The 57,671-nt window shown below is 42.3% G+C and carries 47 protein-coding genes, 1 tRNA gene and 4 pseudogenes (1 of these 52 running past the window's edge); 29 read left to right on the top strand and 23 right to left on the bottom strand.

The features are described from left to right. A protein-coding gene (locus tag I8748_RS17030; protein WP_198125758.1) for an SRPBCC family protein crosses the window boundary here: on the top strand, positions 1-8 show its end. 550 nt of this gene lie to the left of the window's left edge; 8 of the gene's 558 nt are visible here — the last part of the coding sequence; the start codon falls outside the window, past its left edge; its stop codon occupies positions 6-8. Positions 9-13: 5 nt separating this feature from the next. Continuing rightward, positions 14-589, top strand: coding sequence for a DUF924 family protein (locus I8748_RS17025; protein WP_198125757.1), 576 nt, complete (start codon positions 14-16; stop codon positions 587-589). A gap of 141 nt (positions 590-730) precedes the next feature. On the opposite strand, the gene I8748_RS17020 is transcribed toward I8748_RS17025, so the two are convergent. After that, on the bottom strand, positions 731-1,303 hold the full coding sequence (locus I8748_RS17020; RefSeq protein ID WP_198125756.1) for a TetR/AcrR family transcriptional regulator: 573 nt from the start codon (positions 1,301-1,303) through the stop codon (positions 731-733). Positions 1,304-1,601: 298 nt separating this feature from the next. Between I8748_RS17020 and I8748_RS17015 the strand changes: the two genes are divergently transcribed. Together I8748_RS17015 and I8748_RS17010 are read left to right on the top strand one after the other, a co-directional pair. Further along, complete coding sequence (locus tag I8748_RS17015; protein WP_198125755.1) at positions 1,602-2,219, top strand: glutathione S-transferase family protein; 618 nt, start codon at positions 1,602-1,604, stop codon at positions 2,217-2,219. 9 nt (positions 2,220-2,228) lie between these two features. After that, positions 2,229-2,834: a pyridoxamine 5'-phosphate oxidase family protein gene (locus I8748_RS17010; RefSeq protein WP_198125754.1), complete on the top strand. Its 606-nt coding sequence runs from the start codon at positions 2,229-2,231 to the stop codon at positions 2,832-2,834. Between the two features lie 143 nt (positions 2,835-2,977). Here I8748_RS17010 and I8748_RS17005 read toward each other — a convergent pair. From I8748_RS17005 to I8748_RS16995, 3 genes are all read right to left on the bottom strand, one after another. Then, positions 2,978-3,049 (bottom strand) — tRNA-Gly (locus tag I8748_RS17005). Between the two features lie 118 nt (positions 3,050-3,167). Then, complete coding sequence (locus I8748_RS17000; protein WP_198125753.1) at positions 3,168-6,287, bottom strand: efflux RND transporter permease subunit; 3,120 nt, start codon at positions 6,285-6,287, stop codon at positions 3,168-3,170. Positions 6,288-6,369: 82 nt separating this feature from the next. Then, positions 6,370-7,887 carry an efflux RND transporter periplasmic adaptor subunit gene (locus tag I8748_RS16995; protein ID WP_198125752.1) on the bottom strand — a complete coding sequence of 506 codons (1,518 nt, stop codon included), beginning with the start codon at positions 7,885-7,887 and terminating at the stop codon, positions 6,370-6,372. A gap of 423 nt (positions 7,888-8,310) precedes the next feature. Between I8748_RS16995 and I8748_RS16990 the strand changes: the two genes are divergently transcribed. The 5 genes from I8748_RS16990 (at position 8,311) to I8748_RS16970 (ending at position 16,483) form a co-directional block, all read left to right on the top strand. Next, complete coding sequence (locus tag I8748_RS16990) at positions 8,311-9,186, top strand: Npun_R2479 family HD domain-containing metalloprotein (RefSeq protein WP_198125751.1); 876 nt, start codon at positions 8,311-8,313, stop codon at positions 9,184-9,186. A gap of 130 nt (positions 9,187-9,316) precedes the next feature. Next, complete coding sequence (locus I8748_RS16985) at positions 9,317-10,432, top strand: ABC transporter permease (RefSeq protein ID WP_198125750.1); 1,116 nt, start codon at positions 9,317-9,319, stop codon at positions 10,430-10,432. Between the two features lie 970 nt (positions 10,433-11,402). Beyond that, positions 11,403-13,898 carry a phosphoenolpyruvate synthase gene (ppsA, locus tag I8748_RS16980; RefSeq protein ID WP_198125749.1) on the top strand — a complete coding sequence of 832 codons (2,496 nt, stop codon included), beginning with the start codon at positions 11,403-11,405 and terminating at the stop codon, positions 13,896-13,898. A gap of 492 nt (positions 13,899-14,390) precedes the next feature. After that, on the top strand, positions 14,391-15,902 hold the full coding sequence (gene ilvA / locus I8748_RS16975) for a threonine ammonia-lyase, biosynthetic (RefSeq protein WP_198125748.1): 1,512 nt from the start codon (positions 14,391-14,393) through the stop codon (positions 15,900-15,902). A 17-nt stretch (positions 15,903-15,919) separates the two neighbouring features. Then, positions 15,920-16,483: an NADPH-dependent FMN reductase gene (locus tag I8748_RS16970; RefSeq protein ID WP_198125747.1), complete on the top strand. Its 564-nt coding sequence runs from the start codon at positions 15,920-15,922 to the stop codon at positions 16,481-16,483. A gap of 34 nt (positions 16,484-16,517) precedes the next feature. Here the strand turns inward: I8748_RS16970 and I8748_RS16965 are convergent, their stop codons facing one another. Further along, positions 16,518-17,069 (bottom strand): Uma2 family endonuclease, encoded by a 552-nt coding sequence (locus I8748_RS16965; RefSeq protein ID WP_198125746.1) that lies wholly within the window; start codon positions 17,067-17,069, stop codon positions 16,518-16,520. A gap of 235 nt (positions 17,070-17,304) precedes the next feature. After that, a complete protein-coding gene (locus tag I8748_RS16960) occupies positions 17,305-18,114 on the bottom strand; it encodes an HAD family hydrolase (RefSeq protein ID WP_198125745.1) in 810 nt (269 codons plus the stop codon). 281 nt (positions 18,115-18,395) lie between these two features. Between I8748_RS16960 and I8748_RS16955 the strand changes: the two genes are divergently transcribed. Beyond that, a complete protein-coding gene (locus tag I8748_RS16955) occupies positions 18,396-19,166 on the top strand; it encodes a hypothetical protein (RefSeq protein WP_404800324.1) in 771 nt (256 codons plus the stop codon). Between the two features lie 88 nt (positions 19,167-19,254). Here I8748_RS16955 and I8748_RS16950 read toward each other — a convergent pair whose 3' ends face one another. From I8748_RS16950 to I8748_RS16935, 4 genes are all read right to left on the bottom strand, one after another. Further along, positions 19,255-19,974, bottom strand: a complete 720-nt coding sequence (locus tag I8748_RS16950; RefSeq protein ID WP_198125773.1) for a DevA family ABC transporter ATP-binding protein — start codon at positions 19,972-19,974, stop codon at positions 19,255-19,257. A 442-nt stretch (positions 19,975-20,416) separates the two neighbouring features. Further along, a complete protein-coding gene (gene devC / locus I8748_RS16945; RefSeq protein WP_198125743.1) occupies positions 20,417-21,571 on the bottom strand; it encodes an ABC transporter permease DevC in 1,155 nt (384 codons plus the stop codon). Positions 21,572-21,844: 273 nt separating this feature from the next. Continuing rightward, positions 21,845-23,248 (bottom strand): HlyD family efflux transporter periplasmic adaptor subunit, encoded by a 1,404-nt coding sequence (locus tag I8748_RS16940; protein ID WP_198125742.1) that lies wholly within the window; start codon positions 23,246-23,248, stop codon positions 21,845-21,847. A gap of 1,210 nt (positions 23,249-24,458) precedes the next feature. After that, a complete protein-coding gene (locus I8748_RS16935; RefSeq protein ID WP_198125772.1) occupies positions 24,459-25,196 on the bottom strand; it encodes a phycocyanobilin:ferredoxin oxidoreductase in 738 nt (245 codons plus the stop codon). A 296-nt stretch (positions 25,197-25,492) separates the two neighbouring features. On the opposite strand from I8748_RS16935, the gene I8748_RS16930 reads away from it, so the two are divergent. Both I8748_RS16930 and I8748_RS16925 read left to right on the top strand, forming a co-directional pair. Beyond that, positions 25,493-25,750, top strand: coding sequence for a hypothetical protein (locus tag I8748_RS16930; protein ID WP_198125741.1), 258 nt, complete (start codon positions 25,493-25,495; stop codon positions 25,748-25,750). A gap of 191 nt (positions 25,751-25,941) precedes the next feature. Next, entirely contained in the window at positions 25,942-27,252 is a 1,311-nt protein-coding gene (locus tag I8748_RS16925) for a GTPase family protein (protein ID WP_198125740.1), read from the top strand. A gap of 270 nt (positions 27,253-27,522) precedes the next feature. Here I8748_RS16925 and I8748_RS16920 read toward each other — a convergent pair whose 3' ends face one another. Together I8748_RS16920 and I8748_RS16915 are read right to left on the bottom strand one after the other, a co-directional pair. After that, positions 27,523-28,755: a DUF4336 domain-containing protein gene (locus I8748_RS16920; protein ID WP_198125739.1), complete on the bottom strand. Its 1,233-nt coding sequence runs from the start codon at positions 28,753-28,755 to the stop codon at positions 27,523-27,525. A 169-nt stretch (positions 28,756-28,924) separates the two neighbouring features. Beyond that, a complete protein-coding gene (locus I8748_RS16915) occupies positions 28,925-29,863 on the bottom strand; it encodes a phosphoribulokinase (protein ID WP_198125738.1) in 939 nt (312 codons plus the stop codon). 485 nt (positions 29,864-30,348) lie between these two features. Between I8748_RS16915 and I8748_RS16910 the strand changes: the two genes are divergently transcribed. Then, the gene (locus I8748_RS16910) at positions 30,349-31,950 is read left to right on the top strand and encodes a peptide ligase PGM1-related protein (RefSeq protein ID WP_198125737.1); all 1,602 of its coding nucleotides are present in this window, start codon (positions 30,349-30,351) and stop codon (positions 31,948-31,950) included. Between the two features lie 251 nt (positions 31,951-32,201). On the opposite strand, the gene I8748_RS16905 is transcribed toward I8748_RS16910, so the two are convergent. Beyond that, complete coding sequence (locus tag I8748_RS16905; RefSeq protein WP_198125777.1) at positions 32,202-32,396, bottom strand: hypothetical protein; 195 nt, start codon at positions 32,394-32,396, stop codon at positions 32,202-32,204. Between the two features lie 126 nt (positions 32,397-32,522). Here I8748_RS16905 and I8748_RS16900 point away from each other — a divergent pair, with 126 nt between their 5' ends. The 5 genes from I8748_RS16900 (at position 32,523) to I8748_RS16880 (ending at position 38,078) form a co-directional block, all read left to right on the top strand. Further along, on the top strand, positions 32,523-32,900 hold the full coding sequence (locus I8748_RS16900) for a hypothetical protein (RefSeq protein WP_198125736.1): 378 nt from the start codon (positions 32,523-32,525) through the stop codon (positions 32,898-32,900). A gap of 205 nt (positions 32,901-33,105) precedes the next feature. Beyond that, positions 33,106-34,887, top strand: a complete 1,782-nt coding sequence (locus I8748_RS16895) for a serine/threonine protein kinase (protein WP_198125735.1) — start codon at positions 33,106-33,108, stop codon at positions 34,885-34,887. Positions 34,888-35,174: 287 nt separating this feature from the next. Continuing rightward, positions 35,175-35,738, top strand: a complete 564-nt coding sequence (locus I8748_RS16890) for a pentapeptide repeat-containing protein (protein WP_198125734.1) — start codon at positions 35,175-35,177, stop codon at positions 35,736-35,738. A 175-nt stretch (positions 35,739-35,913) separates the two neighbouring features. Beyond that, positions 35,914-37,095, top strand: coding sequence for a M20 family metallopeptidase (locus tag I8748_RS16885; RefSeq protein ID WP_198125733.1), 1,182 nt, complete (start codon positions 35,914-35,916; stop codon positions 37,093-37,095). A gap of 203 nt (positions 37,096-37,298) precedes the next feature. Further along, on the top strand, positions 37,299-38,078 hold the full coding sequence (locus I8748_RS16880; protein ID WP_198125732.1) for a hypothetical protein: 780 nt from the start codon (positions 37,299-37,301) through the stop codon (positions 38,076-38,078). 87 nt (positions 38,079-38,165) lie between these two features. On the opposite strand, the gene I8748_RS16875 is transcribed toward I8748_RS16880, so the two are convergent. Next, positions 38,166-38,363, bottom strand: coding sequence for a hypothetical protein (locus tag I8748_RS16875; RefSeq protein ID WP_198125731.1), 198 nt, complete (start codon positions 38,361-38,363; stop codon positions 38,166-38,168). Continuing rightward, on the bottom strand, positions 38,341-38,526 hold the full coding sequence (locus I8748_RS34620) for a hypothetical protein (RefSeq protein ID WP_214662608.1): 186 nt from the start codon (positions 38,524-38,526) through the stop codon (positions 38,341-38,343). Before I8748_RS34620 ends, I8748_RS16875 begins: the two co-directional genes overlap by 23 nt. A 769-nt stretch (positions 38,527-39,295) precedes the next feature. On the opposite strand from I8748_RS34620, the pseudogene I8748_RS16870 reads away from it, so the two are divergent. From I8748_RS16870 to crtE, 6 genes and pseudogenes are all read left to right on the top strand, one after another. Further along, positions 39,296-39,454, top strand: a pseudogene (locus tag I8748_RS16870) (IS4 family transposase); the annotation flags it as partial. Positions 39,455-39,616: 162 nt separating this feature from the next. Further along, positions 39,617-39,823 (top strand): annotated as a pseudogene (locus tag I8748_RS16865) (hypothetical protein); the annotation flags it as partial. Positions 39,824-40,358: 535 nt separating this feature from the next. Further along, positions 40,359-42,716: a family 2 encapsulin nanocompartment cargo protein terpene cyclase gene (locus I8748_RS16860; RefSeq protein ID WP_225896449.1), complete on the top strand. Its 2,358-nt coding sequence runs from the start codon at positions 40,359-40,361 to the stop codon at positions 42,714-42,716. Between the two features lie 69 nt (positions 42,717-42,785). Then, complete coding sequence (locus tag I8748_RS16855; RefSeq protein ID WP_198125730.1) at positions 42,786-44,195, top strand: family 2B encapsulin nanocompartment shell protein; 1,410 nt, start codon at positions 42,786-42,788, stop codon at positions 44,193-44,195. Between the two features lie 135 nt (positions 44,196-44,330). Beyond that, positions 44,331-45,737 (top strand): family 2B encapsulin nanocompartment shell protein, encoded by a 1,407-nt coding sequence (locus I8748_RS16850; RefSeq protein WP_198125729.1) that lies wholly within the window; start codon positions 44,331-44,333, stop codon positions 45,735-45,737. Positions 45,738-46,093: 356 nt separating this feature from the next. After that, on the top strand, positions 46,094-47,011 hold the full coding sequence (gene crtE, locus I8748_RS16845; protein WP_198125771.1) for a geranylgeranyl diphosphate synthase CrtE: 918 nt from the start codon (positions 46,094-46,096) through the stop codon (positions 47,009-47,011). A 14-nt stretch (positions 47,012-47,025) separates the two neighbouring features. Here the strand turns inward: crtE and I8748_RS16840 are convergent. Continuing rightward, positions 47,026-47,152, bottom strand: a pseudogene (locus I8748_RS16840) (transposase); the annotation flags it as partial. 808 nt (positions 47,153-47,960) lie between these two features. Between I8748_RS16840 and I8748_RS16835 the strand changes: the two are divergent. Then, complete coding sequence (locus I8748_RS16835; RefSeq protein ID WP_318781233.1) at positions 47,961-48,458, top strand: response regulator; 498 nt, start codon at positions 47,961-47,963, stop codon at positions 48,456-48,458. 396 nt (positions 48,459-48,854) lie between these two features. On the opposite strand, the gene I8748_RS16830 is transcribed toward I8748_RS16835, so the two are convergent. Next, positions 48,855-49,019 (bottom strand): hypothetical protein, encoded by a 165-nt coding sequence (locus tag I8748_RS16830; RefSeq protein WP_198125728.1) that lies wholly within the window; start codon positions 49,017-49,019, stop codon positions 48,855-48,857. A 706-nt stretch (positions 49,020-49,725) separates the two neighbouring features. On the opposite strand from I8748_RS16830, the gene I8748_RS16825 reads away from it, so the two are divergent. Beyond that, positions 49,726-49,980, top strand: a complete 255-nt coding sequence (locus I8748_RS16825; RefSeq protein WP_198125727.1) for a hypothetical protein — start codon at positions 49,726-49,728, stop codon at positions 49,978-49,980. Positions 49,981-50,066: 86 nt separating this feature from the next. Here the strand turns inward: I8748_RS16825 and I8748_RS16820 are convergent, their stop codons facing one another. The 5 genes and pseudogenes from I8748_RS16820 to I8748_RS16805 all read right to left on the bottom strand — a co-directional run bounded on the left by I8748_RS16820 (position 50,067) and on the right by I8748_RS16805 (position 55,260). After that, positions 50,067-50,525 (bottom strand): hypothetical protein, encoded by a 459-nt coding sequence (locus tag I8748_RS16820; protein ID WP_225896448.1) that lies wholly within the window; start codon positions 50,523-50,525, stop codon positions 50,067-50,069. A gap of 21 nt (positions 50,526-50,546) precedes the next feature. Further along, complete coding sequence (locus I8748_RS35140) at positions 50,547-50,708, bottom strand: hypothetical protein (protein WP_225896447.1); 162 nt, start codon at positions 50,706-50,708, stop codon at positions 50,547-50,549. Between the two features lie 147 nt (positions 50,709-50,855). Further along, on the bottom strand, positions 50,856-51,221 hold the full coding sequence (locus I8748_RS16815; RefSeq protein WP_198125726.1) for a hypothetical protein: 366 nt from the start codon (positions 51,219-51,221) through the stop codon (positions 50,856-50,858). 628 nt (positions 51,222-51,849) lie between these two features. Further along, positions 51,850-52,824 (bottom strand): annotated as a pseudogene (locus I8748_RS16810) (hypothetical protein); the annotation flags it as partial. Positions 52,825-53,577: 753 nt separating this feature from the next. Further along, the gene (locus I8748_RS16805; RefSeq protein ID WP_198125724.1) at positions 53,578-55,260 is read right to left on the bottom strand and encodes an alpha/beta hydrolase; all 1,683 of its coding nucleotides are present in this window, start codon (positions 55,258-55,260) and stop codon (positions 53,578-53,580) included. Positions 55,261-55,563: 303 nt separating this feature from the next. Between I8748_RS16805 and I8748_RS16800 the strand changes: the two genes are divergently transcribed. From I8748_RS16800 to I8748_RS35130, 3 genes are all read left to right on the top strand, one after another. Further along, positions 55,564-55,998, top strand: a complete 435-nt coding sequence (locus I8748_RS16800) for a hypothetical protein (protein ID WP_198125723.1) — start codon at positions 55,564-55,566, stop codon at positions 55,996-55,998. Positions 55,999-56,102: 104 nt separating this feature from the next. After that, positions 56,103-56,252: a hypothetical protein gene (locus tag I8748_RS35135; RefSeq protein ID WP_225896446.1), complete on the top strand. Its 150-nt coding sequence runs from the start codon at positions 56,103-56,105 to the stop codon at positions 56,250-56,252. A 135-nt stretch (positions 56,253-56,387) separates the two neighbouring features. Continuing rightward, on the top strand, positions 56,388-56,744 hold the full coding sequence (locus I8748_RS35130; RefSeq protein ID WP_225896445.1) for a hypothetical protein: 357 nt from the start codon (positions 56,388-56,390) through the stop codon (positions 56,742-56,744). Here I8748_RS35130 and I8748_RS16790 read toward each other — a convergent pair. After that, positions 56,654-57,671 (bottom strand): dihydroxy-acid dehydratase domain-containing protein (locus I8748_RS16790; protein WP_198125722.1); only part of this gene is annotated, 1,018 nt, incomplete at its 5' end. The genes I8748_RS35130 and I8748_RS16790 overlap by 91 nt on opposite strands.

The raw sequence follows: 57,671 nt of genomic DNA, 5'->3' as shown, positions 1-57,671 counted from the left end.
TTCAATAAAAACAATGACACAGGCACAAACTATTTTGGGATTTTGGTTTGGTCATCCTCAAGAAATAGATTATGGAAAACCAAAGCCTTACTGGTTTAAGAAAACACCAGAATTTGACGAGAAACTCCGAGATTTGTTTCTTGAAGATTACCAAAAAGCAGCAGCAGGATATCTAGACGACTGGATCGATTCACCTGAATCCTGTCTGGCCCTGATTCTGCTGCTAGATCAGTTTCCTAGAAATATGTTTCGTGGTACTCCCGATGCCTTTGCTACTGACTGGGAAGCGCTTTCAGCAGCCCAACACGCCGTAGCACAAAGCTATGACCACCAATTATTGCCTGTGCAACGCTGGTTTATCTACTTGCCCTTTGAACACAGTGAAAACCTAGATCATCAGCGTCAGTGTGTGAAACTATTTCAGCGACTCAGTGACGATCCTGATAGTGCTGGGGTAATTGACTATGCATTTAGTCACATGCAAATCATTGAGCGTTTTGGACGCTTTCCTCATCGCAACAGCATTTTAGGACGTGCTTCAACTCCAGAAGAAAAGGAGTTTTTGCAACAGCCTGGTTCAACGTTTTAGCATAAAACTGATTCAGCAGTAACAAGGTTAACGTAATCACTCCCTTCCCACTCTAGAAATTACCTACATTGAGAATTATTGCTTTGAGGGAGGGAGTGGTTTAACGTAAATGAATCATAAAAATCTGGCATTAAGAGGTTTTCAAGCCTGTTCCTGTTCCCTGCTATACTCAATCCGGCAAAGGTCTTCTGGTAATCGCTGAATTACCCTTTGAAAAACAGATGGATCATCTAACCCTTGAGATAGAATTAATGCCCCCTGAATCATAATCGCCGCATCTTCTCCCCGGTGGTGGGCAAGTTTTTGATTTATCCCCGCTTCGATTAAGACACCAGCGATCGCATCAATCCAGGTGTGTAAAACTGCTTTGACTTGATTATGAAACACATCACGCGCCGAACCAAGCAACAAAATAGCAAATAGACAAGGTTGCTGTCCTCCTTCATAGAGTTCATTGAGGCGATCGCACATACATTGCAACCTGGAGAGCGCATCCCCTTCACTGTGGAGTGTCGGCAAAATATTTTTGGCTAACCACTGTTCAATATAATCCAGCACCGTCTTCACCATCTCATCTTTACCACCAGGGAAATGATGGTAGAGGCTGGCTTTACCCAAGCCCGTTGCTTCAGAAATTTTGGATAAGGTAGCACCATCGTAGCCATATTGCCGAAACAGACGCAAAAGACATGGAATATAAGTTTCTTTAGGCATTTTTTGATTTTTAAAACTGACCTATTGACATTGTACCGTTCGTTCGGTAAAGTATTTCTATACCGAACGAACGGTACAAAGAATGGGGTTTAAGACCCCCACCAAATAGAAAATTTGGTGGCTACCGTTCAGAAGGGGATTCAGACCCCTCCTGAACGGAACCTTCTGCCCTCTGCCTCCAGCATAGCTGCCTTCTTCAAGTGCGATCGCGCTTCTACCATCACTAGAGCGTGAATCACTCCCGACTGACTGTCCCTTCTTTAGCAATTTGTATTCATCCCATCTGGAGGATTAACTCATGATTAAGCTTTATGGTCACGAACTGTCTGGTAATAGCTACAAAGTAAAACTAATGCTGTCTCTGCTGGGTTTAGACTATGAATGGATCAAAGTCGATTTGATGGCAGGAGCGCACAAGCAACCAGACTTCTTAGCATTGAATCCTTTTGGACAAGTACCACTGTTAGTAGATGGCAACACAGTGCTGGCAGATGCTCAAGCAATTCTGGTGTATCTAGCACGGCAGTATGGTAGTCAATCATGGTTGCCGTTAGAGGCAGAAGCAATAAGTCGGGTGGTACGTTGGCTGTCCACAACCGCAGGAGAAGTACGACAGGGGCCAGAATCAGCCCGTTTATACCACTTATTTAAAGCTACTAGCATCAATCTGGAGCGGGCGATTCAAAAATCTGAGTTCATTTTGACCCAATTGAATGACCATTTGGTCAATCAACAATGGCTAGAGTTAGGGCATCCGACAATCGCCGATGTGGCAGTCTTTCCCTACGTTGCCTTGGCTGGCGATGGCAAAATCGACCTTACTCCCTATGCCAACGTGCTGGCTTGGATTGATCGCGTCAAACATCTTCCTGGTTTTGTGGGGATGATTGGCATTGAAGCGCCAGTTGCAGCATAGGAGGACATCATGCCACGTAAATTTGGCGAAATTGCTTTCACTCCAGAAGTCAAAGCAGCACAGGAACAGCGAGGCTCACGGCAGACCTATGAACGTTATATCGCCAATGGTTCTGCTAATGATACCGTCACTCCCAAGATTGCAGAATTTATTGCTCAACTCGAAGGATTTTACCTGGGAACGGTCAGTTCCAATGGCTACCCCTACATTCAATTTCGGGGAGGGCCACCAGGTTTCCTCAAGGTGCTAGATGAAAAAACACTAGGCTTTGCTGATTTTTCAGGTAATGTACAATACATTACCGTTGGCAATCTATCCGGTAATGATAGAGCGTTTCTATTTTTGATGGATTATCGTCATCGCAAACGTATCAAGATTTGGGGTAGAGCCGAATACATTGAAGGCGAATCCAACTTACTTGAGCAACTTCGAGTTCCTGATTATCCCGCGCAAGTGGAACGGGCTATTATATTTCATGTCGAAGCAACAAGCGAGAACTGTCCGCAACACATTCCCATCCGCTATTCCGAAACAGAAGTTGAAGCAATGATGGCTCCTTTAAAAAATCGGATTGTTGAATTAGAACAGCAGTTAAAGCAAAGTGCTGAATGCTGATTGAGGCGACTGTCGTCGGCTTTGCTGACAGCCTTTGCATGTGACGTTGTTGAGTAGAAATCAATTTACCTATTGGCTTTGAGCAATCAGCACTGTCCTAAACTATGCTTTGACTGCTATAAATGAGCAAAATTTTTCTTCAAAGCGGGTGATGGGACTCGAACCCACGACAGTTTGCTTGGGAAGCAAAGATTCTACCACTGAACTACACCCGCGAATAGCTTTTGGTTTAACTAAGACCATCCGGTATTATATCACGACTTGAAAATCCTTAGTGTCTTAATGCCTTAGTGGTAAAAAATCTTAAACTAAAAAAGACACAATCTGACTTTCTTAATTAAGTTCCTCAGCAGAGTGGGGCGATCGCTGTTTACGAAAACCGTAGCGCAATGTATTCAAAATCCAGTTCTGGAAATCATCAAAATAGGTAAATATCACTGGCACAACTATCAATGTCAGCAAAGTAGAAGTTGTGAAACCACCCATGATAGCAATTCCCATCGGTTGACGGACTTCGGAACCTGTACCAATACCCAATGCTAAGGGCAAAGTACCAGCAATTGTTGCTAAAGAAGTCATCATAATTGGGCGCAGACGCGACACACCAGCTTCTATCAGCGCATGACGCTGGGATTTTCCTTCTTGCATGTTGATGATTGTATAGTCCACCAAGAGAATGGAGTTTTTAGTGACAATCCCCAATAACAAGACGATACCAATTAACGCATAAATACCCAAAGGTTTTTGGGCAACCATTAACCCTACCAGTGCGCCGCCTAGACAAAATGGCAACGCCGCCATAATCGACACCGGATGCAAAAAGTTGTTATACAGCAAAACGAGAATTGCATAGATGCACATGACTGCTAGGGCCAGTGCGCCACCAAAGCGAGTGAAAATATCCTGCATAATTTTGGCGCTACCAGAAGGTTGCTGTGCAACTCCAGGCGGTAAGTTTTGCAGTGCAGGTAGGTTGTTAACTGCTTGTACTGCCTCACCCAAAGAAATACCTTGCAAGTTAGCTTCCACTGCAACTTGACGGGCACGATCATAACGGTTGATGGTTGCAGGGCCACTGCCAAAACGAATATCTGCAACTGCTAAAAGAGGTACCAAGCTACCATTTTGGCTGGGAACTTGGAGATTTTTCAGGGTGTTGATATTTGTGCGGGCTTGGGGATCAATTTGGACACGAATGGGAATTTGCCGATCGCTTAAATTAAACTTAGCCAAATTCGCGTCGTTATCGCCAATGGTAGCAAGGGAAGCAGTACGAGCGATCGCACTCACTGTCACACCCAAATCTGCCGCCCGTTGGGGATTGGGAATAACTACTATCTCTGGTTTCACCAAACTTGCAGTAGAAGAAACTTCCACTAATCCAGATATGTCTCGCATTTGCTTTTCTAGGGCATCAGCAGTTTGGTATAATGCCTGGGGGTTTTCACTTCTGAGAACGATTGATAAACCTTTGCGACTATCCCCTGGACTTTGACTTTGGAAACTGATTCTAGCTCCTGGTATTTGCTCAAACAAGGGACGTGTTTCTTCCTGGAACTGTTTTTGGGAAATGCGCCGTTGTGACTTGGGTTTTAGCTGTACGGTGAGGGTAGCAGTATTAATTTCTTCTGTGGCTAATACACTTTCAACCACTGGATTGTTGCGAATTAAATCTGTTGTTTGGGTAGCAACTTTATTTACATCCTCCAAAGTAGAACCAGGAGGTAATTCAATGGCAATCGTGGAAATACCAAAGTCGCCCTCATCGACAAAACCCTTGGGAATCAAAGGCACCAGCATCAGACTGGCAATAAAAAAAGCTAAAGCGATCGCTATTGTTGTCAATCTATGGCGTAATGCTGACAACAGAAGCCATTTATAAGGCTGAAAGCCGCGCTGGCGCTGAACGCCGGATTTCAGATTCAACAGTTTGGCTAATCTCATCTTGGCGTGGCTACTAGGTGTTTGCTGCTTCTGTTTCAGCAAATATGCCCCCATCATCGGTGTAATCATCCGCGCCACCAAAGTGGAAAAAATCGTGGAAACCGCAACCGTCACACCAAAGGGTTGGAAAAACTGCCCTGGAATACCACCCATAAAAGCAACAGGCAAAAACACAGCAATAATCGTTGCTGAAGAAGCCATGACAGCTAATCCCACCTCATCAGAAGACTCAAAAGCAGCTTGCCAAGGTGATTTACCCATAGCCATGTGCCGTTCCATGTTTTCAATTTCCACAACGGCATCATCCACCAAGTTGCCTACTGCCAGTGCTAATGCTAACAAAGTCATGTTGTTGAGGGTGTAACCCAAAGCTTGCTGGACAGCAAACGTCGGAATCATCGACAGCGGTAGGGCAACAGCGGTAATTAATGTTGCACGCCAATCTCGTAGAAACAGTAAAATTACTAAGATTGCCAGCACCGATGCTTGAATTAATTCATCAATGGTGCTGTCATAAGATTGGCGGACAACATCAGCTCTGGTAAAAATTAAATCCAGCCTTACATCTGGCGGTAGAGTTTTTTGCAGTTGTGCGACTGCGGCTTTCACTCCTTCTTCCACTGTCACAGTGACGCTACCAGTACTACGCAACACCTGAAAAGCTACCACAGGCTGATTATTCAAGCGGGCGGCTTGACGCACATCAGCAAATTTATCCTCAACAGTGCCCAAGCTGGATAAAGGTACAGAACCGCCTTGTGGTAGAAGGATTTCGTAGGTTTGCAAAACATTTACACTTTTGGCACTACCAAGAGTACGGATACTTTGTTCACTGCCACCCACTTCAGCACGTCCACCAGGTAAGTTAATATTGAGAGCGCGGATTTGGTCGTTGACCTGGGTGGCAGTAATACCAAGAGACTGTAAGCGATCTGGATGAAGATTAATCCGAATTTCCCGGTCTACCCCACCCACACGCTTAATTTGTGCTACACCCTTGACTGCTAACAAGGCACGGCTAATGGTTTGGTCTACAAGGTTGCTTAATTCTTCTACAGAACGCTGATCAGATTTCACAGCATAGGTGATGATTGGGCCGCCAGCAAAATCTAGGCGTTGGACAATGGGATCATTAATGTCTTGGGGCAGACTTTGACGAATTTGGGCGATCGCATTTCGCACATCATTGGTAGCGCGATCGCTATTTGTACCCAAAACAAAATTAATCGTTGTCCTGGAACTGCCATCGCTGACAGTGGAAATCATGTTATCAATATTACCCAACCCAGCAACAGCATCTTCAATTTTTTTCGTCATCTGGGATTCAAGTTCCGCCGGGCCTGCCCCTGGTTGCGTGACTGTCACCGAAACTGCTGGTACATCAATATTGGGATTAGTATCAATCCCTAAAGATATAAAAGAGAACCAACCCACCACCGTCAAAATTAAAAATAAAAGTATCGTGGGAACAGGTTTTTTAATTGACCAAGCCGAGATGTTGAATGACATTTAGATTTAGAGATTGATTGCTGTCAGTGGTCAGTGGTCAGTGGTCAGTGGTCAGTGGTCAGTTGTCAGTTGTCATTTATCATTAGTTATTTCTCCCCTGCTCCCCTGCTCCCCTGCTCCCCTGCTCCCCTGCTTGACTAACAACTCGCACTTTGTCACCCTCTTTGAGGTAGCCTGCACCATCAACTATCACGCGGTCATCCAACTGCAAACCACTTTTGATTTCCACCAGGCGATCGTCGATGGGTTCTCCTACTTCTACTTTTTGGGCGCGTACTGTGTCTGCACCTGATAAGATCAACAAAATCGCACTACCATCTGGTTGGGGTTGTACTGCCTTTTGCGGCACTGCGATCGCTATAGTTGTATTGGTAGTAATCGCCGCACGAGCAAACATTCCAGGTTTTAGTAAGTCTGTGGGTGGCAAGTCAATTTTTACCGTTGCCTCACGTCTTTTATCATTCACCAGTGGTTGTATATCTCTGACTCGTCCCTGCAAGCGCACACGATGATCGAGATCGGAAGTAATTTGTACTGATGCACCAACTTCTACCTGGGGTAGTTGAATTTCTGGAACCTGCGCTTGCAGTTCCAACCTTTGATCGCGAATAATCGAAAATAACTTTTGTGTACCACCAATGATATTTCCTACCTGGGTTTGTGGTGGCACACCTGTGACATCTCCTACTCTTGCTAGTTTCTCAGCGACAATTCCAGAAACCGGGGCGCGTACCACGGTTTGCCCCAACTGAGCTTGCAGTTGTTGCACCTTCGCTATACTACTACGGACATCGGCTTTAGCTTTGTTGATATTTGCTTCGGCGCTAGAAGTATTTGCTCTGGCACTGCCGACATTTGCTTGAGCGCTATACACATTTTCTTCGGCAAGGCGCACAGTTTCTTTGGCCGTTTTCATGGTGTAAGAGCGAGTATCAAGTTCTTGCTGACTAATTCCCCCAGAGACAGCAAGTTGTCGATAGCGGCGAAAATTCTTTTCTGCTTCTTCTAGCTTGGCTTGTGCTTGAGCTAAATCTGCTTTTCTTTGTTGGACGATCGCTTGATTGGATATAGTATTAGCCAGCTTCGATGCTAGATCTGCCTGTTTTGATGCTACATCGGCTTGCTTAGATTCTACATCTGCTTTGGCTTGGCTAATTTGAGCTTGGAGTATGGAATCATCCAGAATTGCCAATACTTGACCTTTTTTGATCAAACTTCCCTCTTTGACATCTTCGGGGATAATTTTGATTTGTAAACCGTTTGCTTGGGGCAAAACCGGAATCAAATCACGAGCTGCTACAGTACCCGTCGTGTTCAGAGTACGAGCAATACGAGTCTTTTCTACCGTCGCCACAGTGACTGTCATCGCTGGGTTGACTTTTGGTGCTGCTTTATTTGCTACCGCTGTTTGTTGGCGAGCAGGAAGATAACTTAATATACCCATACTGCCCAAGGCGATCGCTATCCCCAACCCAGTACCCCCACATAAAGGTATCAACCAAGAGCGGGTTTGCTTATTAATCGGTTTGCTCTTAAAGCTATCCTCCTCAACTTTTACAAGTTCTTCTGCCTCGCTCTCTGAAAAACTTTCATCGCTCACAGACACACCTCAACTTTCCAAACCATGCAAATACCATTACTGGTATTTATTTTTTTAACAAACTTCAAAAATTATTACTTATATCAAATATGACTCATGTTTAATAATTTTGCCTGTAATAATCCTTAATCATCATAACCATGAAAAAAATGGTTGTCAGTGGTCAGTTGTCAGTGGTCAGTTGTCATACGTTATTCTCCATACCCCATGCCCCATACCCCAAGCAGCGGGGGAGAGCAACCTCGACTACCCAGCTTTGTGATAGAGTTTCCCGCTGCTTTCAATGAAAGTAACTAGCGCTCAGACCCATTCTTAAGCTACAAATGAGAAATCTGCATTGTTTTAAATTCCACAGGGTAACTCTGACTTAATACAAACTGGCAAATAATCCATAAATAATTGATATCAACCTGAGCAACCAATATGTTTAATGCCACTGAAATTTTAATTGATGCTTTTGTCAAGCAAATTCGAGAAGGCTACCGTCGGACATACGGTTGCTTGAAAAATGATTACCAAGATATCATCGCTTGGGCTGGGAGTATGGCGTTGGAAAACATTGCCAATAGCGATGCTCTGTTTCACAATGTTGAACACTCTGTCTTAGTTACCCTTGTCGGTCAGGAAATTTTACGTGGCAAACATATCCGCGAAGGTGGCGTTTCTAGTGAAGACTGGTTGCACTTTATGATTTCCTTGGTATGTCATGATATCGGTTATGTTAAAGGAGTTTGCCGACAAGACCAAGAAGCAGCAGGTCTTTATGCCACTGGTAAAAATGGCAGAATGATTCCTCTGCATCCAGGAGCTTCTGATGCCAGTTTGACACCCTATCATGTTGATAGAGCAAAACTTTTTATTGATGAGCGTTTTGGGGGTCACAAGTTAATAGATGCTGAGGTAATCAAGAGAAATATTGAATTAACTCGGTTTCCCGTGCCTGTGGCGGAGGATCATCAAGACACAACTAGCTTTGCTGGCTTAGTACGTGCTGCTGATTTGATTGGACAATTAAGTGACCCGCGTTACCTGAGAAAAATTACTTCTTTGTTCTACGAGTTTGAAGAAACTGGGATGAATAAAGTTTTAGGCTATGAGACACCTGCCGATTTACGCAAGAACTACGCCAAATTTTACTGGAATGGTGTCCATCCCTACATTAAAGAGGGACTGCGTTACTTGTCTTTGACACAACAAGGAAAACAAATTGTCGCGAATCTCTACTCGAATGTATTTGTTGTAGAACATGAAAAAAATCAAGAGGAACATTTATATTTAGCAGAGCAACGACATGGTTAAATCGAAAGTGGAGAGTTAGGAGTTAGGAGTTAGGAGTTAAGAATTATTAAGAGTTAAGAATAAATTATAAAAAAGTTCCATAATTAACAGTTCATAACTCATAACTAATCACTAATAACTCCTAACTATTATGAATTGGTGGCAAAGACTTCAAAAAAATCCTTTGGCGCGGTTTGGGGCAATTTTGCTGTTAATTTTCTATGTGGCGGTAATTGCAGCTGATTTCGTTGCCCCATACGATCCTTATGCCTCACAGCCAAATGGTTCGCTACTGCCACCAACTCGAATTTACTGGACTTCACAATCAGGGCAGTTTATCGGGCCTCATATTTATCCAACGACCCAGGGAAACACGGATCTAGAAACAGGCGATCGCCAACTGATCGTAGACTTGAAAAAGCCCTCACCATTGCGTTTTTTTGTATCGGGGTCAGAGTATCGACTGTTTCAGCTAGTTTTGCCACTGCCACCCAAGTGGGAAGAAGTGACTATCATCCCAGGTATACCCTTAAATTGGCATTTGTTTGGGGCAAGTGGTGATGCAAAATTAAACCTCCTGGGTACTGATGAACAAGGGCGCGACCAATTCAGTCGCCTATTACATGGTGGTCGCATTAGCATGTTTATCGGTATTGTTGGTGTGGTGATTACCTTTCCCCTCGGTCTTTTGATAGGAGGCATTTCCGGCTATTTTGGCGGTTGGACTGACACCATCATCATGCGCTTGGCAGAAGTTCTCATGACCTTCCCCAGTATTTATCTTTTAGTCACCTTGGGCGCAGTTTTACCAGCGGGACTAAGCAGCAGCCAACGCTTTTTATTAATTGTGTTGATTACTTCAGTTATCAGCTGGGCTGGTTTAGCACGGGTAATTCGCGGACAGGTATTGTCCATTAAAGAGCGGGAATTTGTCCAAGCAGCACGAGCAATGGGCGGTAATCCACTTTACATTATCCTCCGCCACGTTTTGCCGCAAACCGCTACTTATGTAATTATCTCCGCTACTCTTGCAGTTCCTAGCTTTATTGGCTCAGAAGCAATACTCAGTCTTATTGGCTTGGGCATTCAACAACCAGACCCCTCTTGGGGCAACATGCTTTCTGTGGCAAGCAATGCTTCTATTTTAGTGTTGCAACCTTGGCTAATTTGGCCGCCAGCGGTGCTGATTATTTTGACGGTGCTGGCTTTTAACTTATTAGGTGATGGTCTTAGGGATGTTCTCGACCCCCGGAGTTTACGCAGATGAAGAAGGGGAAGGGGGAAGGGGAAGGGAACCTATATTTAAAAATAGGGGTTTCAAGTATGGACGCTGATTTTTATCGCACTACCTGTCTAGTAAATCTGATTTTAATATTCTGGGCAATTAAGATAGGGGCTTTATACCATGTGGGGAAAAGTTTTAACTTTAATTACCTTCCCCTTCCCCTTTTTCTTTTCCCCTTTTTGGTAAAAATTAGGGAGTGGTGAGTAGGGAGTGGGAAGAGTAATTTTTGTCCTTTGTTACGAATTCTTAAGCTTGAATAGCTATTCTATTTGATTTTAAAAATGTTCAGGCTCAGATTCCTGACTTCTTTAGGAAGTCGGGAATCTTTTTGTTATACCATTTCACGAAATAACTGATACAGATACATGGGTAGGGGCGTACAGCTAGCTGTACGCCCCTACAGTTCACTCCGGTGAAGCAGCGCTCATGTTGGCATCTTGCGTCTTATATAGCAGTCGAAGCGTAAGTCTTAAACTTGCTTTCTACTCAGCACTCAGCAACGCCAGATGCTTCAAGTCGGCGTTCGCCCTTGGCGTTGCCGAAGGCTAGCCGCCCAACGCACTGGCTCCTCAGCACTTTGCTATATTTGCCAATTCTGTTTCTAAAATTGTCTCGAAAGTCACAAATTGTGACATTATTCCAACTCACTAAATAACCGCTACAAATCATTTTTCCTTGCTCCCCGCACTAAATATGACCATTTATAGCTATTTTCAGACGATTCTTACTTAATGTATTTGCCCTACCCTGCAACCTACTTGCTACAAAAACTAAAATTAAAAAAGGGAAAAATAATACTAGCGCAGGGTGATGAAAATCACTATCTAGTATAAAAGGTTAAAAAGTTTACTTTTCACTCAATATTCCTTCTGCCTACTGTTTACCGTCTGTTGCCCTTATCTACTAGCGATTACGCGCTAAAAATCTCAGCATTTTTTAAGAGGTAATTCTAATGACTTCAGTAGCTATAAATACGACATCTCTATCTGCTAAAGACCGATCGCTGGTTCTCTGGTTTGATGAAGTGGGTATTGCTGATATTCCCTTAGTTGGCGGTAAAAATGCATCATTAGGGGAAATGATTCAACAGCTAACACCTAAAGGTGTTGAAGTACCAACAGGATTTGCCACTACAGCTTATGCTTATCGCTATTTCATTGAATCTGCGGGATTAGAAGCAAAGTTACGCGAACTGTTTGCGGATTTAGATGTTGAGGATATCAAAAATTTACGGCTACGGGGGAAAAAAGCGCGATCGCTGTTGATACATACCCCATTCCCTAGTGAATTGCGAGATGCGATCGCTACAGCTTACGAGAGTCTATGTGATAAATACCACACTGAGACAGATGTAGCAGTTCGCTCTAGCGCCACCGCTGAAGACCTCCCCGACGCTAGTTTTGCCGGTCAGCAAGAAACTTACCTTAACGTTGTAGGTGTCGAAGGAGTTTTAGCAGCTTGTCATAAATGCTTTGCTTCCCTATTTACTGATCGCGCCATTTCTTATCGCCACGCCAAGGGATTTGACCACTTTAGCATTGCCCTAGCTGTGGGTGTGCAAAAAATGGTGCGCTCTGACTTAGCAACCTCTGGGGTAATGTTCTCCATTGATACAGAAACCGGCTTTAAGGATGCTGCACTGATTACAGCCGCCTACGGTTTAGGAGAAAACGTTGTCCAAGGGTCTGTTAACCCAGATGAATACTATGTTTTTAAACCAACTTTAAAAGCAGGTTTTCGTCCAATTATTGATAAAAAATTGGGCAGCAAAGAACTGAAAATGATTTATGATGACGGTTCTAAATTCACAAAAAATGTATCTGTATCCAAGGTAGATAGAAGTAAATTCGCTCTTAGTGATAGCGAGATTTTACAACTAGCACATTGGGCTTGTTTAATTGAAGACCATTATTCTCAAGTCCACGGTATTTATACCCCAATGGATATCGAATGGGCAAAAGATGGTATTACAAACCAGTTATTTGTGGTGCAAGCACGTCCTGAGACAGTGCAGTCACAGAAAAATGGAAACGTGTTGCGGAGTTATCGTCTCAAACTGGGGACTGGGGACTGGGGGCTGGGGACTGGGGAAAAAACTCACTCACTCCCAACTCCCGACTCCCCACTCCCCCTTGTCACGGGACGCGCCATTGGGGAAGCCATCAGTCAAGGGAAAGCAAACCTGATTTTAGATGTGCATAAACTCGACCAGTTCCAACCTGGGGAAGTATTGGTGACAGAAAGGACTGATCCTGACTGGGAACCGATTATGAAACGCGCCAGTGCGATTATCACCAACTCTGGTGGACGTACCTGCCATGCAGCGATTATTGCACGAGAATTGGGTGTACCTGCGATCGTGGGCTGCGGTAATGCTACGGAAGTCTTGAGAACTGGTCAAGAGGTAACCATTTCATGTGCTGAAGGGGAAGAAGGAAAGGTCTATGCAGGGTTATTACCTTTTGAAGTTAATGAAGTCGCGTTAGAAAATTTGCCCCGCACTCGCACCCAAATTTTAATGAATGTGGGAAATCCTCAAGAAGCTTTGAGTTTATCTGCCATTCCTAACGATGGCGTAGGTTTAGCGCGGACAGAGTTTATCATCGCTAACCAAATCCAAATTCATCCAATGGCATTGCTTTATTTCGATAAGTTAAAAGATGAATTTGTTAAAGCTAAAATTAGCGAAATTACTTCACTTTACGAAGAGAAGCCCCAGTATTTTGTGGATAAATTAGCCCAAGGCATTGGCCGAATTGCCGCAGCATTTTATCCCAAACCAGTAATTGTGCGAATGTCTGATTTCAAAAGTAATGAATATGCCAATTTGTTGGGTGGGCAACAGTTTGAACCCGACGAAGAAAACCCAATGTTAGGTTGGCGAGGGGCAGCACGTTACTATGATGAAGGCTACAGAGAAGCTTTTGCCTTAGAGTGTTATGCCATAAAGCGAGTACGAGAAGATATGGGTTTGACTAATGTTATCCCCATGATTCCTTTCTGCCGCACTCCTGATGAGGGGCGTTTAGTATTAGCAGAAATGGCAAACAATGGTTTAAAACAAGGCGTTAACAACTTACAAGTTTATGTAATGTGTGAATTGCCCAGCAATGTAATTATGGCTGAAGAATTTGCTGAAGTCTTTGATGGTTTCTCCATTGGTTCCAATGACCTAACTCAGCTGACACTAGGGTTAGATAGGGATTCAGCTTTAGTAGCACGGTTGTTTGATGAACGCAGCCCAGCTGTGAAGCAAATGGTGAAAATGGCCATAGAAGCTGCGAAAAAACGCCACCGCAAAATCGGCATTTGTGGGCAAGCACCAAGCGATTATCCAGAATTTGCTCGGTTCTTGGTTGAACAAGGAATTGACTCTATTAGTCTGAATCCAGACTCAGTTTTAAAAACGATGCTAGAAATAGCAAAAGTCGAGAATGGTGAGTCTTGAATTTTGTCATTTATATAGCTCACTTTCTTTTAATTGTTGATTGGTATTGCTGATTTGATAACATTTCACAAAATACCTGTTACTGTAGTAGGGGCGTACATTTATACGTCCCTACTGTAATTTATGTGTTGTAAATATTTTTATAAATGGTACTATGAATGAAAAAATATTTGTTAATATTACTATTTAGCAAGGCTGTTAATAATTGAATACTTAATCATGCAATTATATATATAAAGTAGCTTGAGCAATATATGCCAGTTAGAGACCGCTACCATGAAGGTTATTGACCGATAACTAATGACAGTCATCAGTCATCGGTCAACATAATCATAAGCATCAATCCAATAACAGCCAAGATGAAGGTTTACACTTTGACTTAGCAAAGTGATTGCTTTGGCCCAATCCTCACATCAGCCATCAGCCTGTAAAACAGGTACACAAGTAGCGTAAAATGAATCTCCATCCGGCATCTGCTATTTTGTTGACCCCATGCTTTGCGATTACCTGGTACAAATTCTGACTGCTCGTGTATACGATGTTGCCCAAGAAACACCCTTGGAGTATGCCCCGAATCTATCCGCACGACTAAATAATCAACTCTTCCTAAAGCGGGAAGATATGCAGTCGGTATTTTCCTTTAAGCTGCGGGGGGCTTACAACAAAATGGCGAATTTGCCCCCAGATTTGCTAGCACAGGGTGTCATTGCGGCATCTGCCGGTAATCATGCCCAAGGTGTTGCCTTGGCTGCAACTCGGCTGAAAACACGGGCAATTATTGTTATGCCGGTGACTACGCCTCAAGTGAAAGTGGATGCAGTCAAAACGCGAGGAGGCGAAGTAGTTTTACATGGCAATACCTACGATGATGCCTATGCCTACGCTCGTCAACTAGAAGCAGAAAAAGGTTTAACCTTTATTCATCCCTTTGATGACCCCGATGTGATTGCCGGACAGGGAACCATTGGGATGGAAATTCTGCGACAATACCAACAACCCATCCATGCAATCTTCGTGGCAATTGGGGGTGGTGGCTTGATTTCTGGAATTGCGGCTTATGTAAAACGGTTGCGTCCAGAGATTAAAATTATTGGTGTTGAACCAGTGGATGCCGATGCCATGTATCAATCGCTGAAAGCTGGGCATCGGGTACGATTACCTCAAGTCGGGTTATTTGCTGATGGGGTAGCAGTGCGGGAAGTGGGTGAAGAAACCTTCCGCCTGTGCCAAGACTATGTAGATGATATTATTTTGGTCGATACGGATGCTACCTGTGCAGCAATTAAAGATGTGTTTGAAGATACGCGATCAATTTTAGAACCTGCCGGTGCATTAGCGATCGCAGGTGCTAAAGCCTATGCAGAACGAGAGCAAATTCAGGATAAAACGCTAATTGCCGTCGCCTGCGGTGCTAACATGAACTTTGACCGCCTCCGTTTTGTCGCAGAACGGGCAGAGTTTGGTGAACGCCGCGAAGCCATCTTTGCAGTGGCAATTCCCGAAGAACGGGGTAGTCTCCGTAAGTTTTGTGAATGTATTGGTAAACGTAATCTGACTGAGTTTAACTATCGCATTGCCGATGAAAAAGAAGCCCATATTTTTGTAGGTGTGCAAATTCAAAACTTTGCTGATAGGGCAAAGATGGTAGAAAACTTTGAAGAGTGTGGGTTTAAAACTATCGACTTGACAGACGACGAATTGACTAAATTACACCTGCGCCACATGGTTGGTGGACACTCTCCCCTAGCCCACAACGAATTGCTTTACCGTTTCGAGTTTCCTGAACGTCCTGGTGCGTTGATGAAGTTTGTTGGTTCTATGAGTCCTAACTGGAATATCAGCATGTTCCACTACCGCAACAATGGTTCAGACTATGGACGAATTGTTGTAGGGATGCAAGTTCCTCCCCACGAAATGCAACAATGGCAAGCATTTCTTGATACCCTTGGCTATCGCTATTGGGATGAAAGCCAAAATCCCGCGTACAAGCTGTTTTTGGGTTAAGTTGTTATTTGTCATTGATGTGTGATGAAAAAATTAAAGTGATACAAATTCTTGCAATCTCAGGTAGTCTTCGGGCTGCTTCATCGAACACAGCTTTACTTCGAGCTGCCATCAGTTTGGCATCACAAGGAGTTGAAATAACTTTGTACAATGGTCTTGGCGATCTCCCACATTTCAATCCTGATCTAGAGAGAACAGAAATACCTTCAGTGAAAGACATTCGTACCCAGCTGCAAATTTCCGACGGCGTATTGATATCGAGTCCAGAATACGCACATGGTATACCTGGTGTATTGAAGAACGCACTCGATTGGGTAGTTGGCTCTGGGGAACTTTACCGTAAGCCTGTTGCGTTAATCAATGCATCATCACGAGGAATACATGCACAAGCTTCTTTAAGGGAAATACTGAGGACAATGGATGCACATATCATTAATGAAGCATCAATAACCATTCCACTTTCCAGTAATCAAATCGATGAAACTGATATCATTTCCGATTCTAAAATATCAAGTGCGCTGCATAATAGTATCGTCACATTCGTATCCGCGATTGGAACTTTCCGGGCCGAAATACCATAATCAGCCAATCCAAAATCTAAAATCTAAAATTGTACTAGCTGTTAATAATCTGTTCCACTGAAATAGAAATATCTGGGAATGCCAGCGGTTGAATTGTTCCCACGGTTAATGTTAGCTTTGTTGCGTATTCTCCATCTAAGATTTCTCGGAACACTACTAGATGTAACTTTTTCAAATTAACAACCCAATATTCTGAAATACCTGCTTGTGCGTAGATTTTGCTTTTGATTTCTAAATCTTTTTCTAAACTGGAGTTAGCGTATTCAATCAACCAGAAAATATTTTCTGGATAAGGATGATGTTCTCGATACTCCCGTCCTAAAGCTTGGACAATGGCAATATCTGGTTCAGGTTCCGAGTTATTCGGTAGAGTAATAGGCTTGGCTTGACGAACTTTGGCGCGTCCAGCTAATAATTTTGCTAGATATTCACCAGCTTCATCACTACAATAAGCATGGGGTTCCCCTTCTGGCGATATTTCAACAATTTCTCCTTGAAGTAATTCAACTTTGCGATCGCTCAAAATGCCAGCCTCAATCATGCGATGATATTCGTCAATCGACCATTTAGCAATAATCACAGACATGATGATTGCTTCCTCCCAATGATTGTTTATATTCTTTCATGTTAATCTTGCTATAGTCCCCTTCGCAGACTTTGGTCGTCAAAATAATTCGTAATTCGTAGTTATAATCAGTGTGAACTGCTGAACCCACCACCTAGAAGCACCACCAATTTGAAAATTTGGTGTGGGCTGCTATACCCATTTAATTACGAATTACGAATTACGAATTAGTAATTATTTGGTCAAGCCTCTATATTTACAAGCTTTTCAAAATATAATTAGCTAATTCACAAAACCCTTCACCTTCAGCCGCAGCAGTAATATAAGTAGGCTGATGTTGCAATTGATTGGCATATTGCAATACATTTGCTACACCCACAGACAAAGGGAAATAACGCCGATCAAATAAACTTTCATCATTAGGGCTATCGCCAACAGTAACAACTTGATCAAGTGAGTAACTAGGGAAATATTCTCGCAATACCTGCAATAGTCCACCTGCCTTTTCTTGCCCTTGTGGTTTAATGTGACACTGGACGTTGCTGTAGGTGAAGCCCCAACCCATTTGCTGACAGAGATGACTGAGAGTTTGTAGTTCATCTAAACTTAAACTCGATACATCAAATGTCCAATCGGTAATCCGAAAGCGATTATCACTAGATTCTTTGATTTGAGGAAATTTAGTTTTTAATTCCTCAAAAACTAAAGCTAAATGCTGGCGATGTTTTACTAGGTCGGAAATAGGTGTTAAAGCGATTAATTCCTCACTTTTAGATGGATAGAATAAACCACCATTTTCTGCGATCGCACCTGCAACTGGCAACAAAGAACTCAATCCATTCACCCACCCAGCGGAACGTCCGGTGACAATTAGGACTTGAATGTTAGCTGCTATTAAATCTTCCAAAGCCCGCAATAGTGAGGCAGAAAATTTACCTTCCCTAGTCAGGGTACCATCCATATCTGTGGCAATGAGACGAATATTGCTCAAGCAAGTAGATGAAGCCTGAGATAGTTGCTGTGCATTGCTGGGATGCCCAAGAGTGAGGTTTGAGTCGTTGTACATATGCAGTTGAGGAAAGGGGAAAAGGGGAAGGAGAAGGCAAGCAAAGGTAAGAAAAGTAAAAGCTTCGCCCTTAATTTGCGAAATAATCCTTGTATTGTAGGGAAAGTTCAAAGCGAGTGGAATTGTAAGCAACCATATATTATTCCCTTCCCCCTTATTTAGCCTTCCCCTTCCCCTTCTCTAGTAAAAAATACAAATAGTACAGCAAGATGGCATCCAAGATTTGGGCATCCTAAAAATAATAAATCAATTGTTTTTATTTTCCAACCATGCTAAATTCTATGCTCATTGCCCAGTCTTCAGGAACAAAGACAAAAAAGATAACCCAGCAACCAGCAAGTGATCCGCAAACACCACCACTTTTGCTTCTCGGTTGTGGAGGGTTAGTTTTAGTAGCTATTGCTGCGGTTGTATATTTGAAAGTTCAGACGAATCAATTAGACAAAAAACTCAAGTTTGAACGATTCCGGGCGCGAGAACTAGAGAAAAAGTTGAAATTAGCCCTAGAAACAATTCGCAAAATGGAAACTAATCCCGATTTGGTGAATTCACGGGACTTTAACCTCGATTATCTCAGAATGCGGATGTCAGAAGAGGTATTTCATTTTGCGATCGTGAATCAAATTAAAATTAAGGTCAAAGATAAAATTTCTCAAGCCCTGCGCCCAACTCAAGCCCAACAAGGAACTTTGGGAATTGCCAATAGTGCAGGACGCCAGGTGGATGAAATGTTTGATGTGGAGTACGAAACTGGAACTCCACCAAACTCAGCAAAGCGAGTACTGTTTCGCATTCAAATTCGGTTAATGAAGTTACCGACACAAGCAACTTCTGCCACTATTAGCCAAATTATTGATTGTATTGAAACTTATCTCAGCCCAATTGATGATGAGGATACTTGGCAACCGACAATTCAAGGGCGCATTGCTAGTATGCATTGGGATCAAAAGGCTAAACCCACGCCTTTACTCGTGCTTGAACAATCAAATGAAGGCGTGAATGTAACTTTTCGCACTAGTCGCCAACCAAATACCCCAGCACAACAGAAGTAGTTTAGTGCTAACTAAATAATCACACTTTTAGGGTGCAGCTACATATTGATAAGTTATGAGTTATGAGTTATGAATTATGAGTTTTGAATTATAATTTGGTATCGTAACCAGTAACTGCACTTTGGGAATTACGGACTAAAAGACCATCTTCCATTTCTACGATGCGATCGGCGATGTCCAAAATGCGGTTATCGTGTGTCACTAACAAGATAGAAGTTCCTTGTTCTTTGGCTAGCGCTTGCATGATTTCTACAACATCGCGTCCTGATTGTTTATCCAAAGCTGCTGTTGGTTCGTCTGCTAGAACCAATGGCGGACTATTGACTAGGGCGCGGGCGATCGCTATTCTTTGTTTTTGTCCACCAGAAAGATTATCCGGGTAGTAATTAACTCTTTCTTGTAAACCAACAGCCCCAAGCATGGCTTGTGATTTAGCGATCGCTTCACTTTGCGAAATATTATCATTCAATTCCACAGCCATCTGCACATTTTGCGTAGCTGTTAAAAACCCCAGCAAGTTATGAGCCTGAAAAATATAACCAATGTTACGCCGAATTTGCACTAATTTATTCTGACTAGCACCAAACAGTTCTACGCCTAAAAACTTCAAACTTCCCTCTTGTACAGACCGCAAACCGCCAATCAAGCTCAGTAATGTTGTTTTACCTGACCCAGATGGCCCGGTCATGATGACAATTTCTCCAGGATAAATTTCTAGATTAATGTCAAATAAAATTTGTTTTTTTAGTGCGCCTTTGCCATAGTAATGGTTAAGATTCTTAATGGCGATTACAGGTTCTTGTCTCATCATAAATTTGGTTGCTATCAGTTAGTAGTTCCGAGACGGAAGTTTAGTGCCTGTAAGAAGTGAGAATTTCTTATGTGTTCATCATAAAATATTTTTAATTATGAAAATGTTAGTTTCTAACATTTTATGAATCATTTTATTACTAGTTGCAAATATTATTTTAACTAGTCTGGTGGTACGAGTAAAATGTTTTTACAGGATTTAGGCGGTGTTTGAATAAAAGTCCCAAATCCTCCCAGTCCCCAATCACTAGTCCCCCTTCGGGTGACGCTCCTGCGTCACTAACGCTACGAAGATCGCCAGTCGCTCATGGGGGAAACCTCCAAGACCCTTACGGGTGACGCTCGCAAGCTCGCTACCGCTACGCTAACGGCAGTTACTCCACTTGGGGAGACCCCAAGACCGTACTGCCTCACCGCGCTGGCTCACCAGTCCCCTTTACTTAAAAGATATCTGCTGGATCAGCAGAGCGCAATTTCCGTACAGCGATCGTACCTGAGAAAAAGCACATGACAATAGTTAAAATTAGCACCAATATTGCTCGATCCAAACTCATAAATACTGGTAATAGTGTAGCTTCTCTTGCCTTTTGATACATCAACATAGTAAACATCCATCCAGGGATATATCCTAAGCAAGCTAATAAAAGTGCTTCTTGAAGAATCACTATTAACAAATATCTTTGTGTATAACCGATTGCTTTCAAAGTAGCATACTCAGATAAATGATCAGAAACTTCTGTATAAAGAATTTGATAAACAATCACAGTTCCCACAATAAAACCCATGATTGTACCCAAAGTAAAAATAAAGCCAATAGCTGTACTACTAGCCCAGTAATTACGCTCAAAATCAATAAATTCTTGTTTAGTTAAAACATTAATATCTTTAGGTAGATAATTCCGCAAATCTTGAGCAACAGCTGTCGCATCTGCTCCTGGTTTGATTCTGATTAAGCCAATATCGATTAATCCTGGCTGACGATTATTGAATAAGCGCAGGAAGTTGACATCACTAGTAATTAAATTACCATCTGCTCCAAATGATGCACCTAAAGTAAATAGTCCTACGACTTTCATTTTTCTTCTTCTTACTTCTGCTGTGACAGTTTTTCCCTGCTCAAACTCAGCAGCTATTGGGCCATATTCCTGTCTGGAAGAACGGTCATATAAAACTACATCAGGCAGTTTGAGTTTATTTAAGTTTTCCTGAACTCCAGGTAAATTAAATATGTTATTTTCTGGGTTAATTCCAAATACAAGCAGGTTCCGAGTACGACCTGTAATTGGATTTTTCCAACTTGTATAGTCTAAATATATAGGATGTACTGATTGCACTGACTGTAAATCTAAAGCTTTGTATAAACGCCGTTGGGAAAAGCTCTTCATCGCCAGTACAGCATTGGATTGAGTATTAATTAAAACGATATCACCTTGTAAACTACTATGTAACCGAACGTTACTATAATACAGAGCATCTCGGAAACCTAGTTGCATAAACATGAGAATATCAGCAAAGGCAATTCCTGCTAGTGCCACGGCTAGACGAGTTTTTTCTCGTGTCAGTTGTAGCCAAGACAGAGGTATTTTTTGGCTCATTTTTTATTGATGTATATGATTTTAGTTTTCATTTTTTCTTTGGTAGAAGTGATGGAGAATTAACTAACCACATAGACGCGTCAGCGGTGAGCCAGCGCGGTGAGGCAGTGCGTTGGAAAGACAGCGCTGTGGTGTTAGCGCAGCGTTAGCGACGCAGGAGCGTCACCCGTACTGCAAAGCAGAACTCGTTCGCGCAGCGTCTCCGTTAGGAGAAGAGTAGGGCTTCCCGCAGGGTAGGCACAAAGAGACTAATGAGTAAGAGCTTTGAAGTGTTTAGTTATTGATTTCAACAAGAACTTTGGCGTTGGTTAAGCCTGAAACTTTTTGGCTATCTTCTTGGGATAGGGCAATTTTGACTTCTACGACTCTGGCATCTACATCTGCTGCTGGATCTGTATTCAACACATCTTTTTTGCCGATTTTTCTGCCAATTTCAGTGACGATACCTTTTAATTCGCCATTAAAAGCGCCGTTGTCACTGGTGACAGTGGCATTTTGACCTATACGAACTTTACCAATGCTGTCTTCAGGAACTTCAGCGGTGATTACCATTTGATCAGTTTGTCCAATTTCAGCGATTCCATTGGGACTGATGGCTTCTCCTGACTTGGTGTGAATTGTTAAAATCTCGCCAGCAGTTGGTGCTTGGACGTAGCTTAATTTCAATTGTGCTTCGGCTTGTCTGACATTGGCGATCGCATTCGTCACTTGGGCTTGGGCTATTTGCACATCAGTAGGACGAACTTCTAAGAGTCTATTGAGTCTGGCTTTTTCTTCGTCGATTTGCCTTTGCAAAGTTGCCACAGTTTTATCACGGGTAACTTTGGCTTCGATTAACTGCTGTTGCAAAGTTGTTAAAGTTTTTACCTGGTTGGCTCTAGCTTCAGCCAGTTGTTGGCGTAGAGTTGCTAGTGTCTGTTTAAGGGTAGCTTGACTTTCAACAACTTGCTGATTAGTAGTTATAGCCTGAAGTCGTCGATTATCTCTTTCTTGCTGGGAAATAGCACCTTGTCGGTATAAGTAGTCATAGCGTCCAGCATCGACTTCAGCATTGTTTTGTTGGGCTTGTACCCGCGCTACTGTGGCTCTTAGAGTATCTTTTTGTCCGCTGAGTTCGGCTTCTAAGCGGTTAACTGTTGCCTGTTGAGCAACTTTTTCGGCGCTTAATTGGGCAGCAATTCGAGTCACCGTTGCTTGCTGAGCTTCGCTTTCCCCACGCAACTGAGCTTGCAAGCGAGCAATAACTGCTGTTTGGGCTTGAATGTCTCTTGGTGAACCAGCTTTTACCTGGGCTAAATTAGCACGAGATTCTTGCAGTTTTGCTTTTGCTTCTTCTAATGCTGCTATCTGGGTATCGTGATTGTCCAAAATCGCAATTATTTGACCTTTCCTTACTCGTTCTCCTTCTCTGACAAAGATTTGCTGAACTCGTGAGGCTCCAACTGGGGCAGAAAGTTTAATAACTTCTCCTTGGGGTTCCAAACGCCCCACAGCACTAATACTGTTAGCAACTGGTTTTACAGGTACGGATGGGCCTAGCTTTCTGATCTGCTCAACTTTGGCTGTGGTTAGTAGCCCAGCAGCGATCGCTATTGGTAAAGCTACAGCAATACCCCACCAAACCTTGGGTTGTTCCGAATAAAGTAGCTGCTGTTTTGTCTCAGTCACCCTTGACATAGTATATTGCCTGTTTATCTGAATTGTGCTGATGGAATTAAAAAGCGAAATAGGCGTAGTTAAATTAGTCAACAAGAGTTTTTAGGAAACAGCCAGCCTAGAACAAACAACAGTGGCTTAAAGTTAGGTATCGCTTCAACATAATTACTAATTCGTAATTCGTAATTCGTAATTAGAGGGTTTGAGTCAAGAGCTAAAATTTCAATTTAGCGGTCTTGAATTAGTTGGGGATTCAAACCCCAACTAATTCAATTACGAATTACGAGTTATCAATTACGAATTATTTCAAATCCACTGTTTAATTAATGCTAGATGCGACAACTTTCCACAATGGCACTGCCCACTAGCTGGCTATTCAATAAACTGATTGCAAAAGTTAGAAAAAGGGTAAGAGGCAAGATTTAACAGATGAAAATTTCTCTTGCCTTCTTAATCTTTTAGCACCTTATAACTCTCACAAAAAGTATTTTGGTAACAGGTATAATAGCTCTGATTATCATTTAGAGTTTGGTGGCGGTGAATCAAATTCATCAGAGCCATCATCCACATATTAGTTATGATGGTAATCTGTTATTACTTCAGTAAGTGTGTTTGTGTTAACTGATTGCAGCAAGCATAACCTCATAGATATTTGCTGCAACATCAAAATAACTGGGTATTGATTAAATAACTTCTACTAGGTTGTTGAGAATTTTTACTAAAAATTCAGTAAAAACTTTACCTATCAGTAAGTCTTCTTTGCATCAGTCAAAGATTAACTAAAAAATGTCTATCAAATCGAAGATTTATTACATTACATTTTCCTTTATTTTGTGGTAAATTTGTGAGCAAATTTATACCAATTTTCTCGAATTCGGCAATATATCCATACTGGTAAACCCAGATTAAACCTGTTTCTCTTAATTGAAAACTAGGAATTAAAAATTACAAATTGGTATTAGCTTGCCTATACAAACGGGCTATTTGCTACAAAGACTTTGCTGCTGTCTGACTCCATTAAACTCTCCCATTAAACTCTCGCTGAATGAATTCTACATTTATCAGTTCTGGGAAAACGTAACAGAGCCTACAGATGGGAATTGGGAATTGGGAATTGGGAATTGGGAATTGGGAATTGGGAATTGGGAATTGGGAATTGGGAATTGGGTATTAATTATTTCTTCCCCTGCTCCCCTGCTCCCTTGCTCCCTTGCTCCCCTGCTCCCCTGCTCTAATCCGGTAAGTCAAACAAAACTGTGGTCATGTAATTTTCTGCCCAATCTTGACCAAAGGCTTTTTCGAGTACCCGACGGGTTTTATCGTTTTGCTGCTGTTTGGTGCAATAGTTACGTTGTCCAGCGATAATTTGCAGCGTCTGTTCTTGTGAAACTGGACTAGAAGCGATCGCCTGGGTACAGTGAATTTCTAAAAAGTCCTGTACGCGGGAGAGAAACATTTTTTCTTCTTGTGGAGAAGCGGGACGAATAAACAGGCAAAAATCCGAGAAGATATGCCCCCATTCCGGTAAATCGCGGGGTTGGGAAAAGTTCAACTTTGGCAGCGCCGTGAGTGCAGCAGTATAGGATTGTGGTAAAGCGCGGTCTAAGTTGACAGGAGATAAGTCAGCGATCGCAGCACTAATTTGACCTCTACCCCCGACTAAATCACAACCAAACATCGGTAAATCGTACTCTGGGCGAGGAAACATGACGCAGTGCAAGATATCTAGCATATTTCCGATTCTTGCCAGTTCCAAATGCATTTTCCTGAACTGCGGTGTTTGATAGCAGCGATTTTCAATTATCAGTTTCTCGCCCTCTAGTCTACCTTCCACATACCCCAACTCAGCAGGCAAATGGTAAGGCGACAGATCCAGGTGCTTATGCCAAGCTACCTCAATACAATCAGCTAGCTGACGAACTAAAGGATGTTGTTGATCTCGCAGCGAGGGGATGGAAGTAAATGACATGTGTTCATTGAAAATGCTACCTATTTGCCAGTCTACAGCCACGCGCGCCACTTCTGGTCTAGCTTGCAATATAAGCAAACACTTACCTTAGTACTGAGTGGGCATAGGGCATAGGGCATGGGGCATTGGGCATTGGGCATGGAGTAGAAGTAGAAATAACTACTAACTCCTAACTTCTGATCACTGCCTAACGTAAAGTTATAAGACAGTGACTTTTCAAAAGTATTCTAAATTTTGTAGTCTTAGTTACAGAAATATTTTTAGGTTAGCCCATGAGTTAAGGCTAATACAAGGCTATGAAACTAGATTCTGATAGACCAGATTTTGTAATGTCAGCAAGAAAGCAGAATCTGGATTGGTTAGGCAAATGTTATGCCAAAGATTTGGTGCAGGAGTCCCCAGCTTCTAAATGGGTACACCTTCTGGAACTACCCAGCCCGTTTAGTTCAGACGAGGCGCTGTTACTGTGTCCGATTTCAGCAGACAAATGGCTAGCCTGGATTCCAGATCATGGAGAAGCAATACTGTACACCTGGCAATTTTGTCACCAATAAGGGTTAAAAAGTGTAACTTAATTACTCCCTTTTCTTGGTGTCTTAGTGCCTTTGTGGTTAAAAAATTCCCTTGTGAACCACAAAGACACTAAGGCACGAAGGTAAAATAGTATCAGCGTCTTCTGGGTCTAAAAATTTCACATGGTAAACCCAGATCAGCGTGGTAAAAGCTACATACCATTGTGATGCCAATGACTGAACAACGTGATGCTGACAAGTTATCAGCTGAGTCTCAACAGTTCAGTAAGCCAGCCGATGACTTTGGGAAAAACCGTATTGCTGATGTCTGGAATAAGGCAACAGCAACTCTCATGCAACGGCTACCTGTAAAGCAAGTTGCACAAACGGTTGTTGAATGGTTTAGTGTCAGCGAAACTGATGTTGCACAGATTTTGGAGACAGTTCGAGCTGAACTGCCAACTACAGAAGCTTTGCTAATTGGTAAGCCTCAAGCTGGAAAAAGTTCCATTGTGCGGGGACTGACGGGAGTAAGTGCCGAAATTGTCGGTGAAGGTTTTCGTCCGCACACGCAGCACACCCAACGCTATGTCTATCCTTCTAATGATCTACCGTTGCTGATTTTTACAGATACCGTGGGGCTAGGAGATGTCAACCAGGACACTTCGGCAATTATTCAGGAGTTAGTGGGTGATTTACAACAAGCAAGTCAGCGCGCCAGAGTCCTGATTTTAACTGTAAAAATCAATGATTTTGCTACAGAGTCTCTGCGAAAAATTGCTCAACAACTGCGTCAGAAATATCCAGATATTCCTTGTCTGCTAGCTATTACCTGCTTGCATGAAGTTTACCCTAGCGATGTTGCTGATCATCCTGCCTATCCACCAGACTATGAAGAGGTGAATCGCGCATCTGCCGCCATTGTACAAGCCTTTGCCGGACTGTGCGATCGCTCTGTTCTCCTGGACTTTACCCTAGAGGAAGATGGCTACAATCCGGTATTTTATGGCTTAGATGCCCTCAGAGATACTCTGGCTGAGTTACTTCCAGAAGCAGAAGCCAAAGCGATTTATCAGCTATTGGAACGAGAAGAAGTTGGCAAGCAAATAGGCACAATTTATCGAGACGCTGGACGGCGTTACATTTTGCCGTTTGCGATTATGTCCGCCACCCTTGCGGCTGTGCCGTTGCCATTTGCTACCATGCCTGTATTAACTACATTACAGGTATCAATGGTGACTTTATTGGGTAAATTATATGGAAAAACACTGTCACCATCCCAAGCTGGGGGTATTGTCAGTGCCATTGCTGGTGGTTTTCTCGCCCAGGCCATTGGCAGAGAGTTAGTTAAATTTATACCTGGTTTCGGTAGTGCGATCGCAGCTTGGTGGGCAGCTGCTTATACTTGGTCGTTAGGGGAAACAGCCTGCGTTTACTTTGGCGATTTGATGGGAGGAAATAAACCCGATCCTCAGAAAATTCAGTCTGTGATGCAAGAGGCATTCCAAGCAGCCAAAGAACGATTTAGAGGAATTAAACTTTAAGAAAAACCTACAAAATAAATCTACTGTAGGGTGTGTTAGGCGCATATTTTGATATGGTTAGTAACGATAATATTAAGTAAAGCGCCTAACGCACCAATCTTTAACATACTAGGTTACACGCTTGAGCTAAATGGGTGAATTTTGGGTTTATTAAAATGGAATTTCTAGGTAATCCACACGCTTATAAAATTGCTGATCAATTTCAAATGTCCTCTTCGTGTCTTGGTGTCTCTGTGGTTCAAAAATTTTAACTACTCTTCAAACGTTATCTCAAACCTTCTCCTTCGCTGGCGGCACAATACCACTTTTATTCAAACCTTGATCAATTTCCTTAAGTAGCTTAAAATCCTCTTCCGGCAGAGGATAACTATTACTGCTGAATAATCCTGCACTCACCGCAGGCTGCTTTTCCAGAAAAGAGAATGCTTGGCGAAACTGTTGCGGCTGTGCTGGTATTGGTGAGTCAAAGTGACAAGGAATAATCCACTGAAAGTCCCAACTGGCAACTTTATCAGCCCAGTTGAGGGTTTCCCTTGGTGCGCGATTGAGAATGAGTGTTTGTAAAATGGGTGCTACAAATAAACGTCCATTGCCGCGCAGGGCATCAAACGATCGCTGCCAATCAGGATACCATTTAAAAGGAAATAACCCAAAATAAGCTTTCTTGGAACGTTCCGGTGCTTTGAGGGCATCCCGAAATACTTCACCCCATTTAATTACTTCCAGTACGCTTGGTCGAAAATACAAAGCAAACAGTGAAATCCGCTGCCATCCCTTACGGCGATTTGCTTGATTATCAGCGACAATATCAGAGGCTTTATCCTTCGCATGGAACAGCAAAGGATATGGATCTAATTGCACAATTGCCGGCGGATCTTCGGGGATGGAAATGACTGAATCTGTGACTAATAGAGTATGCGATCGCTTGTGAAAAAATGCAACTTCCGCAAACCGTCCAGGCCCAAGTTCTATAGGCCCTAGAATTGCGTAGTCAAACTCATCGCCAAAGGGTGTTTTGCTGCTATCTTCTGGGAGTACCTGGGTACGTTTGGCGGGTAAACCCAGCCAGCTAAGTGGCAGATTAAGTGGAAAACTCCACTGTTTCGGCGCCACAAACACCTGTGCATTGGGAAAGAATCTGGCGAAGGGGCCGACAAATACTTTGTGTTCTAGCCCGGAGATAGTTGGTAAAATGATGTACTTGACATCACCGTGTTCCTTCACCAACTCATTCACCAGCCGAATACACTCGGTTGTTGGTGCAACAGGCGCATAAACCAGGAGTCCGCCAGCCTCCAACTTCACAACGGTCATGCGAATCGGCACAACAACGTAAAAAATACCTTGTAGCTGGTCAAAAGTCCAGATAGTGTTTTTAACTACTTCTTTGCGAATCGTCCGCCGTTTGCTATACGGGTATAGTGGCAAAGTGAACCAAAAAGTCCATGAAAAGTCTCTCGGATGAATTTGTTCTGCGTTTTCTATACGTTGATCCTGAGACACTCTGCAACCCCCTCTAAATTCCCAATGCTCAAACTATTCTATTTGAACTCTGAAACTAGGAGTTTAGCAAATTGTCGAGCCTAGGGACTAGGGACTAGGGACTGGGGACTGGTGACTGGGGATTAAGGAAGAGTCTTTTCAATGCCCAATGCCCCATGCCCAATGCCCATTACTGATAGCTGTGTGTTGCTTTGAGCATATGGTAGGTGATGATCAACTGCGTCAGGGCGAGGGGGTAGCTTTGCAGTGTTTCCCCTGTTGTACCAGCAATTTTACCCAGTTCTGGGTTACTCTCGCGATCGCAGATATTCTTTAAGTAGGGCATATCATAACACATGATATGCTCTAGCTTATTCACCTGTTCTAAGGTGGCATGACCATCAACTTCTAAAACATCTACAGGTTTATTCATATCCCGGTCTAATCCCAGGCGAATTGCTGAATCAGAATTACCTGTGGTTAAATTGATAATTGAGGTAAAATCTGGATGGGGAATTGTCGGACGTAGTACTAGCCGCACATTCAAGTGACCGTTGCTTTCATCGGCATCTTCAGTTGGAGGATAGAAACTCACTACTATATCTGACCATTGCCGCTGTGGACGGATAAATTGTTCTGAATCTGGTTCGCGTTTTTCTAGTTCTGCCAATACTTGTTCCTCTGTATAGCCCCGCTTTTGGGTATCCCGCTTTACTTTCCATTTGGCACGCAGTTGTTCGGGCGGTGCAAGGTAAACTTTCACGTCGTAGGCATCACGCGCTCCACGGGTAGAATAACCAAGTAATCCTTCAATAATGACAAATTTATTAGGCTTAATGTACTGCGGTGGCTCGAATGTGCCGGTTTTGTGGCTGTAAACTGGCTTGAGAATCGGCTGTCCTGTGCGTAGCAGCGATAGGTGCTGCTGCATAATATCTAGATAGTTGCAATCAGGGTGGAGGGCAGTTATCCCGATTTCTGCACGTTGTTGGCGATCATAACGATGGTAATCATCTGTACAGATGAGGGTGACATTTTCCGGGCCCAGTACTTGAGCAATACCTCTTGTGAGTGTTGTTTTTCCAGCAGCGCTATCACCGACAATACCAAGAATTATTGGACGGCTCATCTGATTCCCCCCGCACCCTAGATAGTTTAGTAATAAATTTAGCAGACAGATAATATTTTTTATTCTAGAAGGGAATTGGTAAATTAACTCAGGTCAAAACTCTATACGCAACATCTCTAAACATAATCAGGGAACTTAAAGAAATAAATTCTCAAGTTTGAGACTGATGACTGATGACTGATGACTATCAGTAACAAACAATTACAATGAGATATTTTTTCTTGGTCTGTCTTTAATATATGTAAAATATTTACATTATGTAACCTCTTGTGTTTCCAAATTGCTCTGTGCTGTCAAAATCATTAGATATAGAACTTGTTTATTACTTTAGGTGATAGACGAAATATTACAAAAATACATATTATGGCGGAAGAAGATTGCTAACATACCCATTCAAAGAAGTATTGCATATTAGCAGTAATTGGTCTTTTTTGGGATATACCAAAGTAATAAAGCATTGTTGTGATCACGACAGGGCAGGGATTATGGTGACATTAAATATTTCAGAGTTAGAACAGGTTGATAATTTTCGTCATCTTCAATCAAGTTTGCGCGATCGCTGGAAAACTATTGAGCTATTTGATAATAGTGAAGCAGATATCATAGTCGTTCCCTCCCTCAGTATCGACCAGCGCGAACTGCACAAAATTGAAGGTTGTGAACATTATGAAGAAAGATTACTATTCTCCTTAATGCGGTTGCGAAATCCTCGCACCAGGTTAATTTATGTCACATCAACGCCACTGCATCCCAGTATTATCGATTACTATTTGCAACTGTTGCCTGGAATTCCTTTTTCCCATGCCCGCAATCGCTTGCTATTACTTTCGACATATGATTCTTCTCTCAAACCCCTCAGCCAAAAAATTTTAGAACGTCCCCGATTGCTAGAACGGATTCGCCAAGCGGTGAGGCTAGAAAAATCATTTATGGTGTGCTATAATTCTACATCTTTAGAAGCAGAATTATCTCTACAATTAAACGTGCCATTATATGCAGCTGCACCAGATTTGCAAATTTGGGGGACAAAAAGTGGCAGTCGGCAAATATTTGCAGAAAGTAAAGTTCCTCTTCCAGATGGTAGCAGCAGCGTTTGGAATCCTCAAGATTTGGCAGCAGCGGCTTGTGATTTGTGGGAACGTCAGCCGACATTGCAACGGATGGTGGTGAAACTCAATGAAGGCATTTCCGGAGAAGGCAATGCACTGCTAGATTTGAGGCCGATTTTGGATTTAGCACCGGGACAAGCTGCTCATGGAGAAAGGTTATCAGCAATTAGCGATCGCTTGCCGAATTTGCGCTTTCAAGCCAAACAAGAGACTTGGGATAACTTTTCAGGACGAATTGCCGAGTTAGGGGCCATTGTAGAGGCTTTTGTGGAAGGAGAAATCAAGCGATCGCCCAGTGTCCAAGGACGCATTACCCCCACAGGCGAAGTGGAAATTCTCTCTACCCACGACCAAATTCTTGGAGGCCCAGACGGGCAAATTTATCTCGGTTGTCGATTTCCGGCGGATGAAAGGTATCGGTTGCAATTACAGCAGTTAGGCTTACAAGTTGGTAGAAAACTTGCTCAAAAAGGAGCATTAGAGCGATTTGGAGTCGATTTTATCACCGTTGACCAAGGTAATGGAGAGTGGGACATTCAGGCGATCGAAATTAACCTCCGTAAGGGTGGTACTACTCACCCTTTTATGACTCTAAAATTATTGACTAACGGTCGCTACGACCTGTCTACAGGATTATTTTACAGTCAGCAAGGGCGTCCTAAATACTACATAGCCACAGACAACCTTCAAAAAGACCGCTATCGGGGATTGTTACCCAGCGATTTGATGGATATCATTGCCCACCACAGATTGCACTTTGACAGCGGTACAGAAACAGGTACAGTGTTTCATCTCATGGGTTGTTTGTCTCAGTTTGGCAAATTGGGATTAACCAGTATCGGTGATTCCCCGCAGCACGCAGAAGACATTTATAACAAAGTCGTCAATGTTTTGGATGAAGAAACCCGCAGCGACAACCATGATTTCCCTTTGTTCTCAGATTACACGTTTCCTGTTGCCTGGGATGGATATTTCTAATAGTCCATAGGATCTTGTAGGGTGCGTTACGGCGTTAAGCCTAACGCACCAATACTTTGGAAACTCAGCGTTGCTGATTGATGGGATGAATTTTGCCTCGCGCAAAGGCGCAGAGGCGCAAAGAAAGACTTTTACAAGAAGTCTATTGATTACAAGATGCAGTTTTATTTTATGTTTTCCCGTTCAGAACTTGAAGCCCTAACGCTTCAAGAATTGCGTGCATTTTATTTACAGCAACGCCAAACTTTGAACTACTTCTGCTTTTTCTCATCTAGTGCTTTCTGGATAGCTTCTCTACAAAATTCAGGAGGGTCTTCTTGTTGCTGTATCTCTTCTTTCATTTCCTTTGTGACACGCAAGTGTACGTATTCAGTTAATGGCTTATCCCTGTCGGTTTTAAAACCATGTTTTTTAATTTCTGGATTGCCACGATTATCTTTAGACACTTTACGTTACTTAATAAAGCTGGACTAATTGATATACACATTGAATAATGTTTATTTGATGGATGTTCACCCTCAGAAAGTTTGCATCCACCAAATATCCACCTTAAAAATGGACATTTATATTGTATGTTTTCCCGCTCAGAACTTGAAGCCCTGACGCTTCAAGAATTGCGTGCATTGTGTCAACGCTACGGCTTACCCCCAACTAGTAATGCTGGGTACAAGGTTAGTTACATCACTACGTTGATGGCATTTCCGATATTAGCTTTGCAGCAGTTTCAAGACGGTAGGGGTATAAAACGACCATCATTTGAAAGCTTGCAGAATATCGGCATAGCCTTGGATGAGATGAATTCCTTGACTGATGAACAGATAGCGTTTGTCAGGATATCTCTGGAAGGCAGAAGGATGGAATACCCACAACGATATGAACAGGAGAAACTGTACAACCTCTACAAGGTGAAATTGCTTCTCGGTGAAGCTGTTAACCTTCTGGGTCAGTAATCACCTATTTTTGCCTATCTTGTTGAGTTATGTAGTGCGTTAGGCTGAAGCCGTAACGCACCCTACAGTTCTATTTCTTTGGCAACGGACATGAGTTGCTAGGTAGGCGTCAAGAGGTTCGTGACCTTATTGTAGCTCTGATTGTTTCCAAACCCATAAACCTAAAGAACGCTAAAATCAAGTCAGCCTTTGTATTGTAGTGGTTGTGTCCCACATCACGAAGAATGCGGTTCACTGCATAAATCCCGATTGTCAACGTCCCTATCCTCAACCTTGGGGAAACAAGTTTTGCAACAGCTGTGGCACTGTGCTAAAGCTGATAGACCGCTATTTGCCACTGCAACCCTTGGGTTCGGGAGGTTTTGCCCAAATTTACACGGTTTGGGATGAAAAGACTCAAACTGAGAAAGTGTTGAAAGTTTTGGTGGAAGATTCACCAAAGGCACTGGAATTATTTGCCCAAGAGGCAGAGGTTTTAATTAAATTACACCATCCTGGTGTTCCCAGAGTTGATGCTGATGGATTTTTCCAATTAAATTTGACCAATCCTAAACCGCGCCGACTAGCCTGTTTAGTCATGGAAAAAATCAACGGGCAGACTCTTGAGGAAATACTTGAAAAGTATCCTCAAGGATGTCCTGAAGATTTGGTGTTAACTTGGTTGACTCAGGCGATTAAAATTTTACAGGAATTGCACAAACGCCAAATTATTCACCGTGACATCAAGCCTTCTAATTTGATGCTGCGAATTCCCGCCACAACTGCACCATCCTTAAATCAAGGTAAAACTGGGTGGGAACAACTAGTACTAATTGATTTTGGCGGGGCAAAACAATTTAAGCCAGCACTGGGGCGGCGAGAGTCTAGTTCCACGAGGTTATTTTCTTCTGGGTACAGTCCCCCAGAACAAATAACTGGGGCAAATGTGGTGGCTGCGACTGATTTTTATGCCCTCGGTCGCACAATGATTGAATTACTGACAGGCAAGTATCCACCAAATTTAGAAGATCCTCTGACTGGAAAGTTGATTTGGCGAACCAGGGTGAATGTCAACTCCCAGCTAGCAGATTTACTAGATGACATGGTGCAGGAAGATGTGCGATCGCGTCCGGCAAATGCTGCTATCATTCAAAAACGTTTGGCGAAAATTACCCACAAATCAACACAGCCAGCGTTATTTTCCCAATTTCAGAACTGGACTGGGCAAGCTTTAACCCAAACTGCCAACCAATATCAACTATTCATCCAAGCTTTACAACAAGCTTTAGCCAAATTTACCCAAGCTGTCAGCAAAACAATTGTTTTCATCGCTAAAACAATTCTCAACATTTTACAAGCCTGTGTGGTGACAATTTGGGCGATGTTATTAACTGGGATTGGGGCTTGTACAGGTGCGATCGCTGGTTTGATTTTGGCACGGCGGACAACCCTAGCCAATCAAATCGCCGAATATATTTTTCGTCAACTACCCGAATTAGTTTCCAATAATCAAACTACCGTCGGCACAGAAATCCTAGTCTTTGCCACCGCAGGCTTGGGAACAGCATGGGGACTGACCATATCAGGTTGTTTTGGTCAACGGCGGCGGCTTTTGGTAGCTTCAATCATGGGCATGATTAGCTATAGTTTCGGCTGGTTATTTTTGCAATTAATTTCATCAGGGCGATTAATTTCATCAGTCGATAGAGGCGAGGGACTAATAGGAGTGATTTTAATTGCTGTTTTTCTGTTCACCCTCAGTGTAGGTTTTCGCAGCCATCACATAGTTTATGCTGTAGTTGCTGCATTTGGAACTGCCAGCTTCTTTGCACTTTTAATTTTTTTAGGGTTCCCAACTACCGTCTTGCAATTTTCTAGTCAAACCCTCTGGTTCGGATTATCCCTGACCCTGGCTTTTTTTGGTTTAATCGGCGTGTTTATGAGTTTTTGGTACGGCGTGAGTTATTACCTAATTGTCCCCGGTTTGCGCTTTTTGGGATGGCGGTAAAGGAGGCAGGAGGACTCCTGCCTTCAATTGCCCAAAAATTAAGATCCCCCCAGCCGCTTTTTGTATCTGGCTAGGGGGATCACATATGTGGTAGTCTATAAAAGATTCGGTATAGTTGCTTACGAATCGATTCTAAGGCCTATATTTTGTTTTGGGTAGTGTAATAAACCGAATTTATACTATTTTTACAGCTTCTTTACCACCTCTTCATCCTCGTTATTCACTGAGAAAATAGTATACATTAAGTATTATACTGGGCATACGTGTAATTTATCATCTATAACGATATGAAACTTAACATTATCGCTACTGTTGCCCTATTAGCCTGTTGCGGGTTGACAGAACAAGCCTTGGCGTTTAACCAGGCAGACTTAGAACAGTTGAAAGCCAATGGTATTTGTCCTAGGTGCGATTTGAGTGCAGCTGATTTAACTCAATTGAATTTGACAGGAGCAAATTTACGTGGGACTAACTTGAGGGGGGCTATATTATCTCAGGTTAATCTGACATATGCAGATCTGACTGGGGCAAATTTAGAGCTTGCAGATTTGAAGTCTGCAAATTTAACAGGTGCTTCCTTAACAGGGGCAAATTTGAAATCAGCATCTTTGGAAAATGCCGATTTATCTTTTGCTGGTTTCATTAGCGCCAATTTAGAAGCAGCCAACTTGAAGGATGCCAATTTACAGTTTACAAATTTTCGAGGAGCTAACTTTCGCCTGACGACTCTAAATACTGGTGTGGTGACTTCTGAGAAGCCCTATGACTGGTCGACAGAACGTCCAACTCTCGAAAATTGTAACAACTTCACAACCGGAAAGGTTTCAGGCACAACTTGTGATGCTAAATAAAAGTGCTGAGTTAGTTGTTAGTTGTTAGTTGTTAGTTGTCACTAGTAGTTATTCTGCCTCATCTCCCCTGCACCCCTGCACCCCTGCACCCCTGCACCCCACTGTGGGGTGAGAGCATTTTGTTTATTAACATTTCTTTATCATGGGAACAAAGCCTGTAAACTGAAATAGAGCAATGCTGACCCATATTAAGGACTTAGCCACAAAACTAGCGCCGCGCTTAATTGAAATTCGCCGCCATATCCACTCTCACCCAGAACTCAGCGGTCAAGAGTACCAAACAGCTGCCTTTGTTGCTGGTGTCTTGTCTTCCAGTGGTCTGCATGTGCAAGAGGGAATTGGCAAAACTGGCGTTATCGGTGAATTGCAAAATACTGGCAAAGATGACCGTGTATTGGCGATTCGCACCGATATGGATGCTTTACCAATTCAAGAACGCACAGGATTAGAATATGCCTCCCGTGCTGAAGGTGTGATGCACGCTTGTGGTCATGATGTCCACACCACGGTTGGGTTGGGAACAGCAATGGTACTGTCCCAAATAGCTGAGGAGTTGGGTGGTAAGGTGCGGTTTTTATTTCAGCCAGCTGAAGAAATTGCTCAAGGAGCAAGCTGGATGGTAAAAGATGGGGCAATAGAAAATATCTCGGCTGTTTTAGGCGTTCATGTTTTCCCTTCTATCCCAGCAGGGTCTATTGGTGTGCGTTACGGCGCTTTGACAGCAGCAGCTGATGATTTAGAGATTCTGATTATTGGAGAATCTGGACACGGGGCGCGTCCTCATGAAGCGGTTGATGCAATTTGGATTGCGTCACAAGTAATTACGGCACTCCAACAAGCGATTAGTCGAACACAAAATCCTTTGCGTCCTGTGGTATTGAGTATAGGCAAGATTAGTGGTGGCAGAGCGCCCAATGTCATTGCTGATAAAGTGCAGTTGTTGGGAACCGTGCGATCGCTCCACCCAGAAACCCGTGCCCAACTGCCAAACTGGATTGACAACATTGTTGCTAATGTTTGCCATGCCTATGGCGCGAAGTATCAAGTCAATTATCGCCAAGGTGTGCCCAGTGTGCAAAACGATTATACACTAACGCAGTTGTTACAATCATCAGCAGAAGAAGCTTGGAGTAGCGATCGCGTCCAAGTATTACCCGAACCCTCTCTTGGCGCTGAGGATTTTTCTGTTTATTTGGAACATGTCCCTGGTTCCATGTTTCGCTTAGGTGTCGGGCACAAAGATAGAATCATTAACTACCCATTACATCATCCCGAATTTGATGTAGATGAATCTGCAATTATCACCGGGGTTGTGACTATGGCATATACAGCTTACAGATATTGGCTGCCGAGATAAACATTTTGCCTGGTAATGGGTAATGGGTAATGGGTAATGGGCCAGATGTGATGACTAATAGTAGAATCCAATTCCCAATTCCCAATTCCCATTATGAACTTGTCCTAAGACAGTCTGTCAAACATTTTTTAATTATGTTGATACAACCCAAACAGCCAACACTTAAGGTAAATTACTGTGTAAAGTTTTAAGAAGGATTAGATATGCAGCTTCTTGAAGTTACTGATATTGCAGTCATTGCAGGGGAAAATGCAGTTTTTGTTTCTCAACTACCTACTGTGTGGCAAGACATTGCTAGGGGAACAGCAAATGTCAAACTCTGCAATCGCCAAAGTTATGTAGAGATGGCGCAATTATTTTTATATAAGTTAGAACAGGGTGATGTTGACCTGTTTAAGGAACGTCCAGAACTAGCTCACCTGAAACCGTTATTCTCCAAGCTATTTGGAAATTTAGCATGGGAAACTCTTGAATTTTACGGTTATGATTTTATGACTCACAACTATCCCAACTTTGAAGAAGTTTTGCGTGAGGTTGAGTCTAAAGGGGCTGAATGCGAGAATGAAATCAAAGTAGCTCATATTGGCATGGAGCTTTTTAGTGAGTTTGGTTATGAATTGCCTGCGAGCTTTTATCATGTGCATTTAGCACCAATTTATCGAGATCATGTATTTGAAGAGCGTGCCTTAAGATTTGATAAGCGTGATATAGAACATAAACGTTCTTGGGATGCCATACTACATGCTGGTAAAGTGTTTGCTATGCAAATGAAAGTGCAAAGCATTGCCTCGAAGTACGGTTTTACTTATCAACATGGTTGCGGTTGCAATTCTCATCTATCTTCCATTGATATATCTAACGGTGCATTTGCATATGAATTGAGCCAAGAAAAGCGATCGCGCTGGATGAAGAGCTTTATCTGGACTGCTTGGTATGAGTATGCTTTCTTTGGGATTGTGCCGAATACTAGTTATTTGGTCTGAATAAATCAGGTACAGTTTTAGCTTGTGCAAATGGCGATCGCTCTAGTTTTAACTTCATAATTCCACTTCCCAACAGAAACACTACTTCTAGGAAGGCAAATTTTGGGTTTGAGGTGGCGATCGCTCTACCTCTAATCCAATACAGTTCTGCGATTTATTCAGCAAACCGCGTCGTGTCGTTGAAAAGCAAATTTCAAATTGTGCTATTTTGAGTTGGTGCGACGGCTGCGGGTGCGATCGCATGACCAAAAACCCAATTTCGTTAAATTTTTTCCAACTTGCCATCACAAAACTCAAGCCTGCTATTGCGGGCCAGCCTACAATAATAATCGACTATTTCTGATTCAGGAAATGGCAAGCGCTTGATTTCAGATTCAAGGGAAACAGAGATAGCGCTCGGTTCGGCTTGTAGGGTATCAGCTAAGTAGCTAATGTGGTGGTGTTTCATGGGTCAGAATATATCTCACCAATTGTGAGTTTTTTGTGAGGATATATAGCCGTAGCCAGATATGTTAGCTCAGATCTTGCACCTCTACGTATAACTCCCGGTAAAGTAAAAATATGCGCGATAAAGCTACCTCAATTTTATGGTCTTTTATCGCTATATTAAGGGTTTTAAGTTTTTACTGAGTAGTAAAATTACATCATTTTTTTATTGGTGCAAGATGTGAGCGCCCAACTAGCCGCGTTTTTCGCCGCTAGCATTGAAGACCACCAAATCATAAATTTGGTGGGGGTGTAAAAACGCCGTTTATTCATCCACTAGTCGTACATAATTCGCGCCTGTATTCTGACTCCTGACTCCTAAATTCTGTTTGATAACAGTATTGGAAAACTAATTGACTTGATTAAGCAGTAGTAAGAAAAGTAAAAAACTAGAGTAATTTTCATGAATAAAGTGTGTTTTGTAAGTAAGAAAAGTAGGAAAAGCAGGAAAAGTAAGAAAAATTATTTAGGCAGACTGAAAAAGTAAAAAATCTAGAACTAGAAGAGGTATTCTTCAAGGATGAAGACAATTAATTTATCAAAGAATTAAAATACCAAAAGAACAAGTTAATGACACTCTAATGACATTTTTTCGATATTGGTTTAAAGCTGCTTTGGCTCAAAACAAAAAGTCAAGCTAGCAAAAGTGTTGAATGTTAAGAATAATCCGATAAAAACAGCCCAAAATATGTTAGATTTTGGGCAAAACATTAAAGTATATCTATTTGATAGTGACTATAAATTCATTTCCCAAGATTGTCAAAGATATCTTGAGAGGACTACCAAAAAACGATTATCCGGTATTGAACAGTCGTCTGTTCTTTGAGTGCTGGCTATCTTATGCTCTGGATAACAGCTTAACAAGTATGCGAGATTTGTTTAAGAGATTGAAGAAGGAGTCAGAAGTCAGAAGTCAGGAGTCAGAACGCTCTTCGTGGGGAATTCTGACCCGCCACTATCTTGTTGACCACCCTCACGGGTTCGCCAGTTTCCCATCTCGGCAAAGCCAAGACGGGAACTGGACTCACCAAATTTTCAATTTGGTGGGGGACTTAAAACTTGACAATTTAATTACCAAAAACGTCAATGGTATCACTATACAAATTTATGTTAGCTTGATAGCTTATCTGATTTTACAGATAATATCTGTTCCCAAACAATGGGGACATACACTATTAGATAAATTCCGCTATCTTCAATCTTGTATGTGTCAGAAAATCAGTTATGTTCATTGGTTTGAGGAGATTATGTTTTGTTGACTTATTTAAGCTTTTGAGACTTAGTGTAACTAACGATGTAAAGTTTTATATCAGCATTCAACATTTCTGGGTAAATATTTTAACAATACTGTTAATAAAATTAAAGAAAGTAGGAAAAGTCTGTATTTCAAGGCATACATTGCTGCGGGAGAGGTTTGTTTTATGAACTTTATTTGACGTGAAAGCTTTACTATTTAAGCAGTATAGCCTTTCTTACCTTTTTAATTTTGTTTGAGTTAGTTAAAAATTAAATTTTTATTAAAGTTGCTTAACTGTCTTAACTGTCCTTGCATTCTGATACAAAATTTGAAATATTAAAAATATGAAATCAGCTGATATTACTTTTAAGCTATTTCCAATTTGGTCAAAGTAATACAAAAGGCTTTCATACTCAGCGAATAATAAGCTGCTGCAATAGTGTCCTGCTGTGTAGTAGTGGTGTAATTTTCTTTCAAAAAGGATTTACATAAAAAAAGCAAAATTAACACAACTGAAATCAAGACAATGACCTGAAACTAATAGGTTTAACTAAACAATGACTTCAAGAAAGCAACCTTTTGAGTTGCCAAATTTTTATGTACCTTGGCCAGCACGGCTCAACCCAAACCTGGAAGCAGCAAGGGTACATTCTAAAGCTTGGGCTTATGAAATGGGGATTTTGGGCGGGGCAGAGGGATCGGAAGATTATGGGATTTGGGATGAGCGCAAGTTTGATGCCCATGACTATGCACTATTGTGTGCCTATACCCATCCAGAAGCCGATGAAGCAATGCTCAATTTGGTAACTGACTGGTATGTTTGGGTATTTTTCTTTGACGATCACTTCCTTGAGCTTTATAAGCGTACTCAAGATACAGCCGGGGCTAAGAAGTACCTCAATGGACTACCAGCATTTATGCCTGTGCAGCCCCAAGAAACGCCGCCAGAACCTACCAATGCCGTAGAACGGGGTTTAGTAGACCTCTGGGCCCGCACCATCCCCAATGCTTCCGGTGACTGGGTAATCCGATTTACTGAGAGTACTATCAATCTTCTCAAAGAATCTCTGTGGGAACTTGCCAATATTAGCCAGAATCGAGTTGCTAACCCCGTTGAGTACATTGAGATGCGCCGTAAGGTAGGGGGAGCGCCTTGGTCAGCCAACTTAGTAGAACACGCGGTTGGGGCAGAAATTCCGGCTGCGATCGCCCGCACTCGACCCTTGCGTGTCCTCAAAGACACCTTTTCTGACGGCGTACATCTGCGAAATGATATCTTTTCCTATCAAAGAGAAGTAGAAGAAGAGGGGGAAAATGCCAACTGTATCCTGGTCTTAGAACGATTCCTCAATGTGAGTACTCAAGAGGCGGCCAACTTCACTAACGACTTACTCACATCACGGGTGCAACAGTTCGAGAACACCTTTGTTACTGAGCTTCCTTCCTTATTTGAAGAATATAGTCTGACTCCCGATGAGCGTCTCAAAGTTGTTCTATATGCTAAAGGACTTCAAGATTGGCAGTCGGGGGGTCATGAGTGGCACATGAGATCGAGCCGCTACATGAATAAAACATCAGATAAATCTTCCATAGCAAGCTTGTTTTTAGGCGGCCCCACTGGGCTAGGCACATCGGCAGCCCGTTTAGGAGCCTTATACGATAGTTTGGGTCTAAAACGCTTCCAAAGCTTTACCCATGTTCCTTATCAGCCTGTAGGGCCAGTAACCTTGCCTGAGTTTTATATGCCCTTCTCCACCAGTTTGAATCCCCATCTCCAAGAGGCTCGACGGCATTCTAAAGAATGGGCGCGACAAATGGGAATGCTGGACACACTGCCAGGGATGCCCAGCATTTACATCTGGGATGACCATAAATTCGATGTAGCAGACGTAGCTTTATGCGGTGCTTATATTCATCCCAATGGTAAGCGCGATGAGTTGAATATAACGGCTTGTTGGCTAGTTTGGGGAACTTATGCTGATGACTATTTCCCAGCATTGTATGGTTATAGCCGCAACATGGCAGGGGCGAAAATCTTCAACGCTCGGCTATCGGCCTTTATGCCTTTGGATGGGAGTTCTGTTCCCGAACCAACCAACCCAGTAGAACGCGGTTTAGCGGATATTTGGATGCGGACGGCTGGGCCAATGACACCTAATGCTCGTCGTCTATTCCGGCGTGCGATTGAAGATATGACGGAAAGTTGGTTATGGGAACTGGCTAACCAAATCCAAAATCGGATTCCCGACCCGATAGACTATGTGGAAATGCGCCGTAAGACCTTTGGCTCCGATTTAACCATGAGCCTGTCTCGACTTTCCCAAGGGGACGAGATCCCACCAGAAATCTTCGCCACCCGAACCATGCAGGGGATTGATAATTCAGCCGCCGACTTCGCCTGTTTGACGAACGATATTTTCTCTTATCAAAAAGAAATCGAATTTGAGGGCGAGATTAACAACGGTGTGCTGGCGGTTCAGAATTTCCTCAACTGCGATATCCCCCAGGCTGTCGCAATTGTTAACGACCTGATGACCTCCCGCGCCCTTGAGTTTGAACATATTGTTGCTACTGAAGTCCCTGTCTTGTGTGATGATTTCGGCCTAGATACAAGTGCCAGAAAGAAACTGTATGGATACATCAAGAAACTAGAGCAGTGGATGTGTGGGGTACTTAAATGGCATAAGGCAGTAGACCGTTATAAGGAATTTGAATTGCGGAATAACTCAACTGAAAAGCGGTTACTCCAACACCCCACAGGGTTAGGTACTGCCGCAAGCCAAATTAGACCTAGTTTCGGTCAGCAAACAACTCAACTCGATATTCAGCCAATAGTGCAGAACTTACCCAGTGGCCCAACAGGGTTAGGGACTTCAGGTATTAAAATCGGCTCGTTGTTAAGAACAAAAGATTAGCTCAATCTGAGTCGGTCGTCAGGTGAAACTTGATTTTTTTCTAGTAACTAAAAAGTAGAGGATTGAATTGTGACTTATTCTAGCGATCGCAATATCGATGCAGAAAATCAGCAGCCCCAGTTGACCTTGAGTACAGCAGCGGCGCGTAATTTGGCGACAACAGCCAAATCTGCACCGCAGACCCAGGAAATTACATCCCGGTGGTTATTGAAGCTGTTGCCGTGGGTGCAAACTAAAGGTGGCACCTTTAGAGTCAACCGTCGGTTGAGTTATACCGTAGGTGATGGGCGAGTCAGTTTCAGCAATACTGGAGCAGCAGTCCAGGTAATTCCCCAAGAACTAACTGAATTGCCCTTACTGCGCGGATTTGGCGAAGTTGATGTCTTGACCGCCTTAGCAAACCAGTTTCAGCAGCAAGAGTACGCCCCAGACGATGTAATCGTTGAGATTGGTCAGCCCGCCGAGCGCATAATTCTAATTGCTCATGGTAAGGTGAACAAAATTGGTCTTGGGAAGTATGGCGAGCAAATCGTCTACGATGTTCTCGCCGATGGCGACCATTTCGGCGATGAAACTGTGGCCCAGTCCGAGGACACCTGGCAGTACACCCTCAAAGCGGTTACCAGAACCATAGTTTTGTCGCTTTCTCAACAGGAGTTTGAGAGGCTCATCGGTCAGTCCGAGGCACTGCGAACTCATGTCGAACAGTTCCGCACCCGCCTAAGCCAGCCAAAGAATGCTGAAGGTGAAGCCGCCATTCAGGTAGCGACAGATCATCCCCAAGAGGCTACATTGGCAGGAACCTTTGCCGATTACGAACTTGCACCCCGCGAATACGAGTTGAGCATCGCCCAAACGGTGTTACGAGTCAGTACTCGTGTTGCGGATCTGTACAACGAACCTTACAACCAGACGGAAGAACAACTGCGACTAACTATCGAGTCATTACGGGAACGCCAGGAATATGAATTACTCAACAATCGCGAATTCGGATTGCTGCACAACGCTGACTTGAAACAACGCATCTATAGCCGCACTGGCGCACCCACACCCGACGACCTCGACGAACTGTTGACCACAGTATGGAAAGAGCCGTCATTCTTCCTGGCTCACCCCCGCACCATTGCAGCCATAGGCCGCGAAGCCAACCGCCAAGGCATTTACCCACAAAGCGTAGATATCAATGGCAATCAAGTTACAGCTTGGCGCGGCGTACCTATTTTTCCTTCCAGCAAGATTCCTATCACCAACAACCGCACTAGTTCTATTCTTTTGCTTCGTACTGGTCTGGAAAAACAAGGGGTGATCGGTTTACATCAAACCGGTATTCCCGATGAGTACCAACCAAGTCTGTCTGTGCGTTTCATGGGCATCGACGAAAAGGCGATTATTTCTTACCTCATTACCGCCTACTACTCCGCAGCCGTCCTCATTCCTGACGCGCTCGGCATTCTCGAAGATGTTGAAATCGGGCGCTAGATATTTTTCAAGAGTGATGAGTGAGGACAGACGCGATGAATCGCGTCTGTACAAAAGTTAAAGATTCTTCCATCTCCCTGATTTCCCTCACTCAGGACTCTTGATGCGCTTTATTGGTAACTAGAGGATGAGCTAATGACGGATTTTATTGAATCGAACAGTTCAGTTGAAAGCAGGCAACCTCAACTGAGTTTGAGTAAAGATGCAGCACGTAATTTATCCAAAACAACTAAATCTGCACCGCAGACGCAGGAAATTACGCCGCGATGGTTGTTGAAGATGTTGCCTTGGGTGCAGACCAAAGCTGGCACTTATCGGTTGAATCGGCGGTTGACCTATACTGTGGCTGATGGGCGGATTGGTTTCACTAATACCGGAGCCGAAGTGCAGGTAATTCCCGATAAACTGAGTGAGTTGCCATTGCTGCGAGGGTTTGACGACATTGATGTATTGAGGACGCTGGCTCTTCGGTTTGTTCAGCGAGAGTTCGCACCTGGTGAGATCATTGTGCAGTCAGGTCAGCCAGCTAATGAATTTGTGGCGATCGCTCATGGCAAGGTAAACAAGATTGGTGTTGGCAAGTATGACGAGCAGCCTTTATTGGATATATTGGCTGACGGTGATTATTTTGGCGAACAGGCATTGCTGGAACCACAAAGCAATTGGAAGTTCACGATCAAAGCTGTGACCCAATGCACAGTATTAGCACTACCACAACAGGCATTTCGGGAACTGCTCAATCAGTCCCAGACGTTGCAGGCTCAAGTTGAGCAATTTCGGACTCGTGCCGAAAAACCACAAAATAAGTACGGAGAAGCTTTAATTGCTTTGTCGTGCGCTCATCCTACAGAGACAACTTTACCAAAAACATTTGTTGACTACGAACTCTCACCCCGCGAATATCAATTGAGCATTGCTCAGACTGTATTGCGGATAAGTACTCGCGTTGCAGATCTTTACAACGAGCCGTACAATCAAACGCAAGAACAATTGCGGCTGACTATCGAGGCGTTACGGGAACGTCAAGAATACGAGTTGATCAACAACCGCGAATTTGGGTTGCTGCACAATGCCGACTTCAAACAGCGCATCTACAGCCGCACTGGCCCCCCAACTCCCGATGACCTTGATGAACTAGTGACCCGGCGACGCAAGTCAAAGTTCTTTCTGGCTCATCCGCGCGCGATCGCCGCCTTCGGTCGAGAGTGTAATCGTCGAGGCATTTATCCATCAACTATTGATGTTGATGGGAGCAAGATAATTACATGGCGTAATGTACCGATTTTTCCTTGTAACAAAATCCCGATTACTAAAAATCAAACTAGCTCTATCTTGATACTTCGCACAGGTGAAGATGACCAAGGTGTCATCGGTTTACATCAAACTGGTATTCCCGATGAATACCAACCGAGTTTGTCTGTTCGATTCATGGGCATCAACGAAAAAGCCATTATCTCTTACCTTGTCACCGCCTATTACTCTGCTGCCGTTCTTGTCCCCGACGCACTTGGCATCCTTGAAGATGTCGAAATTGGGCGTTAAGGTGAGCAGATGTCCCAAAAATAGTCGAGACATAAAGCGCTGAATTAAAAACATAGTTTAAGTAATTTTCAATACATCCCAGCCAAGATTTTTTACGGTCAATCTATATTTTGAGTAGTAGCCTAGCCCACAGCAAGCTGCTTTACCTCTACATTCAAAAATTTGGCTGGGATAAATTTGCAACCTTAACTGAATCGTAATGGATAAACTTCACCTTGTATACAAGAGTCTAAAAATCAATCAGGTATCAACAATTTGTAAAGTTATTACCTAACAATCTTAAGGCTCATACAAGTGGCAAATAGCATTCTAAATTGAACTAGTGAAAAGTTAAAGAGTTTTATATGTCAAAATCAATGTCGCAAATTTCACAAGCTACTACAGACACAAACTTTGATTTAAAAGGTTATTTATCTCAACGGCGAGCCTTAATTGAAGCAGAACTTGAACAGTCAATCAGTGTAACTTATCCAGAAATTTTGTACGAGTCGATGCGGTACTCTTTATTAGCTGGAGGAAAACGCCTACGTCCAATTCTATGTTTAGCAAGCTGCGAACTTTGTGGTGGCACATTAGAGATGGCCATGCCTACTGCCTGCGCTTTAGAGATGTGCCATACCTTTTCTCTCATCCATGATGATTTACCTGCTATGGATAACGACGACTATCGGCGAGGTCAGTTAACAAATCATAAGGTTTATGGTGAAAACATTGCAATTTTAGCTGGTGATGGACTTTTAGCTTACGCTTTTGAGTTTTTAGTCGTTCAAACAAAAAAAGTATCGGCAGAGCATCTGTTACGAGTCATTCTTAAGTTAAGTCATACTATGGCAGCAACAGGTTTAGTCGGTGGTCAAGTTGCTGATTTGCAGTCTGAAGGTTTACAGAATATTGATATTAAAACCCTCGACTTTATTCATACACATAAAACTGGAGCTTTGTTAGAAACCTCAGTTCTTTCAGGTGCGCTGTTAACCGGAGCAAGTGATTCTATTTTGCAAAGACTTTCTGTTTACGCTCGTCACATTGGTCTAGCTTTTCAAATAGTCGATGATGTACTCGATATTACTGGGACTCAGGAAGAACTAGGTAAAACTCCAGGTAAAGACCAAAAAGTACAGAAAGTAACTTATCCGAGTTTATGGGGTATTGAGGAATCAAAACGCAAAAGCCAGGAATTAGTTGACTTAGCCAAAGCTGAACTTGCTGGTTTTGGACATAAGGCACAACCTTTAATAGCGATCGCAGATTACATTGCAGCAAGAACACAATAAGCTTTAATCCTGTTAGCTGTTACTACGATAATACCATTTTCAATTTCCCCCAAATTTCCTATGTATTGACGTTTCACATGCAGCAGTTGATGCCCCTTTTTTCATATCTCCGGTTTCGTCAATAATTAAAATTATTGGTCTTCAGTTTCCGATGCAGGAATAGCGATCGCACTTGTTTCTTGAAATTGGAATGTCATAGTTTTTATAGGTAATCGGATATCTTGCACCTAATGGGATAAACACTAGATGCGTAATATATAGGTAAAAGGCACACTATTAGGCGTTTACCGTTGGTTAGTCCTTTCCTTGATTGCTTTTGTTTTGGCCCATTGGGCTTATTTATCACTTTCCACCACTACTATTCCTGATTGGGGACAAGCAGCACATATCGCGCTTGAATCTATCTTTCCACAACTTGTTTTGTATTATTTTTTACGTCATATCCAGCAGATGATTCCCCTCGCGCGTAGTCATGGATTTAACATTCATATTTCCAGGTGCAAGATATAAGTTAGGACAATACGGGCGCTACCTCACCGCAGTGGCTCCTTCCTACTCCCTACTTCCTACCTTTACCCAGCAATTTTGAGTTGCCAAACCACTAGTAGACTCTGGTTTAGCTGACAGTATTTGTAAATGGCTCCTCCTCAAGATAGAAAAATTCCTGAATCATGTAAAAAAAATCACCAAATTAGAAAAATCGTCAGAAATTTCTATGTCTTTGGGAGTAAGACTAAAGTTAGATAAAATTGATGTAATGAATTAGCCATCAATAGCGCCTGCTAATGAGCTGACTTAAACAAGCAGAGGGGTAGGGGAGCCAGGAGCAAACAAAGCTAGCTGGCTGGAGAAGCAAAGGGAGATCAGAAAAATAACTCCTAAAAATTCCCAATGTCCAATTCCCTTTTTCATCCATAATTGATTAGGCAAATAAAGGGGCTAATATATCGTGCCAAACAGTTTTTTACATACAGAACCTGAAGAGAATATAACAAACTTAGATATTTTTAAAGAAAGGACGATTCTGGCAGTAGATGATAATGAAGATATGCTAATTTTAATTAATTATATTTTTGAAATTTATGGAAGCAAAGTGATAACTATATCATCAGCTTCAGAGGCATTAGAGATAATTAAAGAATGTAAAATAGATATTTTAATTACTGACATTGCTATGCCAGAAGAAGACGGTTTTTCGCTGATACGAAAGATTAGAACATTGATGCATCCACAAAAGAGAGCAATCCCAGCAATCGCTTTTACTGGTAGCATTGGAAATCAGGTGCATGAAAAAACTTTGGGAGCTAAGTTTCAAGCCTATATCAAAAAACCTTCAGACCCTAACCAGTTAATGACAGAAGTAGCAAAACTGCTGAGAAGTTCTTCTGAAGGTAGTTCCTTATTATTTAGCGACTACTCCTATTTAGAGGAGGAAAAAGTAGCATAATTTAGAAACTATAAAATTTTGGGCTTGAGATTTTGGTGAGGCAGCCCTAATTGTAAGCTGTTAAGCACTTAATTTACACGTTGATACCGCAGGGGAGCAGAGGTGTAGGGGAGCAAGGGAGCAGGAGAACTCGGGGCCCCCACGACCGAAAGGGAGGAGCCACTGCGTTGGACGGGTTCCCCGGCTTGTTCGCTCGAAGAGCGTTCCCGCAGGGTAGCATGTGGCGTTGGGGATTAGGGGCACAGGGGAGCAGGGGGAGTAGGCAAGAGGCAACTAGCTGAAATCCCACGTTTTTAAGCGTGGGATTTTAGCAAGGACAACGCCAGATGCTCCGCTTGAACTTTGCCCAAGTAGAATGCTGAATGGTGAAGACTTAGGCGTATGGTCATGAAACTTTTACCACAACATCATTGGTAAACCAGCAATTACAGAAGCAATACTTGTCCAGAGAGTAAAGCGCTCAATATCTACTTCATCCAAGGCAATACTCATCTGCCTAATTGCTGATATGAGTGCTGCTAATATCAGCACAAAGAAAGCAAAATACCTCAAATTATTCATTAGCCCTCATTTTCTTAATCAACAGCTAGTCTTAAGAGATTTTTAACAAGAACCGACAAGATTTTTCTGTTCCAGACTTAGCACTTTTTCAGCAAACCTATTCAATAGTGAGTAAATATTTATTTCAGAGAATATTTGAAAAGTAATTTTCAATACTTTTATCTTCTTGATAACTGTGGTTTCATAGTCATTACGGCAAAATTAAGCCAGCTACCTGACTTGAGTTGTTAATTCTTGATGTTGCTTTTCCACGATCAAGCCATTAGGTATTGATAAAACATTTGCAGTCATTATATGTAATTTCTCTGTGTAATATAGTGATAGCTAATGTTGTAGCAAATAGCAAATTTGCTATTCTCTGTCAGAGGGTTTAACATATTCTCTATCATGAGTTTTAACGTTGACTTGAGTCCATATACCTAGAGTATTAAATCACGCCTGACTCAGTAGTAACCAACTCCAAATCATCAGAGTATGTTTGCTGCTTCTTGTATATTTTGGAAAGAAAAATATCTCAATACCTCAAATTGGTATTTAAAAGTGTAGAAAACCGAACAAATTAGCTTGTTTGAACTACTTGTCATTTTCATGATCAATGAATCACCATAATAAAGATAGTGGCATTTATTAGTGTTACTTCTTCAGGCGCAACAGTAAAAATTAGCTGCTTTTTGTTAATGTGTAGGATTTGAAACTTCGGATAGGTATGAAACTGATCAAAAATTTTGAAAAGCCCATCCTCAAAAAAACAGAGATAACAGAGGAACTAAAAGAGCAAAATTTTCAACTGGATGGTATTAATACTCAACAATCAACAGTTGAAGAGCAGCAAGAACTACAGGTAGAAAATCGCAAACATAACTATATGCCATTGCGCGATCGCCCCATAGTACAATCTGTTGGTAACTCAGGTTGGCAAGTGTCTGATATTTGGAAAGATATTCGCTTGGATGGTTTCTAATTTGACTTGTTGTCAAGAGTCGAGATTAACCTTGACTCTTGACAATCTTCACGAGTAACTATGCAATTTCACAGCATCATAGTTGATTACTCTTGCATACGCACATACAGCAGTCTGACAAATAAGCGGACACCATCATCTTTCTTCAAGGTTGAATAGGAGGGAGGTTTACCGCTACCAATTGCACGCAGATCTTCCAATAGTTCTGGATGAAACTGGCAAGTAAACGAACGTCGGATTTTCTTAGTCTCAAAGTCTTTGTAGTTAATGCAGGTAGCTGAACATTCTGTAAGTATTGCACCGCTTTTCTCTGCTGTCGAACAAAGAATTTCTATAGACTCAGGCAGTTGTATTAACCATGACAAAGGGCTACCAGCTATCACATGGCGATAAGGAACAATGGCATCATGAATACTGCGGTAAGCCCAGTTAGCAAACAGTATTGCTTCTTCATTGACTTCATCAGAGTGAAACATGGAAATCGAGATTTCATGTTCATATTGAATCGTTGTATCAATCACATCCTCATGGGTGTCAGATGTCACATTATGAGCATGAATAATTTTTCAAGGAATACTTAAATTTTCATGATCAGGTGATTGATAAGGCAATAACACGCGAGTACCAACTTCTTTCGATTCATTGCGTGTAACTACGAAATGATGGTCATTCCAGCCAGAAGCAACAACCCGTCCATTACGCTTTTTAATTTTGAGCGTCTTTCCCATAGCTTCAATGCGTTCTGCAACCTCTTGTAGCGATTTCGCCAGTCAGCTGTAGATGTTTGTTGTTTTTCAGATTTGCCAGATCTATCATTGCTTGAAAACTTATTTTTTACTGATTAATCTAAATCGTCAGTTTATCATTAATACTAATTACTCTTGACTGTGAGGTTTTTTACCCAAAGAAGTACTGGCAAGAAAGCTAGAAAACCCAACTAGCATCCAGCCAAAGCAAATATGTTTTCGTGCAACCCAATTCTGTTTACTCAATATTGTTGGTTTGGCGCTAGTGTCAATTATTTCTAGACTCCAACATCCCAACGCACCTATGCCGAACAAACTAGCACTTAAGATAGAGCAAATTGCAATTGTTTCGAGAATGCGATCGGCAAAAGTCTGTTGTATCAAAAGACGCTTGACAGCACGGCGATTATGAATAATAGCTAACTCATCTTCGTTCACAGGTTCTATCTGCGGTTGTTGAGTTCTATAGTAGGCAAGTTGTTTACTACTAGTCATTTATTATCACCTCTGTGTAGCTCTAGTTTCTAAATGGCAGTTATAGCAGTAGAAACATGGTAAACTTTTGCCATAGATGGAACTACCTTCTACAGAGAGAGAATCAAAATTTATTACCAATAGCTCCTAGTAGTGTTACTTTACCATCTTGGCTAACTTTAAATGACTTGGGTCTAAGAGTTTGTCTTTGGATGAGGTAATAATATCAAGTTCGGCTAACTACTTACGATATAGTCGGTTTGCCTGGTAATAGGTAATAGGTAATGGGTAATGGGTAATAGGTAATGGGTAATGGGTAATGGGCCAGATGTGATGACTAATAGTAAAATCCAATTCCCAATTACCAATTCCCAATGTAGACTTGTGTAGTGAATCTCGCTAATTTTTATGTAAATAACTACACTAACGAACTTGGGAAATAGAAGCGGTTTTTATAGCAGTGAGGTACGGGCTAATTGTAGAGGCAATTCATCAATTGCTTTTAGTCCTAACCTTACTCAATTGCAATTTGCTGTAACTTTAGCGATCGCAGCGTCCGCCCAATTATCTACCATATATGCGAAGCGAATGCAACAAAGGGGAATGAAGCTCCCTTGAGTTTGGAGATTGTCACGCTACGCTATTGCTTTTGGTTGTCGTCAAGTGGTGCTATTGCTAGTAATTGCAACAGTTTCTCACGAATCTTTAACTGAGCTTGGCGATCGCTTTCTATCATCATGTCACTGTCTTGCCACACTTGTTCCCACGCCACAATGTGAGCAGCCAGTAAAGTACTGTATCTCGGTTCATCAGCTAGCCTCTGTAAGGCTTCGGCGATGGGAAGTTCGGCTTCTTGTGATGTCAACACAGTGACAATCTTTTCTACAGCCACTGTTTTTCCGGGAAAAAATTGCAAATTGGTTGTCAAGGTGGGAAAATCAGATTTTTCTACATGCACAATTGCAGTATCATCACCTTCTACCACCAATTTAGCTGCCATCCCCAGTAGAATACCTGAGTGTAGAGTTTGGTTTTGCAGCCAGATAATCTGGTCTATACCACCGTAGTTTAAGGTTCGCCAATGTGGTACGCCTTGGGTATTTGGTTTGGCATCAAATCCGGTTGCGACTTTGACCTCACCTGCAAAATCTATAGATGCGATTTGACAGCGAATCGCCATCACATGCTGATCTGCCAAACTGGTGAAACGCTCAAAGTGTAAATCTAGGGTGTGACCCTTGGGAGAACGCCAGCGGACATCACGGCTAACTATACCCAAACGCAGGTCAAGCCGACGTTCGTAATTGAGAATTTCTCCACTGTCCATGCTAAAGCGATCGCCTGCCACTGTCACTACCAGCGGTAGCCAGTTGGGACAGTTCACAAGTTCAGTATTCGCTTTGGCTACATCATCATAAACACCGTGTATCAATGTTGCTGTCCGATCTTCGGGGTATCCTTCCTCAAAAGTTCCTCGTATTCCCAAGTAACCATTGCTAAGAGTGAAGACAGTTTCTTGATCATGGAGTTGTGAAGGATCAAACTTTGTTTCTATGACGTTTCTGTCGATTGTGTTAACTAGTTGCTGATTTTCTGGAACATGGTCAATATATACATCGGTCATGAGCAAACAATTAATATTTTAGAGCTGGATGAAATCCAAGTTTTAACAATTAACTAAGTGTTTGTTTTTTTGCACCTCTCTGTACTTAGATGCAGTGTACATAGCAAATCTTGAAGTTCTTACTAACAGGACGTTGATTATTTCATCACTCTATAGTTAGGTTTTATGATTTACCTTAGTTAGAGCTAACACACTAAAAAACTATACTAAACGATAGCTTTGCTAATGGGAAGTGCCAATCTTAAGATTTATTGAAAAATTCTTTTGTATTGAATAATATTAAAGCGCATTGAATTGTGTATTTAATTATTTGCGTTCTTGAACCACTAAGTACCGTTTTGTGCCCAAATTTACTCTATTTATATTATTGTAGAAGTTTGCAACAACTAATAAAAATAGGTCATCTGAAGCTAATGTGTATCCAAATTGCAAATTATCTGGTTAAGACCGTCATAAGTCCTTTGTCCTTTGTAAGTACTTTTGACTAATGACTAATGACAAAGGACAACTAGATGAAGTGATTGTGCAAATTAAATGTGTTTTAGCTTATACTTCGAGACTGATTTGACTTAAATAGAATCAAGCAACCTGTTATTAAAAAGCTAAAATAAAGCAAGTGCCTACATTCAAATCATTTGCTCCCTTGCAGTCTTAATGATAAGTCTTTAACCGAACACGATATTAGAGAAGAGCATCTCCATACAGAATCGTGATCAATAAAAATGGAAATCTGCTGAAGATTCTTGTGATAAATTATCGGGAATTAGGTATTAATTGAGGTTGTGATGGTTTAGCTGATTCACGAATTGGTTGATTTATGGCTTGAGTCAACTGCTCTGCACTCAGCGAGTTTAATAGACTGAGATTGAGGGGAGCTTGACTGAGAAATTGAGCATAGGATGGTTGCAAATAAGAACGATATTCAGAACGGTTGAGAAGATGAGTTTCTAAGAAAGCCACACTCAGGGCCTTGAGATAAGAATATGCAGCAGTACGGTCAGGGCCTAGTAAACCAACTGGTACAGGCAATACACCAGGATTAGCAGGAGAATCTGCAATGGTAGTAAAGTGAGTAGCGTTTTCAATTAAAGCTAAATACTTATTGGGATTTTTTAGCCATGTAAAAGGGCGAATCTGCTCTGGTACTGCTGGGGCGAAAATATCTTGGCTACCTGCCACCAACATTACAGGAACTTGAATTTGACTGATGCCGCTTTGACTTAAAATAGAACTATCAATGGGGTTAATGGCAATAATGGCTTTAATGCGATCGTCATTGAGATCATAATTTTTCGGTAATAAATCAGTTGCTTGACATTGCAAAATCAGCGACAAATTCAAGGATGAATTAGCAGGATTACAGTCTCGACGGAGTTCAGGAAAATTAATTTTTGCTCCTGCCAAGCTCAAAACAGTATAACCACCAAATGACTGACCGATCGCCCCAATTTGTTGAAAATTTAGTTTTCCTTGGAGTGTGGGGTCAAACTTTTCCCGACGCTGAAGTTCATCAAGAAGAAACTTGATATCCAAAGGTCGGTTGATAAATTCCGTTGCATTTGGTGGACTGGCTAAACCTGCAAAATATTGCTGAATACGTTCAGCGTTACTACCAGGATGTTCTAGTGCAGCCACAGCAAAACCGTAAGATGCTAGATGTTCAGCTAGGTAGGCAAAAGCATAGCGGTCTGAAGCTATACCGTGAGAAATTACAATTAGGGGAAAGGGTGGCCCTTGTTCTGGTGTGGCTTGAGGTAAGTATAGATCAACTGGTAGACGGCGATTGCGAGAAGCATCATTCAGTTCCAGGGTTTTTTTCTCCCAGGTGAATTTTCCAGGCATTCGCAAATCTGGTTGTTGCGAAAAGTTAACATTGGCATTGGTAGCTTGGGCGATCGCTTCTTTTTGAAGATAAGTAACAACTTTATCCCTAGTTTTAAGTAATTCTGACAAATCACCGACTATCTTTAGTCCCTCTGTGTAATTCAGCCGTATAGTATTGCTAGGAAATCTCCGCAGCAAATTTACAATTGTTAAGCCTTCTTTATCAGCAGCAGCGATAATTAAAGCACCACGTAGGGCATAAAAACCATTTTTGTGAGATTCAGTCAGCAGCAAATTTCCCAAACGTTGCAACACCCTTTCACCTATGGGTGAGTAGGTAACTTGAGATACTAAAGTTGGCGTGACATTGAAACGCTGCTGGAGTAACTCCCGTAGTTGAGCAAGTTGTTCAGGAGTTGCACGACTAGCATAAAATCCCAAGTCCTGATCAATTTTGCCTTCTTTAGCAAACTTTTCTAACGAGTCCACAGACAAAGAAAATTCCCCAAAGGGAGGGTAAAAAAAGCTAATACGTTCAGCGCCCAGCCCAGGAGTAGCCGTCAGAAACGTAGACAGCAGACCTAAACCGAGGTATTTCAAAAATTTTTTCATCTGCAAAACCCGCAATTTATGCTTTCCAAACAAATTTGGCTCGTGAGGAAAGCGGGCGCGATGCCACTTTCCTGTTTATACTGTTGCATACACTCAATAACCCGCGCTGAAATCTCAAGAGCCTCGGTTTTGTATATTACACTACTAAATGTCATGCTTTGTGCGGTTGTGAATATCGATATTCAACCGAATTGTGGTTTTCGCTTTTATATTTTCTTTTCAAAATGAATATTTGAGGTTAATAGTTTGCTGTCCGAAGTGTATAACCTTAGTTAAGAAATTCTTGACTAGAATAATCGGGTTATGAAACAAGCTTTCTTCTGGAGTAGCTGGTTTACAACGCTAGGGACTACTGGTTTACTGTTTTTGTGGTCGTTGCCACTATCCCCATTTACACACCCTGGAAGTACTGCCAATGAAGCTGCTATTATCTTCTTCCCGGTTATGGGTTTGCGCTGGCTTGCTATTGCTAGCACCATAACTCTAGTTGTCATGGCTTGGGGACGACAGTTGAACTTAGCAACAGGCTCTGTTATTGGTCTAACAATTCTGGTATTAGCCCTACACTTGGTTCTTGGGTTAATTAATATAGGCATAATGAATGTTTGGCTTTCTGTCGAACCGATTAAAACACGCACTACTAATACCGTTTACGCAGGAATTTACTTTGGGTTGCCAACGTTTTGGATACTACTGACAGCAGGTTTAATGCTTAGATTGGCTCATTTTCGTAATTGAAGCAATGCGAATTACATCAATCCAGTCCAGTCACTCGTTGACACTGCCTGTTTGACTAGTGGTATCAGATAATTTAACTAAATTTCAATTAAGAACACTTAATTATGGATCTTGAACTCAAACATCAAAGGTTATTGAAAATTCTGCTGATTGCCAGTATTATTTCGACAGCTATTCACTTCACTGATAATTATCTGTTCATTGAGCAATATCCGCAACCAGACTGGATTACTGCTCCTTTAATTTATCAATAGTGGCTGATTTTAACAGCCGTGGGGATTAGTGGGTATTGGTTGTATAAATATCGAAGATTTTGGTTGGCCTATGGCTGTCTATTAATCTACTCATTTACAGGTTTAGCAAGCCCTGGACATTACTTTTATGGAACTATGTCACAGTTCTCTGCAAAGATGCATCTGTTTATCTGGACTGACGGGTTAACTAGTTTAGCCATATTAGGATTTACTTTTTGGTCAGTACTAATCCTCAAACAGTGGCGGCGAGAACCTAGCTTGACCAACAATACCCTATCTCAATCAGTTCTGTGCGATCGCATCAGTGTACATATCTTCGTAATCGAACCCCAAACGGTTCTTGACAACCTACTGACCCCCACAGCCACTACCGCAACTCCTGCTACAGTGCGTCCATCCCACTACTCATTAAACAAATCCAAATCAGTGACAGCACCAATGCTACTAGAAGCAACCAACTTAGCATATTTAGCTAACACACCTTTGGTGTAACGTGGTGCAGGGGGTTGCCAATTAGCACGGCGACGAGCTAATTCTTCATCAGAGACATTTAACTGCAATAAACGTGCAGGCGCATCAATAGTAATACTATCGCCTTCAAGTACAAGTGCGATCGCACCACCAACTGCCGCTTCTGGTGCCACATGACCCACTACCATCCCATAAGTACCACCAGAAAAGCGTCCGTCGGTAATCAACCCCACAGCATCACCTAAACCAGCACCGATAATTGCTGAAGTCGGTGCCAACATTTCCCGCATCCCTGGCCCACCTTTAGGGCCTTCGTAGCGAATCACCAAAATATCACCCGGTTGAATCTTACCTGCCAAAATTGCCTCTAAGGAAGCCTCTTCTGATTCAAACACCCGTGCTGGCCCAGTTATCACTGGCTTTTTCACTCCAGTAATTTTCGCTACAGCCCCTTCCGTCGCCAAGTTCCCTTTGAGAATCGCTAGGTGTCCTTGAGAATACATCGGATTATCCCACGGACGAATCACATCTTGGTCAGCAGGTGGTTCTGTTGGTATATCTACCAAGACTTCAGCTATGGTTTGACCACTAATGGTCAAGCAGTCGCCATGTAGTAAATCATGCTGTAGTAGCATTTTCATCACTTGGGGAATACCACCAGCTTTATGTAAATCTGTGGCTACATATCTACCGCTTGGTTTCAAATCACATAAAACTGGCACACGGGCGCGGATGGTTTCAAAGTCATCCAATGTTAACTCTACTTCGGCAGCACGGGCGATGGCCAAAAAATGCAAGACGGCATTGGTGGAACCACCCACAGCCATGATGACACTAATGGCATTTTCTATGGATTTGCGGGTAATAATTTGCCTGGGTAAGATTTGCTTTCTGATGGCTTCGACCAGAACAAAAGCTGATTTTTCTGTACTGTCGGCTTTTTCGGCA

It is taken from the genome of Amazonocrinis nigriterrae CENA67 (assembly GCF_016056305.1).
In the GTDB taxonomy this organism is placed as follows: Bacteria; Cyanobacteriota; Cyanobacteriia; order Cyanobacteriales; family Nostocaceae; genus Amazonocrinis; species Amazonocrinis nigriterrae.
This window is presented reverse-complemented; position numbering and strand designations above follow the sequence as displayed.

Excerpts from the sequence above, each read along its gene's own strand:
- I8748_RS17025 (WP_198125757.1), top strand. The coding sequence starts at position 14 with ATGACACAGGCACAAACTATTTTGGGATTTTGGTTTGGTCATCCTCAA.
- I8748_RS17020 (WP_198125756.1), bottom strand. The coding sequence starts at position 1,303 with ATGCCTAAAGAAACTTATATTCCATGTCTTTTGCGTCTGTTTCGGCAA.
- I8748_RS17015 (WP_198125755.1), top strand. The coding sequence starts at position 1,602 with ATGATTAAGCTTTATGGTCACGAACTGTCTGGTAATAGCTACAAAGTA.
- I8748_RS17010 (WP_198125754.1), top strand. The coding sequence starts at position 2,229 with ATGCCACGTAAATTTGGCGAAATTGCTTTCACTCCAGAAGTCAAAGCA.
- I8748_RS17000 (WP_198125753.1), bottom strand. The coding sequence starts at position 6,287 with ATGTCATTCAACATCTCGGCTTGGTCAATTAAAAAACCTGTTCCCACG.
- I8748_RS16990 (WP_198125751.1), top strand. The coding sequence starts at position 8,311 with ATGTTTAATGCCACTGAAATTTTAATTGATGCTTTTGTCAAGCAAATT.
- I8748_RS16985 (WP_198125750.1), top strand. The coding sequence starts at position 9,317 with ATGAATTGGTGGCAAAGACTTCAAAAAAATCCTTTGGCGCGGTTTGGG.
- ppsA (WP_198125749.1), top strand. The coding sequence starts at position 11,403 with ATGACTTCAGTAGCTATAAATACGACATCTCTATCTGCTAAAGACCGA.
- ilvA (WP_198125748.1), top strand. The coding sequence starts at position 14,391 with ATGCTTTGCGATTACCTGGTACAAATTCTGACTGCTCGTGTATACGAT.
- I8748_RS16970 (WP_198125747.1), top strand. The coding sequence starts at position 15,920 with ATGTGTGATGAAAAAATTAAAGTGATACAAATTCTTGCAATCTCAGGT.
- I8748_RS16965 (WP_198125746.1), bottom strand. The coding sequence starts at position 17,069 with ATGTCTGTGATTATTGCTAAATGGTCGATTGACGAATATCATCGCATG.
- I8748_RS16960 (WP_198125745.1), bottom strand. The coding sequence starts at position 18,114 with ATGTACAACGACTCAAACCTCACTCTTGGGCATCCCAGCAATGCACAG.
- I8748_RS16955 (WP_404800324.1), top strand. The coding sequence starts at position 18,396 with ATGCTCATTGCCCAGTCTTCAGGAACAAAGACAAAAAAGATAACCCAG.
- I8748_RS16950 (WP_198125773.1), bottom strand. The coding sequence starts at position 19,974 with ATGAGACAAGAACCTGTAATCGCCATTAAGAATCTTAACCATTACTAT.
- devC (WP_198125743.1), bottom strand. The coding sequence starts at position 21,571 with ATGAGCCAAAAAATACCTCTGTCTTGGCTACAACTGACACGAGAAAAA.
- I8748_RS16940 (WP_198125742.1), bottom strand. The coding sequence starts at position 23,248 with ATGTCAAGGGTGACTGAGACAAAACAGCAGCTACTTTATTCGGAACAA.
- I8748_RS16935 (WP_198125772.1), bottom strand. The coding sequence starts at position 25,196 with ATGTCATTTACTTCCATCCCCTCGCTGCGAGATCAACAACATCCTTTA.
- I8748_RS16930 (WP_198125741.1), top strand. The coding sequence starts at position 25,493 with ATGAAACTAGATTCTGATAGACCAGATTTTGTAATGTCAGCAAGAAAG.
- I8748_RS16925 (WP_198125740.1), top strand. The coding sequence starts at position 25,942 with ATGACTGAACAACGTGATGCTGACAAGTTATCAGCTGAGTCTCAACAG.
- I8748_RS16915 (WP_198125738.1), bottom strand. The coding sequence starts at position 29,863 with ATGAGCCGTCCAATAATTCTTGGTATTGTCGGTGATAGCGCTGCTGGA.
- I8748_RS16910 (WP_198125737.1), top strand. The coding sequence starts at position 30,349 with ATGGTGACATTAAATATTTCAGAGTTAGAACAGGTTGATAATTTTCGT.
- I8748_RS16900 (WP_198125736.1), top strand. The coding sequence starts at position 32,523 with ATGTTTTCCCGCTCAGAACTTGAAGCCCTGACGCTTCAAGAATTGCGT.
- I8748_RS16890 (WP_198125734.1), top strand. The coding sequence starts at position 35,175 with ATGAAACTTAACATTATCGCTACTGTTGCCCTATTAGCCTGTTGCGGG.
- I8748_RS16885 (WP_198125733.1), top strand. The coding sequence starts at position 35,914 with ATGCTGACCCATATTAAGGACTTAGCCACAAAACTAGCGCCGCGCTTA.
- I8748_RS16880 (WP_198125732.1), top strand. The coding sequence starts at position 37,299 with ATGCAGCTTCTTGAAGTTACTGATATTGCAGTCATTGCAGGGGAAAAT.
- I8748_RS16875 (WP_198125731.1), bottom strand. The coding sequence starts at position 38,363 with ATGGCAAGTTGGAAAAAATTTAACGAAATTGGGTTTTTGGTCATGCGA.
- I8748_RS34620 (WP_214662608.1), bottom strand. The coding sequence starts at position 38,526 with ATGAAACACCACCACATTAGCTACTTAGCTGATACCCTACAAGCCGAA.
- I8748_RS16860 (WP_225896449.1), top strand. The coding sequence starts at position 40,359 with ATGACTTCAAGAAAGCAACCTTTTGAGTTGCCAAATTTTTATGTACCT.
- I8748_RS16850 (WP_198125729.1), top strand. The coding sequence starts at position 44,331 with ATGACGGATTTTATTGAATCGAACAGTTCAGTTGAAAGCAGGCAACCT.
- crtE (WP_198125771.1), top strand. The coding sequence starts at position 46,094 with ATGTCGCAAATTTCACAAGCTACTACAGACACAAACTTTGATTTAAAA.
- I8748_RS16830 (WP_198125728.1), bottom strand. The coding sequence starts at position 49,019 with ATGAATAATTTGAGGTATTTTGCTTTCTTTGTGCTGATATTAGCAGCA.
- I8748_RS16825 (WP_198125727.1), top strand. The coding sequence starts at position 49,726 with ATGAAACTGATCAAAAATTTTGAAAAGCCCATCCTCAAAAAAACAGAG.
- I8748_RS35140 (WP_225896447.1), bottom strand. The coding sequence starts at position 50,708 with ATGGGAAAGACGCTCAAAATTAAAAAGCGTAATGGACGGGTTGTTGCT.
- I8748_RS16815 (WP_198125726.1), bottom strand. The coding sequence starts at position 51,221 with ATGACTAGTAGTAAACAACTTGCCTACTATAGAACTCAACAACCGCAG.
- I8748_RS16805 (WP_198125724.1), bottom strand. The coding sequence starts at position 55,260 with ATGAAAAAATTTTTGAAATACCTCGGTTTAGGTCTGCTGTCTACGTTT.
- I8748_RS16800 (WP_198125723.1), top strand. The coding sequence starts at position 55,564 with ATGAAACAAGCTTTCTTCTGGAGTAGCTGGTTTACAACGCTAGGGACT.
- I8748_RS35135 (WP_225896446.1), top strand. The coding sequence starts at position 56,103 with ATGGATCTTGAACTCAAACATCAAAGGTTATTGAAAATTCTGCTGATT.
- I8748_RS35130 (WP_225896445.1), top strand. The coding sequence starts at position 56,388 with ATGTCACAGTTCTCTGCAAAGATGCATCTGTTTATCTGGACTGACGGG.